Origin of the sequence: Flavobacterium sp. NG2 (assembly GCF_034119845.1) — a bacterium.
GTDB lineage: Bacteria > Bacteroidota > Bacteroidia > Flavobacteriales > Flavobacteriaceae > Flavobacterium.
This window is the reverse complement of the sequence record NZ_CP139420.1, coordinates 3,768,084-3,825,754: the sequence shown is the minus strand read 5'-3', so window position 1 is coordinate 3,825,754 and position 57,671 is coordinate 3,768,084. Positions and strand designations below refer to the sequence as shown.

51 protein-coding genes and 1 pseudogene (2 of these 52 cut by a window edge) are annotated in these 57,671 nt (G+C 34.0%); 23 read left to right on the top strand and 29 right to left on the bottom strand.

Annotated elements, in window-relative coordinates:
- Together SLW70_RS15430 and SLW70_RS15425 are read right to left on the bottom strand one after the other, a co-directional pair.
- On the bottom strand, positions 1-270 hold the 5' end (the start) of the coding sequence (locus SLW70_RS15430) for a chondroitinase-B domain-containing protein (protein ID WP_320889533.1). It extends 1,596 nt beyond the left edge of the window; the window shows 270 of its 1,866 coding nt (coding positions 1-270); its start codon is at positions 268-270; its stop codon lies beyond the left edge, outside the window.
- 246 nt (positions 271-516) lie between these two features.
- Complete coding sequence (locus SLW70_RS15425; RefSeq protein ID WP_320889532.1) at positions 517-1,974, bottom strand: NAD(P)/FAD-dependent oxidoreductase; 1,458 nt, start codon at positions 1,972-1,974, stop codon at positions 517-519.
- A 373-nt stretch (positions 1,975-2,347) separates the two neighbouring features.
- Here SLW70_RS15425 and SLW70_RS15420 point away from each other — a divergent pair, with 373 nt between their 5' ends.
- Both SLW70_RS15420 and SLW70_RS15415 read left to right on the top strand, forming a co-directional pair.
- A complete protein-coding gene (locus SLW70_RS15420; protein WP_320889531.1) occupies positions 2,348-2,629 on the top strand; it encodes a hypothetical protein in 282 nt (93 codons plus the stop codon).
- A gap of 593 nt (positions 2,630-3,222) precedes the next feature.
- Complete coding sequence (locus tag SLW70_RS15415; RefSeq protein ID WP_320889529.1) at positions 3,223-3,504, top strand: hypothetical protein; 282 nt, start codon at positions 3,223-3,225, stop codon at positions 3,502-3,504.
- Between the two features lie 304 nt (positions 3,505-3,808).
- Here SLW70_RS15415 and SLW70_RS15410 read toward each other — a convergent pair whose 3' ends face one another.
- From SLW70_RS15410 to SLW70_RS15345, 14 genes are all read right to left on the bottom strand, one after another.
- Entirely contained in the window at positions 3,809-4,006 is a 198-nt protein-coding gene (locus SLW70_RS15410) for a hypothetical protein (RefSeq protein ID WP_320889527.1), read from the bottom strand.
- 20 nt (positions 4,007-4,026) lie between these two features.
- Complete coding sequence (locus tag SLW70_RS15405) at positions 4,027-4,464, bottom strand: MoaF-related domain-containing protein (protein ID WP_320889526.1); 438 nt, start codon at positions 4,462-4,464, stop codon at positions 4,027-4,029.
- A gap of 11 nt (positions 4,465-4,475) precedes the next feature.
- Positions 4,476-5,351, bottom strand: a complete 876-nt coding sequence (locus tag SLW70_RS15400; protein ID WP_320889525.1) for a nuclear transport factor 2 family protein — start codon at positions 5,349-5,351, stop codon at positions 4,476-4,478.
- A gap of 90 nt (positions 5,352-5,441) precedes the next feature.
- On the bottom strand, positions 5,442-6,341 hold the full coding sequence (locus SLW70_RS15395) for a helix-turn-helix domain-containing protein (protein WP_320889524.1): 900 nt from the start codon (positions 6,339-6,341) through the stop codon (positions 5,442-5,444).
- Between the two features lie 347 nt (positions 6,342-6,688).
- Positions 6,689-7,063: a cupin domain-containing protein gene (locus SLW70_RS15390; RefSeq protein ID WP_320889521.1), complete on the bottom strand. Its 375-nt coding sequence runs from the start codon at positions 7,061-7,063 to the stop codon at positions 6,689-6,691.
- A 418-nt stretch (positions 7,064-7,481) separates the two neighbouring features.
- On the bottom strand, positions 7,482-7,820 hold the full coding sequence (locus SLW70_RS15385; RefSeq protein WP_320889520.1) for a DUF86 domain-containing protein: 339 nt from the start codon (positions 7,818-7,820) through the stop codon (positions 7,482-7,484).
- Positions 7,813-8,109 carry a nucleotidyltransferase family protein gene (locus SLW70_RS15380; RefSeq protein WP_320889518.1) on the bottom strand — a complete coding sequence of 99 codons (297 nt, stop codon included), beginning with the start codon at positions 8,107-8,109 and terminating at the stop codon, positions 7,813-7,815. Before SLW70_RS15380 ends, SLW70_RS15385 begins: the two co-directional genes overlap by 8 nt.
- A gap of 456 nt (positions 8,110-8,565) precedes the next feature.
- Positions 8,566-9,330, bottom strand: a complete 765-nt coding sequence (gene map, locus SLW70_RS15375) for a type I methionyl aminopeptidase (protein ID WP_320889517.1) — start codon at positions 9,328-9,330, stop codon at positions 8,566-8,568.
- Between the two features lie 204 nt (positions 9,331-9,534).
- Positions 9,535-10,473: a hypothetical protein gene (locus tag SLW70_RS15370; RefSeq protein WP_320889516.1), complete on the bottom strand. Its 939-nt coding sequence runs from the start codon at positions 10,471-10,473 to the stop codon at positions 9,535-9,537.
- A gap of 407 nt (positions 10,474-10,880) precedes the next feature.
- Complete coding sequence (gene secA, locus SLW70_RS15365; RefSeq protein ID WP_320889515.1) at positions 10,881-14,231, bottom strand: preprotein translocase subunit SecA; 3,351 nt, start codon at positions 14,229-14,231, stop codon at positions 10,881-10,883.
- A gap of 85 nt (positions 14,232-14,316) precedes the next feature.
- The gene (locus SLW70_RS15360; protein WP_007138072.1) at positions 14,317-14,538 is read right to left on the bottom strand and encodes a DUF2795 domain-containing protein; all 222 of its coding nucleotides are present in this window, start codon (positions 14,536-14,538) and stop codon (positions 14,317-14,319) included.
- 164 nt (positions 14,539-14,702) lie between these two features.
- Positions 14,703-15,272, bottom strand: a complete 570-nt coding sequence (locus SLW70_RS15355; protein WP_320889513.1) for a cob(I)yrinic acid a,c-diamide adenosyltransferase — start codon at positions 15,270-15,272, stop codon at positions 14,703-14,705.
- Positions 15,273-15,328: 56 nt separating this feature from the next.
- Positions 15,329-16,021 (bottom strand): ABC transporter ATP-binding protein, encoded by a 693-nt coding sequence (locus tag SLW70_RS15350; RefSeq protein WP_320889512.1) that lies wholly within the window; start codon positions 16,019-16,021, stop codon positions 15,329-15,331.
- A 116-nt stretch (positions 16,022-16,137) separates the two neighbouring features.
- Complete coding sequence (locus SLW70_RS15345; protein WP_320889510.1) at positions 16,138-16,917, bottom strand: O-methyltransferase; 780 nt, start codon at positions 16,915-16,917, stop codon at positions 16,138-16,140.
- Between the two features lie 318 nt (positions 16,918-17,235).
- Here SLW70_RS15345 and SLW70_RS15340 point away from each other — a divergent pair, with 318 nt between their 5' ends.
- A complete protein-coding gene (locus SLW70_RS15340) occupies positions 17,236-18,783 on the top strand; it encodes an SDR family NAD(P)-dependent oxidoreductase (RefSeq protein ID WP_414458257.1) in 1,548 nt (515 codons plus the stop codon).
- Positions 18,784-18,944: 161 nt separating this feature from the next.
- On the top strand, positions 18,945-21,551 hold the full coding sequence (locus tag SLW70_RS15335; RefSeq protein ID WP_320889509.1) for a DUF6923 family protein: 2,607 nt from the start codon (positions 18,945-18,947) through the stop codon (positions 21,549-21,551).
- A gap of 122 nt (positions 21,552-21,673) precedes the next feature.
- Here SLW70_RS15335 and SLW70_RS15330 read toward each other — a convergent pair whose 3' ends face one another.
- Entirely contained in the window at positions 21,674-23,536 is a 1,863-nt protein-coding gene (locus tag SLW70_RS15330) for an ABC-F family ATP-binding cassette domain-containing protein (RefSeq protein WP_320889508.1), read from the bottom strand.
- Positions 23,537-23,912: 376 nt separating this feature from the next.
- Between SLW70_RS15330 and SLW70_RS15325 the strand changes: the two genes are divergently transcribed.
- Positions 23,913-24,605 (top strand): hypothetical protein, encoded by a 693-nt coding sequence (locus SLW70_RS15325; protein ID WP_320889506.1) that lies wholly within the window; start codon positions 23,913-23,915, stop codon positions 24,603-24,605.
- Between the two features lie 95 nt (positions 24,606-24,700).
- On the opposite strand, the gene SLW70_RS15320 is transcribed toward SLW70_RS15325, so the two are convergent.
- Positions 24,701-25,654 carry a T9SS C-terminal target domain-containing protein gene (locus tag SLW70_RS15320; protein ID WP_320889505.1) on the bottom strand — a complete coding sequence of 318 codons (954 nt, stop codon included), beginning with the start codon at positions 25,652-25,654 and terminating at the stop codon, positions 24,701-24,703.
- A gap of 211 nt (positions 25,655-25,865) precedes the next feature.
- Between SLW70_RS15320 and SLW70_RS15315 the strand changes: the two genes are divergently transcribed.
- The 11 genes from SLW70_RS15315 (at position 25,866) to SLW70_RS15265 (ending at position 34,151) form a co-directional block, all read left to right on the top strand.
- Positions 25,866-27,035: a glycosyltransferase family 2 protein gene (locus SLW70_RS15315; RefSeq protein WP_320889504.1), complete on the top strand. Its 1,170-nt coding sequence runs from the start codon at positions 25,866-25,868 to the stop codon at positions 27,033-27,035.
- Between the two features lie 220 nt (positions 27,036-27,255).
- Positions 27,256-28,569: a dihydrolipoamide acetyltransferase family protein gene (locus tag SLW70_RS15310; protein WP_320889503.1), complete on the top strand. Its 1,314-nt coding sequence runs from the start codon at positions 27,256-27,258 to the stop codon at positions 28,567-28,569.
- 358 nt (positions 28,570-28,927) lie between these two features.
- Positions 28,928-29,698: a 3'-5' exonuclease gene (locus SLW70_RS15305; RefSeq protein WP_320891806.1), complete on the top strand. Its 771-nt coding sequence runs from the start codon at positions 28,928-28,930 to the stop codon at positions 29,696-29,698.
- Between the two features lie 99 nt (positions 29,699-29,797).
- Positions 29,798-30,409 (top strand): fumarylacetoacetate hydrolase family protein, encoded by a 612-nt coding sequence (locus SLW70_RS15300; protein ID WP_320889502.1) that lies wholly within the window; start codon positions 29,798-29,800, stop codon positions 30,407-30,409.
- A complete protein-coding gene (locus SLW70_RS15295; RefSeq protein ID WP_320889501.1) occupies positions 30,409-30,762 on the top strand; it encodes an Hpt domain-containing protein in 354 nt (117 codons plus the stop codon). The genes SLW70_RS15300 and SLW70_RS15295 overlap by 1 nt, the downstream gene beginning before the upstream one ends.
- A gap of 98 nt (positions 30,763-30,860) precedes the next feature.
- Positions 30,861-32,111: a CinA family nicotinamide mononucleotide deamidase-related protein gene (locus SLW70_RS15290; RefSeq protein ID WP_320889500.1), complete on the top strand. Its 1,251-nt coding sequence runs from the start codon at positions 30,861-30,863 to the stop codon at positions 32,109-32,111.
- Positions 32,112-32,186: 75 nt separating this feature from the next.
- Complete coding sequence (rpmB, locus tag SLW70_RS15285; RefSeq protein ID WP_320889499.1) at positions 32,187-32,423, top strand: 50S ribosomal protein L28; 237 nt, start codon at positions 32,187-32,189, stop codon at positions 32,421-32,423.
- A 30-nt stretch (positions 32,424-32,453) separates the two neighbouring features.
- Complete coding sequence (rpmG, locus tag SLW70_RS15280; RefSeq protein ID WP_108740707.1) at positions 32,454-32,636, top strand: 50S ribosomal protein L33; 183 nt, start codon at positions 32,454-32,456, stop codon at positions 32,634-32,636.
- 83 nt (positions 32,637-32,719) lie between these two features.
- Positions 32,720-32,872 (top strand): DUF4295 domain-containing protein, encoded by a 153-nt coding sequence (locus SLW70_RS15275; RefSeq protein ID WP_220764364.1) that lies wholly within the window; start codon positions 32,720-32,722, stop codon positions 32,870-32,872.
- 121 nt (positions 32,873-32,993) lie between these two features.
- Positions 32,994-33,974: a signal recognition particle-docking protein FtsY gene (gene ftsY, locus SLW70_RS15270; RefSeq protein ID WP_320889498.1), complete on the top strand. Its 981-nt coding sequence runs from the start codon at positions 32,994-32,996 to the stop codon at positions 33,972-33,974.
- 6 nt (positions 33,975-33,980) lie between these two features.
- Complete coding sequence (locus SLW70_RS15265) at positions 33,981-34,151, top strand: hypothetical protein (RefSeq protein WP_320889497.1); 171 nt, start codon at positions 33,981-33,983, stop codon at positions 34,149-34,151.
- Positions 34,152-34,447: 296 nt separating this feature from the next.
- Here SLW70_RS15265 and SLW70_RS15260 read toward each other — a convergent pair whose 3' ends face one another.
- A complete protein-coding gene (locus SLW70_RS15260; RefSeq protein ID WP_320889496.1) occupies positions 34,448-34,888 on the bottom strand; it encodes a hypothetical protein in 441 nt (146 codons plus the stop codon).
- A 291-nt stretch (positions 34,889-35,179) separates the two neighbouring features.
- Positions 35,180-36,253: a serine hydrolase domain-containing protein gene (locus SLW70_RS15255; RefSeq protein WP_414458229.1), complete on the bottom strand. Its 1,074-nt coding sequence runs from the start codon at positions 36,251-36,253 to the stop codon at positions 35,180-35,182.
- A 363-nt stretch (positions 36,254-36,616) separates the two neighbouring features.
- Between SLW70_RS15255 and SLW70_RS15250 the strand changes: the two genes are divergently transcribed.
- The 3 genes from SLW70_RS15250 to SLW70_RS15240 all read left to right on the top strand — a co-directional run bounded on the left by SLW70_RS15250 (position 36,617) and on the right by SLW70_RS15240 (position 40,487).
- Positions 36,617-39,499, top strand: a complete 2,883-nt coding sequence (locus SLW70_RS15250) for a T9SS type A sorting domain-containing protein (RefSeq protein WP_320889494.1) — start codon at positions 36,617-36,619, stop codon at positions 39,497-39,499.
- A gap of 270 nt (positions 39,500-39,769) precedes the next feature.
- Complete coding sequence (locus SLW70_RS15245) at positions 39,770-40,210, top strand: lipocalin family protein (protein WP_320889492.1); 441 nt, start codon at positions 39,770-39,772, stop codon at positions 40,208-40,210.
- The gene (locus SLW70_RS15240) at positions 40,191-40,487 is read left to right on the top strand and encodes a DUF721 domain-containing protein (RefSeq protein ID WP_320889491.1); all 297 of its coding nucleotides are present in this window, start codon (positions 40,191-40,193) and stop codon (positions 40,485-40,487) included. The genes SLW70_RS15245 and SLW70_RS15240 overlap by 20 nt, the downstream gene beginning before the upstream one ends.
- A 95-nt stretch (positions 40,488-40,582) precedes the next feature.
- On the opposite strand, the pseudogene SLW70_RS16710 reads toward SLW70_RS15240, so the two are convergent.
- From SLW70_RS16710 to bshC, 3 genes and pseudogenes are all read right to left on the bottom strand, one after another.
- A pseudogene (locus tag SLW70_RS16710) lies at positions 40,583-41,931 on the bottom strand (IS3 family transposase).
- A gap of 105 nt (positions 41,932-42,036) precedes the next feature.
- On the bottom strand, positions 42,037-42,456 hold the full coding sequence (locus SLW70_RS15225; protein ID WP_320889489.1) for a nucleoside-diphosphate kinase: 420 nt from the start codon (positions 42,454-42,456) through the stop codon (positions 42,037-42,039).
- Positions 42,457-42,556: 100 nt separating this feature from the next.
- On the bottom strand, positions 42,557-44,146 hold the full coding sequence (bshC, locus tag SLW70_RS15220) for a bacillithiol biosynthesis cysteine-adding enzyme BshC (protein ID WP_320889488.1): 1,590 nt from the start codon (positions 44,144-44,146) through the stop codon (positions 42,557-42,559).
- 143 nt (positions 44,147-44,289) lie between these two features.
- On the opposite strand from bshC, the gene SLW70_RS15215 reads away from it, so the two are divergent.
- The 4 genes from SLW70_RS15215 to SLW70_RS15200 all read left to right on the top strand — a co-directional run bounded on the left by SLW70_RS15215 (position 44,290) and on the right by SLW70_RS15200 (position 50,905).
- Complete coding sequence (locus SLW70_RS15215; RefSeq protein WP_320889487.1) at positions 44,290-46,500, top strand: B12-binding domain-containing radical SAM protein; 2,211 nt, start codon at positions 44,290-44,292, stop codon at positions 46,498-46,500.
- A 381-nt stretch (positions 46,501-46,881) separates the two neighbouring features.
- On the top strand, positions 46,882-47,838 hold the full coding sequence (gene mgrA, locus SLW70_RS15210; RefSeq protein WP_320889486.1) for an L-glyceraldehyde 3-phosphate reductase: 957 nt from the start codon (positions 46,882-46,884) through the stop codon (positions 47,836-47,838).
- A gap of 518 nt (positions 47,839-48,356) precedes the next feature.
- Positions 48,357-49,379: a porin gene (locus SLW70_RS15205; protein ID WP_320889485.1), complete on the top strand. Its 1,023-nt coding sequence runs from the start codon at positions 48,357-48,359 to the stop codon at positions 49,377-49,379.
- Between the two features lie 176 nt (positions 49,380-49,555).
- On the top strand, positions 49,556-50,905 hold the full coding sequence (locus SLW70_RS15200; RefSeq protein ID WP_320889483.1) for a DEAD/DEAH box helicase: 1,350 nt from the start codon (positions 49,556-49,558) through the stop codon (positions 50,903-50,905).
- Positions 50,906-51,164: 259 nt separating this feature from the next.
- On the opposite strand, the gene SLW70_RS15195 is transcribed toward SLW70_RS15200, so the two are convergent.
- The 6 genes from SLW70_RS15195 to SLW70_RS15170 form a co-directional block, all read right to left on the bottom strand.
- A complete protein-coding gene (locus SLW70_RS15195) occupies positions 51,165-51,944 on the bottom strand; it encodes an ABC transporter ATP-binding protein (protein WP_320889481.1) in 780 nt (259 codons plus the stop codon).
- A gap of 712 nt (positions 51,945-52,656) precedes the next feature.
- Positions 52,657-53,070, bottom strand: a complete 414-nt coding sequence (locus tag SLW70_RS15190; protein ID WP_320889480.1) for a GxxExxY protein — start codon at positions 53,068-53,070, stop codon at positions 52,657-52,659.
- A 278-nt stretch (positions 53,071-53,348) separates the two neighbouring features.
- Positions 53,349-54,380 carry an iron ABC transporter permease gene (locus tag SLW70_RS15185; protein ID WP_320889479.1) on the bottom strand — a complete coding sequence of 344 codons (1,032 nt, stop codon included), beginning with the start codon at positions 54,378-54,380 and terminating at the stop codon, positions 53,349-53,351.
- Between the two features lies 1 nt (position 54,381).
- Positions 54,382-55,524, bottom strand: coding sequence for an ABC transporter substrate-binding protein (locus tag SLW70_RS15180; RefSeq protein WP_320889478.1), 1,143 nt, complete (start codon positions 55,522-55,524; stop codon positions 54,382-54,384).
- 233 nt (positions 55,525-55,757) lie between these two features.
- Positions 55,758-57,023: a YaiO family outer membrane beta-barrel protein gene (locus SLW70_RS15175; protein ID WP_320889477.1), complete on the bottom strand. Its 1,266-nt coding sequence runs from the start codon at positions 57,021-57,023 to the stop codon at positions 55,758-55,760.
- Between the two features lies 1 nt (position 57,024).
- Positions 57,025-57,671 carry the 3' portion of a sulfatase-like hydrolase/transferase gene (locus SLW70_RS15170; RefSeq protein WP_320889476.1) on the bottom strand. Its footprint extends 1,777 nt past the window's final position, so 647 of the gene's 2,424 nt are visible here — the last part of the coding sequence; its start codon lies beyond the right edge, outside the window; the stop codon is at positions 57,025-57,027.

The window sequence follows — 57,671 nt, the reverse complement described above, 5'->3', positions numbered from 1 at the left end:
TTGTAAATAGGAAATTCCTTCAATAAAAACTTTACCTGGCGTTTCAGCACGTAGACTAATGGGCTGTTCTTTGGTGCCCAATCCATAAAAATTGATTTTTACATCGGACCAAATTCCATTAGCTAATATAATTTCATGACCAGGAGCAACTTGATTGATAGCTTTATTCAGTTCATGAATATCTTTTACTAGAATGCTTTTTTGATTTACATTTTGGCCATAAGTAAGTAATTGAAAGACGACAGTTAATAGAAGGATTGTGTTTTTCATTAGGAATGATTTTTAATTTGCATTATTGGTTGTTAGTTAGTTTTATTCACTTCTAGGCGATATTGTACTCAAGTTGTTTTTACAACTGACCAAAAGAGAAAAAGTGGTTAACCAAAAATACAATTAAAAACGGGAATTTCTATAAAATTATAGTAACGATCTGAATTTGTGATATGTTGTAAGTGAAAACAAGGGCGGTAATAGTACATTAATGTTGTAAGTTGTGCATGACTTAACAATGCTGTTTTATTTGCCCTTTTTCTTAATAGAGCGACCTCTTGGTTCATCGCCTTCATGAAGTACAATTTCAGAGTGTAAGAACTCAGCAGCTTCTGCGGAATCTTTAACCTTAATGGCGGAACGTTTTAACATTTCGGATTCAAAAGTGGTTAATACAGCTTCCCTAATTCCTGTTTTTCTCCATTGTGATGTAGGTCGGCAGCCTCTGTAAATGTCACGTGCCAGCGCGAGCGCATCTAATAGTGCCTGATTTGCTCCTTGTCCTTTAAAAGGGCTCATTGGGTGAGCCGCATCGCCTATTAATGTAATATGTTTGCTTTTTTCGAGTAATTCAGCACTAAGTATTTCTCTGTCATATACAGGGTATCCAGAAATCTGAGTTTCCAGAGTAGCGGCTATTATCTGTGGAATAGGACTATGCCATTGTGTTCTGCGAGCAGCTTCTTCTTTAAGGGCGCCAGAACCTTGAGCGCTTAAGATTTGTGCTTCGTTTTCAGGCATTGGAAAACTTAATTGCCACATCACCGAGTCTGCAGTAAAAGGCATCATATAAATTCGTTCGTTACCATTAGCCGTTTGAAATACTGTAGCTGAGTCTAACAAAGTATCGTCAATTCCTTTAAGAGTATTCAAAGGGCAAATTCCTAAAATAACAATACAGCCCAAATAACGTAATGGTGTAGCCTCTTCACCAATTAACAATCGACGAACCGAACTCCGAATACCATCAGCTCCCACGACAAGATCTGCCTTGGCTTGCTGAATTTTTCCATTTACTTCAAAACGCAAAGACACGCCCTCATTTTCCGTTTCGGTATAGTCTACTAGTTGGTGTCCCCATTTTACCATAGTTTGACCGCCTAGTTGTTCAAGCAAAGCCAAACGCAATGCCTGCCGTGCAATATGTACATTGGTACGTTTTGAAAAAGTTTTGGACTCAGTTTCCATCCATTTTCGCACGCCCCATTCCCCAATTATTTTACCATCAGTAGTGTGTACGATATGTCTTGTTGAAATCACGCCTTCACCCAAAGAGAAAATTCCTAGTCCGGCGATAGCTTTACTTGCTTGCTGCAAGGTCAGTCCATAGCCCTGAGAGCGAGCTTCAAAATTGTGGTCACGCTCATAAAGTGTAAAAGGAATACCGCGGTGTAAGCAAGCCACAGCAAGTGCTACACCACCAATGCCACCGCCAATAATTGCAACCTGAGGATAGTTTTCGGTATCAGCCTTTGGAGGAGTATCGGCAACAATTAAACCAGAGCCATTACAGTTTCTACAAGTGTGTAAATGTCCCTTGGGACGAACAGGAGGCGTTCCTGTGTCCTTTGATTTTTCAAATTGCTCTAATGCTATTTGGTACTTAAGTCGCGCTTTCTTGGTGAGCCCTCGACTTTTTTTGCCACGTCCCTGACATTCTAGACAAATAGTCCAACTCGCTGCCGAATTTTCCATCTTTTTCACTTCCACTTGATTTAACTTGACTTTTCAAGTAACGCCACAAAGATAGAATTTTAAAATATCTTGTATTGAGTAGGCTAGTAGTAAATATTGATACTGTTTTTAGCAGCAGAAAATTTGGTTTTCATAAGAACTACCACTCCCGCTTTTCGTTCTACCTTTTTTATTCGCTATTGCAATATATTAGGATATCACTACAAACAATGTTTACTGAACTCCTATAACAAATTATTTCAGGAATATTAATAAAATATTGGCATTTAAAAAAAAGATATTTTTTAAATTTATGTAACGATTATTGTAGTGATATCAAGCCTTTAAAGCTTTTTTATTTTGTTCCAATAATTGATTTGAATATTAATTAAATATTAGAATCATGACACAAGAATTTACAACCATTGAAAAAGAAAACATCAGTTCTCTGATGTTCCCAAAAACAGATGTTCTAGATGACGATAACGAAATTAAAATGCGAACAAGTGAATTAAATCGAGGTTTAGCACTAGGGAATTTAGAGCATTCTAAGATTAAAATTTTCTTTGAAGACAGCGAATCTAAAAAAATAGTAAATACCACCGTCTGGGCTGTTACGGACAAAAATGTTGTTTTAAAACGTGGGGTGTTAATCCCAATTAATAGAATATATAAGTTGTTTTAAGTTTTTAAAAAAATATTAAAATTGTTAAACGACCTGAATTTATAAAGTAACTTTTGGATTAGGTATAGAAAACGGCGCAAGTCTCTACGGAGTTTGCGCCGTTTTTTATTTTTTCATGATGTTTTTTATAATGAGAATCAACTGTTTCACAAAGATACACAAAGGAAAAGCACACAGATTCACTAAGTTTTAAGTTTCAATAACCCCAATCTTGTCTCTCCAAAAAATGAGAAAATATCGACTGTACTCGAATTGACAAAAGCCATTATGCAATCAAAAACGTTCTGTCAAGTGAGCGCAGTTGCGACTCTTTTCTGTAAGTAACTCGACAAAGTATTTCGATTGTATTATTTGCTCATTGTTGCGGGCACCGATAAATAGGTTTGCTAAAGTTTGTGTCTATCCTAGTGATCGGTTTGGACTTGAAACACATTGAAATATCAAGGTATATATAGAATATTAATAAAATATTGGCATTTAAAAAAAAGATAATTTTTATATTTATGTACAGAGTTGTTGTAGTAACTGCAAGCCTTTAAAGGTTTTTTGTTTAGTTTCAATAATTGCTTGAGTATTAATTAAATATTAGAATTATGATAGAAGAAATTTTAACCGTTGAAAAAGAAGACATAGCTACACTTACATTCCCAAAAACAGATGTTCTGGAAGACATTAACGAAATTAAAATGCGATTAAGTGAAATAAATCGAGCTTTGGCACTAGGGAATTTAGAGCATTCCAAAATTAAGATTTTCTTTGAAGACAGCGAATCTAAAAAGATGGTACATACCACTGTTTGGGCTGTTACTGACAAAAATGTTGTTTTGAAACAAGGGGTGTTAATTCCGATTCATCGAATTTATAAGTTGTTTTAGGGATTACACTAGCTTAAGAATTGTTAAACGACCTGGATTTATAAAGTATTTTTAGATAAGGTATAGAAAACGGCGCAAGTCTCTATGGAGTTTGCGCCGTTTTTTATTGTTTTAAGCTGATTGTATTAGGGAGAATCCATTCTTGTGTAAGGAATAACCATTTGTAAATCATATAAAATAAGTGCTATGTCGAAGGAATCTCGATAAAGATTTTCATTTTAGTGATTTACTCATTGTTGCTTTCATAGATGGTAAGTCTGACTTTCTAGTTTGGCAGTGTTAAACAATCATCCAATTTAATCTGTTAATGAGACTTCTTTAATTTTTCAATCTCTTTTTCTAGAGCCTCTGCTTTTTCCTTATATTTTTGCATGGCTTTTTTAAGTTGTCCCACTTTTTTTAAAACCGATTCATCTTGTAAAGCTTCATATATTGTTTGCCCGTTGGCTTCTTTTATTTTTGACTGGCCTCCACAAGTGGGGCAGTTTGCTACTTGGCTCATTGGTAATGAAATTTTAGTTATTATTTTTTTAGATGATCAATAATGCCTCGTTGAAATACGGTTTTCAATGTTCTTTCGGGCTTGTTTTCATAGCCAACGATAATAGAGCTATGTACTACCATCCTTTCAAAGTCAAAAACAATAGTTAAATAATCTTTGATTCCTGTTTCATGCCAATTGACAATGTAGATGTTTTCAGCTATTTGATGAGAGCGGTACGGAATGTCTTGATTTCCGTTTCCTTTGCCAGGCCCAACAATCCATTCGTATTTTGCTTTTCCGTTGTAAAATTCCATATGGATTGCTTTACCATCTTGATATTGGAAGTTCAATGAATAACCGTCTAGAAGATGTTCAGCTTCGCCAAATTCAAATTTGTTGGTGTCTGTAGTTTTGGTTTGTGAAAAACCTAAACTAAAAGTGATAATACTAATAAAAGTTATAAGCGCCTTTTTCATTTTTTTTCCTTTTAGAAATTAAACTTTCCGTTGTTGTTTTTTCTTTTTGACTCAGGTAAAATAGTTTCGATTGTATCCCAATGTTCCGCAATTTTTCCATTTTCAATTCTAAATAAGTCATAGAATGAAGTTGGTTTTCCTGCAAAAGTTCCTTCGCTTACAGATAAAACAAAATTCCCTTCACCCAGAACAATATGATTTTCGTTGAATACCATAGTAATTCCTTGTTTAGCCATTTCTTCTAAAGCTTTTCCTAAACCAGAAACTCCGTCACCAATCATTGTATTGTGTTGGATGTAGTGGTCTCCTTCAAAATAGTGGTGCAATTTGTCAAACTCTCCTTTGATTAAAACGGTATTGATAAAATCTTTTACCAGCGCTTTGTTTTGTTCTGTTTTATCTAAATCTGTGATTTTTGTAACGCCATCCGTTTGCGTTCTTCCACTAGGATTTGTTGTAGATGCATCTGAAAAGTTATCCCAGTGTTCTACAATTTGACCATTTTCAAATTTGAAGATATCAAAGCCAATTTTTGGTCCAAAAAAGTCATATATTGTATGTGTGACAGCGTAATTTCCATCTTGAAAAGTACGTACTACTTTTGCTTTAAAACCGCCTTCTGGAGCGTGATGTAACACTTCACCAAAACCTGCTAAACCATCAGCTACTGCTAGATTATGCTGTTTGTAGTTTGTTGGGTTAATGAATGCAATTGTCGATTTGTCACCCGTTTCTAAACTTGTGATTAATGCTGCTGCTTTTTCTTTGTTTGTTAATGCTGTTTTTGTTTCCATTTTTTCTAAATTTTTAGGATTATTTTTTTTGTGTTGTGCATTGCTAGTGATTATCATAAATGCAATTGCAACTGTTGTAATTAAGTGTTTCATTTTCTATGTTTTTATTATGGTACAAAGATGAAACAACTACAACGTTTAGGAAAGATGAAAACAGGTGTTAAAATGGTTAAAGTTGAACCTTTATTGTTTTATGAGTGATTTTATGAAGTCTTTTGGGGTTAAACCTGTATTTTTCTTGAAATACTTAGTAAAGTTTGTTGGATCTTCAAATCCTAAACTATAGGCTAATTCGGTACTTTTCATGGTGGAATTAATCAAATTTCTTTTGGCATGTAGAATAATATAGTCGTCTATTATATTCTTGGCGGTTTTATTGACCAATTCTCTACAGATAGTATTTAAATGCTTGTACGATATTGCTAATTCGTTTGCATAAAAGTTAGCATTTCTGGTTTTGGATAGATTTTTTTCTATTAGCGAAGTAAATTTTTGGAAGAGGGTAATTTTTGATGAGTCTTTAATATGAAAAGTTTGATTTTGTTTGATGCCCTCAGCTTTTGATATTAAGATGGTAAACAGCGAATTAATAATGTTCATTTTATTAAATGCCTGTGGTTTATCATATTCTTTTAGTAATAAATTAAAATAATCAATAAAATCAGATTGAGGAGGGATTTGTAATATTGGTGAAAATAGTTGTGGATTAAATAATCTGAATACAAAATCTTTAGACAAGTTAGCAAAGCAATCTACAAAATATTCTTCTGTAAAAATGATACAAAAACCTTTTAAGTTTGCTGAAAATTCGAATGCGTTGACTTGTTCTTTGGTAAGGTAAACTAAGCTGTGTTGTTGTACAGGAAACCAATTAAAATCAATAAAATGCCTGCCAGAACCTTCTGTGAAAAATATTAGATTGAAAAATTTAAGTTGATGGGGTAATTCAGGATTATGCTCTATTTGTTCTTTAAGTTTGGCAATCCTTTCGATAGGGACAATTTCAAAACCAAAATTTTGAGAGATCTCAGCATTGAATTTTTCAGGATTAAACGTTATATGTGGAATTTCTTTATTGGTCATATTAGTTTCAATGGTCTTTGGCTTCTAGACGTTTGCAACTTATGAAAACGAGTATTTTCAGCTAAACGAAAATACGAATTAAATACGGTATTTCTACTGAATTTGTAGATGGCTTTAGCTGTGTTGAATTAAATCTTAGGATGTACGATTGTCTATACACAACTGTTGTTTCTGTTGCGTAGATAAGTAGTTAAAATAAATAGCCCCGAAAATTATTTCGGGGCTACTATATATGTCGTTTTTACGGAACGATAATTTCGATAATGTTTAAGGGATGGGCTATATTGCATCCTTGATAAAGTAATTATCTTCTTTTAGGGAGTACCAATGAATATCGGTACTGTTTTTTATTTTTTATCTCCAAAATAAGATACACCACCGCCACTTAAGAAATCTTCTCTTACTGGACTAAATGTGTCAATTAGCATTCCTTCTTCTAAGCAAACTGCGCTATGAATTAGATTTGGTTCAATATAAACACCATCACCTGCTTCTATAATTTTCTTTTCTCCATCAATTTCAAATTCAAATTTACCTGAAACACAGTAAGTAGCTTGTGTGTGAAAATGTTGATGAGGAGCACCCAATGCACCTTTCTCAAACTTAACTTGTACCATCATGATTTGGTTATCGTAACCTAAAAATTTTCTAGATACACCTCCACCAAGAACTTCCCATTCCATATCTTTTGTGATGATGTATTTGTCGCTAAATCTTTCCATTTCTTGTATATTTATAATTAGTAATAATTGGAGCAAGTTAATTTATTTCTGAGAAATTATAGGGGTAAAAGTTAGAAATTTTATGACTTTAACGCTCGTAATTGTTGTATAAAATTTGTTTTTAACTGTGTGATTGACTTGAATACACAAGGTTTTAAAAGTGAATACGCTTAATTTTATTCATGCTAAAGAAAGAGGCAATCTCAACTATGCTTGAATTGTTTTACAAAGATTTACTGAGGAATATACACAAAGTTTTAGTCCAATAACCCTAATTTTGTCTTCCCGACGGAGGAAGAATGTCCGTAAGTAGCTCGATAAAGTTTTAACTTATGCTATTTGCTCATTGTTGTGGGTACAGATGAATATCTGCGCTAACGTTTATTCAAATATGCATGATCTAGAAATAATAATTTTGTTATTCCTTAGAAATAAAATTGGATATTTCTTTATGCACTTCTGGAATTTTATTTTTTATCACATCCCAAACAATACTATAATTTACGCCAATATAATCGTGGATAAGTCTATCACGCATACCAGCCATATTTTTCCATTGAATTGTATTCCATTTATCTTTAAAATCGGTTGGGATTTTTTTTGTTGCTTCACCGATAATTTCTAAACTTCGAACAACTGCACGTTTTAAAGTTTCATCTTCGAGAAAATCATCAAACGATAAATTCTCACTAACAGAAAGCAAATAAGAACATTCGTCTAAAATATGCTTCAGGAATTCTTTTGGATCTTTAAACATATTGAACTTCCTTTAAAATTTGGGGTCCAATATAAGGGCTTAGGCCGTTTTTAGTAACAACTTCGATTTTTTCATTTTTAAAAAGTTTTTCAAACAAATCATAAACAGCCATGAAATTATCGAAACTTTCTTTTTCAGGTTCAAAATCAATCAGCAAATCAATATCACTTTCACTTGATTGCTCATTGCGAATATAAGAACCAAACAAACCAACATTTCGAATACCAAATTTCGAAAGCTTTAGCTTATTGGCTTTAAGTGTTTGTAATATGATTTCTTTTGTTGTCATTTTAAATTTTTATCAAAGATACAAAAGTTTGTGTTTAGATGATGTGTACCTAAAACTTCTAATTAATTACTAGGAATTAAATTGTCAAAATAGTTTTACATAGATTCAGTAAGTAATAAAAACAAAGCTATCCAAAGTTTTTAGCAAGTAAACTCAAGCTTGTCTTTATGATGGAGACTCCGTAAGTAACTCGATAAAATTTATCTATTATTTGCTCATTGTTGCGAAATGGAACACAGATGAAACAGATGAAAACGGATTATCACAGATTTTTAAAGTCTCAGTAACCCCAAGCTTGTCTTCCCGACGATAGGAGGACTCGAGCGATAGCGAACAGGCGAAGCAATCACACTAGTTGCTCACGTTATGTGATTTATCCTTCGTCGGAATGACACAAAAAATGCTTAACTTAATGACATTGCGCTCGCGCTAGCCTGTGTGATTGGTTTTTTCAATTTAATTCCAAACTCCATTCATTTCTGTTAATATAATAGGCTTTCCATCGGTTACAACAATAGTATGTTCGTGTTGTGCCATGAAACCTCCTTTATCACCTACCATTGTCCAACCATCATTAAGTTCTACAGCTTTAGATGAAGTAGTTGAAATGAAAGTTTCAATTGCAACTACAGCATTTTTTTTAAATCGTCGTTGGTCATATTTGTTTCTGTAGTTTAATAGTTCGTCTGGTTCTTCGTGTAAACTTCTTCCAACTCCGTGTCCGCCAAGATTTTTAATAACTTTATAACCTCTTTTCTTAGCTTCGTTTTCCATCAGAAATCCTATGTCCGCAATTTTTACTCCCCCTTTAATATTGCTAATTGTTTTCTGCAATATTTCTTTGGAAGCATCAACTAATTTTTGGTGTTGGTTAATGTCTTCACCAAGTACAAATGAATTACCATTGTCTGACCAAAAACCATCAAGTTCTGCTGATACATCTATATTTATTAAATCGCCTTCGCAAAGAATCCTTTTGTTAGATGGAATACCGTGACAAAATTCATTATTCACACTTATACAAGTAAATCCGGGGAATTTGTATGTAACAAAAGGTGCCGAATTTGCTCCTAAATCTTTTAATATATTTCCTCCAAAGTCATCAATTTCTTTTGTCGTCATACCAACTTGAGCAAAGTTTTTCATTTCTTTTAAAGTATAAGCAACAGCTTCACTTACTTTTCTCATTCCAATTAACTCTAGTTCACTTGTTATAGACATATTATTTTTCTTTTTAATTTAGTTTTCAAATTTACGCATTTCCGTAAAGTTATAGAATGTGGAGCTGCGAACTATCTGTATAGTTATTCCCGCAATCTTGTCTTCCCGACGATAGGAGGGAACTCCGTAAGTAACTCGACAAAGTTTATCTATTGATCACTGTTGCGGGCACGAGCGAGACGCTCGCGCTAGCCTGGGATCGGCTTACTCTTTATTTTCATTAATCCATTCCGTTAACAAATTTATAGCTTCACTTGAAACTCCGACAAAATTCGAAGTTCTACTAGCATCTGCAAATCTTATATAACCCATAATTAAATCACAATAACCAAATTTTTCATATTTATTATTATACTCATTTTCTTGAAAGAAAAGTTCATATTCGACACCGCTATTATCTATGTTTGCAATTTCAACGATTTTTACCATATTTATTTTCATTCCGTTGGGAGCAATTTCATATAAATGTGTAACAGGTTTTATTTCTGTTTTAGGTAAATCTAGATTTTTTTGATAAAAATATTTACTAATTTCTAAATGTCTTTTGTTAAGATTGGATTTTTCAAATCTTTCTAAACTTACTTTTTTTGCTAATTTATGTTTTTTATTATTTGAAATTGTTTTCAAATTTTTCCAACCGTTATCAAAATATAGCAATATTTTCTTTTCAAGATTATTTGATAAATCAATAAAGTCATTTTTCAATATTATGCCAACATTTATTAAATTTTCATCGTGAACATTTTCTAAAGTTTGGTCAAGGTTTAAAAAGTAGTCTTGAATAAAATATATCTCATTTATCACTTCATTAGATAACCAATGTGAATTGTTGTTTGACTTTATAAACAAATCTTTTTTCCAATCTAAATAATTATCTTTATTTGCTAGAATTATTGGATATGTAATAAGTTCTTTATCTACAGTGAATTTATTATCAGAAATGGTTGAACGAAGATATTTAGCTAATTGTAAAACATTTTCGTGAGCTTCAAGTTTCTTATCTAATATTTTTTCTGAAATTTTGAGTAAAGTTTCTTTCTTTTTAAGAAATGAAGAAGAAAAAAAAGCTAAAAAAGCAGCAATAATTACACCTATAAAACTTAATAATGGAGTTATTAATAATTTCCAATCTATTTCTTCCATAATTTTCGGTTTTTTGGGTTGCTGTCGCACAACTTGTATATAGTCGAAACAAAACTTCATATATACACCCAAATATGGTAGATTGGCGAAGCTTTGTTACGCTTTATTGTTTTTCCAAATATATTATTTTATTCTTACAAATCATCCAAATAAGTCTGTATTTGTAAGATAGTTTTGTAGTACGTGGTTATGGGGAGTAAAACGTTATTTTGTAGCCCCGATAGAAACGAAAATCCTTGTGGTGGCGGGCTTTATGCCACCACAAGATTGTAGTGTATAGCGGGAGGGAAGTTATTATGAAAACCAAACCTTCTGCTCCTAAAAACAAAAATCCCCAACTACTTTCGTAATTGGGGATTTTCTATCTTTAGGCTGTCTGTAAACTGTGACAGCGTACTACAAACTAGTTATTCATTCACAATAACCCATTGCCCTGAAGCGATAAGGCTTTCGGCTTTTTTGAATTTCATTTCTTGTGTTTGACCGTTAGCCACGTTTTGAATTGTTACAGTGTCGTTGCGATTGATTTTTGGCATGTCGCGAACGATGGTTTCTGTAACTTGGCGTTGCTGAGTTTCCCCTGCTTCACGGTTGGCTGCTTCACTAGATACGATTTCGTCTTTTTGAGTTTTGTAGTTCTCTTTTGGACGTGGAATCTCTCTGGCTTCGTGGATGATTTCTGGAGCCGATTGCTGTGGTAAATCACCTTTGAAAAGGAACGAAATCACTTCTCTGTTAATTCCGTTCAACATGCTGCTGAACAAGTTGAACGCCTCGAATTTGTAGATAAGCAAGGGGTCTTTTTGCTCATGAACGGCTAGTTGAACCGATTGTTTCAACTCGTCCATTTTGCGTAGGTGTTTTTTCCAAGCTTCGTCAACAATTGCCAAAGTGATGTTTTTCTCAAAATCGGCAACCAATTGTTTTCCTTGCGTTTCGTATGCTTTTTTCAAATCGGTTACCACGTTCAATGACTTCACACCATCTGTAAACGGCACTACGATACGCTCAAACTGATTGTTTTTGTCTTCGTATACATTGGCAATGATAGGGAAGGCTTCTCTAGCAGAACGCTCTGTTTTTTCGTTGTAATATTTAAGGGCTTCTTTGTAGACTTTTCCAGTCAATTCGATTTCGCTCGCTTTTACAAACTCAGCTTCGGTTACTGGCGAAGTGATAGAGAAATAACGAATCACATCAAATTCGAATGCTTTATAGTCATTAGTCGCTTTGCTGTTTTGAATAATAACTTCGCAAGTGTCGTACAACATATTGGCAATGTCCAATTTCAAACGCTCACCAAACAAGGCGTGACGACGACGTTTGTACACTACTTCACGTTGTGCGTTCATTACATCATCATATTCTAGCAAACGCTTACGAACACCAAAGTTGTTTTCTTCGACTTTCTTTTGTGCGCGTTCGATAGATTTAGTCATCATCGAGTGTTGGATTACTTCGCCTTCTTCAAGACCCATTCTGTCCATTACTTTGGCTACTCTTTCAGAACCAAATAAACGCATTAAGTTGTCTTCTAGCGAAACGTAGAATTGCGAACTTCCCACATCTCCTTGACGTCCTGCACGACCACGTAACTGACGGTCAACACGACGTGAATCGTGACGCTCCGTACCTACGATGGCTAATCCACCTGCGGCTTTTACCTCAGGAGATAATTTGATATCGGTACCACGACCCGCCATATTGGTAGCAATGGTTACTACTCCTGGTTTTCCTGCTTCCTCAACGATCTGTGCTTCTTGCTTGTGCATTTTGGCATTCAATACGTTGTGAGTGATGCCTCTCATCTTAAGCATACGGCTTAATAATTCAGAGATTTCAACTGAGGTTGTACCAATCAATACCGGACGACCTGCTTTTGATAATTCGGTTACATCTTCGATAACCGCATTGAATTTTTCACGGGTTGTTTTGTAGATGAAATCTTCTTTGTCTTGACGTGCAATTGGTCTGTTTGTTGGAATTTCAACAACATCCAATTTATAGATTTCCCAAAGTTCTCCTGCTTCAGTAACTGCTGTACCGGTCATACCTGCCAGCTTGTTGTACATTCTGAAGTAGTTTTGCAAAGTTACCGTTGCAAAAGTTTGAGTTGCTGCTTCGATTTTTACGTTTTCTTTGGCTTCAATCGCTTGGTGTAATCCATCAGAATAACGACGACCGTCCATGATACGACCTGTTTGCTCATCGACAATCATGATTTTGTTGTCCATGATAACGTATTCCACATCTTTTTCGAATAAAGCATAAGCTTTTAAAAGTTGTGTCAACGTATGAATACGCTCGCTTTTGATACTGAAATCTTGGAATAATTTTTCTTTTTCCTCCGCTTCGGCATCTTTATCTAATTTTTTCTTTTCGATATTGGCAATTTCAGTTCCAATGTCTGGAAGTACGAAGAAATCAGAATCAGTATCTCCTGAAAGGTATTTGATACCGTTATCAGTCAATTCAACTTGGTTGTTTTTTTCTTCGATTACAAAATACAAGGCTTCATCCACTTTTGGCATTTCGCGGTTGTTGTCTTGCATGTATTGGTTTTCGGTTTTTTGAAGCAATTGTTTGATTCCTTCTTCACTCAAAAACTTAATAAGCGCTTTGTTTTTTGGTAAACTTCTGTACGCTCTTAAAAGCATGAAACCACCATCTTTAGTGTTTCCTTCTTTGATTAATTTTTTAGCTTCTGTCAAAAATCCGTTGGCTAGTTGGCGTTGTTGGCTTACTAGATTTTCGATTTTTGGTTTTAATTCGTTGAATTCGTGACGGTCTCCTTGAGGAACTGGCCCAGAGATAATCAATGGTGTTCTAGCATCATCAATCAATACCGAATCGACCTCATCGACAATAGCGTAGTTGTGCTTTCTTTGTACCAAATCATCTGGCGAATGCGTCATATTATCTCTTAGGTAGTCAAAACCAAATTCGTTATTGGTACCATAAGTAATATCAGCGTTATAAGCCGCTCTTCTTCCTTCTGAACTAGGCTGGTGATTATCGATACAATCCACAGTCATACCGTGGAATTCGAATAAAGGTGCTTTCCAAGTGCTATCACGTTTTGCTAGGTAGTCATTCACGGTTACTAGGTGTACACCGTTTCCAGTCAAGGCATTCAAATACAATGGTAAGGTTGCAACTAATGTTTTTCCTTCTCCTGTTTGCATCTCGGCTACTTTACCTTGGTGCAATACCATACCACCAATCAACTGAACATCATAGTGAATCATGTCCCAAGTAATGGCTTTTCCAGCAGCATTCCATTGGTTTTGCCAAGTTGCTTTGTCTCCTTCAATAGATACATAAGGTTTTGTTGCAGAGAATTGTCTGTCTTTTTCGGTAGCTGTAACGGTAATTTCAGCGTTTTCTTTGAAACGTCTTGCTGTTTCTTTTACTACTGCAAAAGCTTCAGGAAGGATTTCTAAAAGTGTTTTTTCTGAAATCTCGTAAGCTTCTTTTTCTAGAGCATCGATTTTTTCATAAAGATTTTCTCTTTGATCGATGTCTTCTGTGTTTTCTACTTCTTCTTGAAGTGCTTTGATTTTTGAATCAATTGAAGCACGCGCTTCTTTGATTTGATCTTTGAAAAAGTACGTGCGTGCTCTTAAATCATCATGTGATAAGGTGATTAAGTGACTTTCGAAACTTTTTATTTTTTTTAGATAAGGTTGCAATGCCTTAACATCTTTCTCGGACTTATCTCCTACGAAAGCTTTTAAAATGCTGTTTATGAAACTCATAACTGTTTATGTTTCTAGTTTATTTTTTAGTTTATGTTTAACCAAAAAAAAAGTCTCGTATGAGACTTTTTCTTGGTATTATTTTTTAATATTCGTCCTCATTCCAAAGATAATCTTCGTCAGTAGGATAATCAGGCCAAATTTCTTCCATCGATTCGTATATCTCGCCTTCGTCTTCAATAGACTGTAGGTTTTCTACCACTTCTAGTGGTGCTCCAGCACGTATAGCGTAGTCAATAAGTTCGTCTTTGTTAGCAGGCCACGGTGCATCACTTAGATAGGATGCTAATTCTAATGTCCAATACATCTTTTTATCGATTTAGTTTTGTGCAAAAATAATTTTTTTACTGAAAAAGACAAGTAAAAAATGATTTTTTTATAAAAAAAATAAGAACGTGTTTTTTTTTAGTGTTCAGTATTCAGTTTTTTAGTGTTCAGTTTGGTACTGATTACTATTTTTCTGCTAACTGATTACTTTCTCGGAATCCATTTCACTTCCTCAGCGTTCAAATCAAAAGTCAACTTTCGTGCCAAGACAAAAAGGTAGTCAGAAAGTCGGTTTAGATATTGAATTGTAAGTGGTTCAATAGGTTCTTGATGGTCTAAATGTACGGCTAAACGTTCGGCTCTACGGCAAACACAGCGTGCAATATGACAATATGACACCGTAGAATGTCCGCCAGGCAGTACAAAATGCATCATGGGAGGCAAGGCTAGTTCCATGGTGTCGATTTCATTTTCTAATAATTCGATGTCGGTTTCTAGTATACCCAGGTTTTTTAATCGGGGTTGTCCGTTTTTCAAAACTTCCTTTTCGGGTGGAGTGGCCAAAATAGCACCAACTGTAAACAAGCGATCTTGGATTTCAATTAGGATTTGCTTGTAATGAGTGTCTATTTCTTGGTCACGAATAAGTCCAATATAGGAATTCAACTCGTCAACCGTGCCATAACTGTCAATCCGAATATGGTCTTTAGGGACGCGTGTTCCGCCAAAAAGTGCTGTGGTACCACCGTCGCCGGTTTTGGTGTATATTTTCATTTTTGTTGTTTAATCATTTAAAGTTTAACCGATTAATCGATTAAACGGTTAGTCAGTTAACCTTCTTTTCTTGTGTCACTCTCAATCATTCCATCTCGTAGTCGAATAATTCGATGCGCATAAGCGGCGATTTCTTCTTCGTGTGTTATTAAAATGACCGTGTTGCCGTTAGCATGAATTTCGTTAAAAAGGGTCATGATTTCAACTGATGTTTTACTGTCTAAGTTTCCTGTAGGTTCATCGGCAAGGATAATGGAAGGTTTGTTGACCAAGGCTCTTGCTACTGCAACTCGTTGGCGTTGACCACCAGAAAGTTGATTGGGTTGATGATCCATTCGGTCAGCAAGACTTACTTGGTTTAAAACGGCTTCGGCTCTTGCTTTTCGTTCGGATTTAGAATAACCAGCGTAAATCATCGGTAAAGCGACATTGTCCAAAGCTGTCATTCGAGGCAATAAATTGAAAGTTTGAAATACAAAACCTATTTCTTTATTGCGGATTTCAGCTAGTTCATTATCCCTCATTTTACTGACATCTTTGCCATTTAAGATATAAGTACCCGAAGTAGGCGTGTCCAAACAACCCAAAAGATTCATCAAAGTCGATTTCCCTGAACCCGACGGCCCCATTAGCGCTACATATTCACCTTTGTTGATTTCTAAATCAATGCCTTTTAAAACATAAACGGTTTCATCGCCTAAACTAAAGTTTCGTTTGATGTTCTTGATTTTGATTAAAGGTTGACTCATGTTGAGGTTTATAATGTTCGATTCAAAAAAATAAAAGTACAAAATGTAAATGGAACTCTTTAAATTAAATAGTTAAACACGCATTTTGTGAGTTTGGAAACGGGTATAATAAACTTCTACGTCCGAATGATAAAATGCTGTTTGGGCTGTTCGTATCTAAAGAAAACCAATCCCCATTGATAAGTGTCAATGGTAACTTTAACTTTCGGATGGTTTTTGATTTCTTTCCAAGCTTCCTCCATTTCGGCTGACCAATGAATGTCGTCAAAAATCCAAACTGTATCATTATGAACTGTTGGTAACAACCGCTCAAAGTAATCTAAGGTTGCTTTTTTAGAATGATTGCCATCGAAGTAAATAAGTTTAAAGTTTAAGGTTTCAAGTTTCAAGTTGTCGAAATAGGTACCAAATTCAGTCACAACAGTATTTACATTATTCAAATTGAATTGTTGTAATTGTTTTTTTGCAATTGCCATCGTATTTGGGCAGCCTTCTAAGCTGGTGATGGTTGCCTTAGGATTCCCTAAAGCCAATGCAGAAGTTGCTAATCCTAATGAAGTGCCTAATTCCAGAATCGTTTCCGGCTGAAAATAGGCTGCTATTCGATACAGCAATTGTGCACGTTTTGGACTAATTCCAGCTGTTTTAGCAATTTGAGCAATCTGACGTTGGTTGGATTTGAAAACTTTCGAACCCGCACCAAAGTCGGTTACCTCAATGGTGTTTTTATTTTCTAAGAGAGACTGGCGGTAGTTCTTTAAAATGGTGTAATCAGCTTTTGGTTTTGTATCGTAAAAACATTTGGTAATCAAAAGAAACACAAAAGGGGAGTGCACAGCGTGTTCGTTTTTAGAATGCCAAAGGAACTGTAAATAGGATTTGATTTGGAATAACATGTTTTTTGAGTTTCAAAGGGGCTAAGGTACGAATGTAAGTTAGAAGTTAGAAGTGAAATGAGGAAAAGGGAAAAGGGAAAAGGGAAAAGGGGATGTATATAGAGGGCTTGTATTCTGTTGACCCTAAAACTTAGAATCTTTGTGACTTAGTCCCTTTAAAAAAGAACTATCTTTGCGCTCTTAAAACGCATTTAGTTTTTTGATGATGTACAGCTATGTTTTAACTATTCTAAGCAAAGCGCCTTACACGCAAAGAATAACTATGTTTCTATGTGTTTAAAAAAAAAGCTTAAAAAAAAACGCCATTCATAGATGATGATGCAGGAAGAACAAGTAACAGAAAGAACAATCACAGCAGAAGAAATTGACCGTTGTATTGCTATTCTCTCCCAATTAAATACAGATACCGACCAGATTTTTGATATTCCCAAAGAACAACGAACGGCTTTAATCAAAGCGGCAGGTCAGTTTTCACGTCCTGATCGTGAGGAGCTTTTGCGTCGAAAGAAAGATGGAAAAGCAGTTGCCAAGCGCAAACAAGAAAAACGCGATAGAACAGCCCGAAAAGAAACAGGAATTCGCCATGCTCGTGAGGCTTCGGTCTTTGTGGCTCCTCTATTATTAGCTTCGACTGATTTGGCAAACAAAGAAGCATTAGAGTTAGAGACCCCACGTAATTGTTATGTGTGCAAAACACCTTTTACTAAGATGCATCATTTTTACGATTCGATGTGTACGGATTGTGGTGATTTTAATTATGCCAAACGTTTTCAAACGGCCGATGTACAAGGGCAAATTGCAGTAGTTACAGGTTCTCGATTAAAGATAGGGTATCATATTACTTTGATGTTGTTGCGTGGCGGTGCTACAGTTGTTGCGACCACTCGCTTTCCTGTCGATTCGGCTTTGCGTTTTGCTAAAGAACCTGATTTTAAAGACTGGGAAGATCGTTTGAAAATTCACGGTTTGGATTTAAGACATATTCCAAGTGTGGAAATCTTTTGTAATTTCATCGAACAAAAATACGGTCGTTTAGATATATTGATTAATAATGCTGCGCAAACAGTGCGTCGTCCTTCAGGTTTTTATACGCACTTGATGGAAAATGAAGAACGTCCTATTGCCTCTTTACCAATACAAGCCCAAACGTTATTATTAGACCATTTGGATTGCTTGGATGAATTGAAAGTCTTAACTTCTAGTATTTCTTCGAATCAAAATATGCCAGTTACTTGGCATGGACCCGAACCAGGAATTGGACTGAGAGCTTCGGCACAGTTATCTCAGATTCCGTATTCATTTGATAAAGCTTTGGTAACTAATGAAGTTTTTCCAGAAGGAGAACTTGATGCTGACTTGCAACAAGTTGATTTGCGAAAGACCAACAGTTGGCGCTTGAAATTAGGACAAATAGAAACTACGGAGATGATTGAGGTACAGTTGGTGAATTCGGTTGCGCCTTTTGTTTTATGTAATCGTTTGTCGGAATTGATGAAAAAAGACAACACCGGTAAAAAGCATATCATCAACGTTTCAGCGATGGAAGGGAAGTTTTACCGTGATTTTAAAGAAGCCCGTCATCCTCATACGAATATGGCTAAGGCGGCTTTGAATATGTTAACGCATACTGCTGCAGGTGAATTGGCTAAAGTCGGAATCTTTATGAACGCAGTAGATACAGGTTGGGTTACCGACGAAGATCCTGCCGAATTAGCTAAAAGAAAACAAGAACAAGAAGATTTTCAACCGCCATTAGATATTGTAGATGGAGCAGCAAGAGTCATGGATCCTTTGTTCGACGGAATCAATTCTGGGAAGCATTGGCGCGGTAAATTCTTGAAGGATTATAACCCGATTGCTTGGTAGGTTGAGTTCATATATTTTTAAAGTGAGAATCAAAAACAGCTTATCTGTACATAAAAGCATTTTAACGATTAAAAGTGATGTATTTGTCTAAAAGTCTTACTTTCTTAAAGTAATAAGTTGTAGTTTTATGGTGTTTTTTAATTTAAAATGACCCCATTCCAATGAAAAAAACTTTACCTACAATTTTTAAAAAGGTTTTATTAGGAGTGTTATTCTCTACTACTAGTGCCTTTGCTCAAGAAATCCCGTTTAACTGTGATTATAATGCTTATTTATTTCAATATAATGATGTCTATGCTATTGATTTAGCTTCTGGTAATGCTATCTTGGTGGCAGCGGATATTACCTCTGGTAATATCAATGGAGCAGGTTATAATCCTAAAGATGGATACATCTGGGGCTACCTTTCTTCTCCTGAACAATCTATTGTTCGTATAGGAAAAAATTTTACTACTACGGTGTATACTATTAATGATTTACCCACGGGTAATAAATATGTAGGGGACGTTAGTGCTAACGGAATTTACTATTTTAAAGCTGGTGGAAGTACATACTACAAAATTGATTTAGACCCTACTTCAGCTAATTATACACAGTACTTAGGTTCTTTTGAATTGTCAAAAAGTATAAATATTCACGACTGGGCATTTAATGCTGTTGATGGAAATTTATATACGGTAGAACAAAAAACAAATATTTTATACCGTATCAACCCTAATACAGGGGAAGTTGTAAATTTAGGAGTAGTGCCTATCCTTAATGGGAGAACCTATACTTATGGAGCCGTTTATTTTGATTTATCGGGTAGTTTTTATATCTCGGCAAATCAAACAGGAACTGTTTATATCATTAGAGGCGTACAAGATTTGACTGGTTCAAATAATATGGATTCCAATTTGTTTGCCTATGGGCCATCTAGTTCTAGTAATGACGGAGCCCGCTGTCCTTCGGCACCTGTTCCACAAGAAATATGTGATAACGGAATTGATGATGATGGAGATGGTTTAATTGATTGTGATGACCCATCTTGTTCTGGTTATGCTTCTTGTCCAGTATTAGAAGCACCTATTTCAGGGGCTAATGATGGTGGTTTAGAAAGTAATAACCGTCTTTCAGAACAAATCAATAAACGTAATTTCAATCGTGTAAAAAGTGGCGCCAAGTTTAGTGCTAAGACTGCAAAAAGAGTTTCTAAAACATCTTTAACGGCTAAGTCTTCATCAAGTGCTTCAACAACGGTTTTGAAAGATTTTATCCCTTTTGGTGTAATTAATGAGACTGAAGTAATTGAATCTACTCCTGCAGATTTATTAGCAATTACAAATGCTACTGAGGTATTTTCAGTAGATTATTTAAGAAACAGCAAAGCGGTCGCTTCTATATTAGCTTTAAAAACAGAGAATGCTGTATATGAACATACAAAGTTTATTTGTGATCGTTTGTTAGGTGCACAGATTATTTCAGTTTCAACGATTGATATTAATGAGCAACCTTTCATTAAAACTATAATAAAAAATGCTGACGGTACTACTGAATATGTTTTGAGTTTGTCCGCAAAAGAAATCAATGGTGGGGCTAATTATGGTATTGAATGTCACTGGAATCTTGATAAATACCAAAAAAATATTGGTTTTTATAATTTTCAAATCTGGTCTAATTCTATAGATGATTTATATAACCTAGGAGAAAGTCTAGTGTCTTTATTAGATGCTAAAAAAACAATTAGTAGTTATGAACTTTCGACACCTCCTACTGTCTTTGTGAGAAAAGGTAAATACACTAACGGTACTTTAGAGTTACAAATTATAAACACTAATGCTACAGCAGTAGTTACTTTTGATGCAGGAATGCGTGCAACAGAGACAAGTACTGAGCAACATCTTAATGCTTCGATTGATTTAGATAAAAAATATATTAGTGAATTAGTACTTCAAACAGGTAATTTGTTTGATATTGGTTTTAGAATTGGAGATGGCATCGCTACACCTGATGATTTGTTTATGTCTGATGGCCCATGGGGTGTTGATGATTCAGCTTCAGGAACATTAGTAAATAATTATGCAATTTATCCTAATGAGGTTGCTTTTGGTACGGATAATTATCCAGTAGAAAGAAACCTGAGCCTTACAGCTACCACAAATTCTTATATTAGTTCTTACAGAGCATTGACTCCAAGGTTCAAAGCAGTAGATTTGTCTACTTATAAAACTTTTTTACTTAATGCAAAGGGTACAGGTACATTAGAGATTATTTTTATTAAAAATAGTATTAGTAGTTGGGAAGAGCAATACCGTACTACGATTGAGTTGACAAATAACATACAGCAATTTGCAATTCCATTTTCACAATTTACTTCGACTAAAGGAACTCCGATGGTTTTAAATGATATCAAAACGATTGAATTTAAGATGACAGCAAAGGATGGTCAATCGACAGTTAAAGTGATGGACTTAGAGGCTATCCAATTTTCTAAAAAAGAAATATTGTCTGTAAATAGTTTTCAATTGGCTGCTACACCTGTTTTTTATGTAACTCCTAATCCATTGACTAGTTTGTCTGTAATGCATTTTACAGCTAATGAAGAGGAAACGATGTCAGTAGCAATTTATAATATTTCTGGGAAAATTGTAAAAGAAATAGCTGTGGAGGCACAAATCGGGGAAAACCAAATTAGTCTATCAAAAGGAAATTTAAGCCCAGGGATTTATTTTTGTAAATTAAACAGTAAAAAGTATTCTTATAAAGTAGCCAAACTAATCATTAAATAGTATAATAATTAGCAAAAAAAAAGCTGTGTCTTCTTTTTGAATGACACAGCTTTTTTGTTTAACTTTTTGAGAATGGATTTGTTAGTTCTATCTATATGTTGTTCTTAATATGAAATGTATAGCTATTCCTCCATCTTAGCCGAAAGTTCAAACCATCTTTCTTCTTTCGCTTCGATTTTGTTGATGATGTTTTGCAGTTCGTTTCCTTTTTTCTCAATGTCAGCATCCACAACTTTTCCATCAGCAAATAGTTGTTCTATTTTAGCTTTATCAAGTTCAAGGTCTTTGATTTCACGTTCTATTTTCTGAAATTCTTTTTGTTCGTTGAAGCTGAGGTTTCCTGTTGGATTCTTTTGTTTCCATTCTTTCTTCTCGGCTTTGTTTTCTTCCTTTTGAGCCACATCGGCACTGTCTTCGTAGGCTCTAAAATCAGAATAGTTTCCTGGGAAATTCTCGATTTCACCTTGACCTCTAAAAACAAATAGATGATCGACAATTTTATCCATAAAGTAACGGTCGTGCGATACCACCAATAAACAGCCAGGATAGTCTAATAAGAAACTTTCCAATACGTTAAGGGTAACAATATCCAAATCATTGGTAGGCTCATCCAGAATCAAAAAGTTAGGATTCTGAATCAAAACCGTACATAAATACAAACGTTTCAATTCTCCACCACTTAATTTTTCAACATAATCGTATTGTTTTTTATTGTCAAAAAGGAAGCGTTCTAATAATTGAGAAGCCGAAATCAATTTCCCTTTTTTTAATGGGATATATTCTCCGTATTCTTTAATAATATCGATAACACGCTGTCCTGATTTTGGGTTAATACCACTTTGGGTGTAATACCCAATTTTGATGGTTTCACCGACAACCACTCTTCCGCTATCAAGAGGTAAGGTTCCTGTAACCAAGTTCAAGAAAGTTGACTTTCCTGTTCCGTTTTTACCAATGATTCCGATACGTTCTCCGGGTTGGAAATCAAAACTAAAATTATCTAAAATCACATGGTCTTTAAACTTTTTAGAGATTTTGTGCAATTCGATAATTTTATTCCCCATACGCTCCATGTTGATTTCAAGTTCCACCTTGTTCTCCTTACGGCGACTTTGGGCTTTTTCCTTAATCACATAAAAATCGTCTTGGCGCGATTTTGATTTGGTTGTTCTCGCTTTAGGTTGGCGACGCATCCATTCCAATTCCTTTACAAAAAGGTTTTGTGCTTTGTCCACACTCGCATTTTCTGAGGCGATGCGTTCTTCTTTTTTCTCTAAATAATAAGAGTAATTACCTTTGTATTGGTATATTTTTCCATTGTCTAATTCAATGATTTCGTTACACACACGTTCTAGGAAAAAGCGGTCGTGTGTTACCATAAACAACGTGATATTTTCTTTAGCAAAATAACTTTCCAACCATTCGATCATCTCCAAGTCCAAGTGATTCGTAGGCTCATCTAAAATCAATAAATCAGGACGGTTAATCAAGGTAATCGCCAGTGATAAACGCTTTTTTTGCCCCCCCGAAAGGTTTTTAACTTTCAGTTTGAAATCTTCTAGTTTCAGTTTGAACAAAATTTGCTTGTACTGCGTCTCAAAATCCCAAGCATTGTGCTGATCCATTCCGTCAAACGCTTTTTGGTATGCCTCTTCGTCTTCAGGATTTTCTAATGCTTTTTCATAAGCCTCAATGATTTTCAAAGTTTCATTGTCCGATGCAAAAATACTTTCCTCAATCGTCAATTCCTCTTGCAAATTATTGTCCTGTGACAAAAACGCCATGCGGATGCTCTTGCGTAATACAACTTGCCCCGTATCAGGCTCGTCAAAACCGTTGATGATGTTCATAATGGTCGTTTTTCCCGAACCATTTTTGGCGATAAAAGCAATTTTTTGGTCTTTATTGATTCCAAAAGAGATGTTGTCAAACAGTGTACGTTCGCCATAAGACTTTGATATATTTTCGACTGAAAGGTAATTCACAAGTGTAATTTTTTTGCAAAAGTAAACTATTCAGTTGTAAATGAAAGGGTCTTACGGAAAGAATAGAGGAATAAGGAAGGAGTTAAAAGGCGAAAGGGAAAAGTTTAACAATTCAAGGGTTAATTTAAAACTTACAATAAGGGAAATATTCATTTGTTTGTGCCTCATATTTAGTAGTGTTTTATATTTTAAAAACTTTTACTTAGCCCAAATAATGGTTTTTTTGATGTCAGAAAAATCTATTTTATTTTAATGATTAAATAGGAATTTGTTTATATTTGTGACTGGCTAAGTATGTTGTTTTAGAAATTAAAATAGATATTGAATAGTGTAGTTTGTCATTTATAAATTATTGAATTAAACAAAAATGATTACAATGAAATTTAAAATTATAGGAGTAGTAGTCTTAGCAATCTTTGCTAATAGTTGTGCTGTGAAAAGTGATAAACTTCAAGCAATGGTTTCGAGTAGAATAAATGAGACTTCTGAACAGAATTCATTTGTAAAAAATATTACAGTTAATTTTAATAAAGATATTTCTATTGTTACTCAATGCAGTCAAGATAAGAGTTCTTTTGTGCCAGCATTTTTTTATTGGGGATGGAATTCTGAAGTAATTTGTGAGTTTAGTAAAGAAACACTGGAAAATGAATTTCAACGAGATATAGTTAATCAAATTGAACAAAATGATTTTAAAAAATATTTCGAAGACAAAAAAATAATTCTAAATATTGATGAGCTTCCTACGAAGTTTAAGTTTCAAGATAAAGGGGATGTTGTTTATTTAGTTGTGGCTTATATGATGAGTCAAAAAAGAAATTTTATACCTGAAGTTAAGGAGTTTAAGGGGGCTTATGAGGTTTTAGATATGAATGATAAAATTGTGTTTGGTGGTAGTTTTTCGCAAAAACATGCGTTGAAAGCTCAAGCTAATAATTATAAATCGACAAAAAAATTAAGTTGGCAATATATTGAAAGCTATAATAACGAACTCAATCGATTAGTTGCTGTTGTATTTAATGATATTAAAATAAAAGTAGATTCAATTAAAGTTACTTCAATTCAGTAATTTCGTTTGTAAAAAAGTTGTTTATTTTAGTGACATCACCTTACATCCACTTTCCTTAAATAGTATTAATCTGTGCTAATCTGTGCAATCTGTGTTTAGTTTTTTAAATACGAACTCAAATCAATTTGATGCAATTGCTGACGAACATTAAATAATGGTTTTCGAACCGCTTTTTCATTAGTAATATAAAAATTCAAACCGTCGGTTGAGGTAATTCCTTCCACTTGATGAAAAGGGAGTTTGAGTTTAATTTTACGTTTGTTTCCAGAGAAAAAATGATTTCCTTCAAAATCATCAAGTAGATAAATAAAGGGTTTGAGATGTTTGTTGTACCCTGTAAGAGCAATTAATTTTTTCTCGTCTACATAAGTGGCACCTGTAATCAATCCTTTAACTTTATAGGTTTCTTTTTCTTTGGCTACAAAAGTACCTGGTGTTTTTGGTAGCGAATAAACTGTTGTTCTTCTGTCTTTAAAATGTTTGGTAAAAAGAAAAATACTGTCTTGTAAAACGATAAAAGCTTCACAATCAAAGTTGGTTTTGTTCGGTTTTTGAATGCTAAAGTTGCTTTGATTGGCATACGAAAAAGCAATGGTGTCAATAGTTGGTTTTGCGGAGAATAATTCACTTTTGTGTAAGCGTAAAATGCGTAAGTCTTTTCGGTTGCCTTGGTAGTTATTGCCAAAATCACCAAGGTAAATAAAAGTACTGTCTTGTGAAATTTCCTCCCATTCTTTGTTTTTTAAACCGTTAATATTAATTTTTTTCTTGATAACGCCATTAAAATCTATGCCGTAGACTGTCGCATCAGTATCATCATTAGTAGTCCATAAAAGTCCGCCGTAATGAATCAGACTCGAAGTTTCGACAATAGAATCGCTGAGGTTAACTGAGAAAAGGGGTTTAATTTTGACTCTTTTGTAACAACAACTTCCGTCGTTAAAAGTCGCTTTTGGATTGTAGTTTTTAGCCAAAGGGTCGGTACAACCTGAAATTTGGCTGTGGGATTGGGTGATGAAAAGAAGGAAAAGGAAAAATAGGTTTTTCAAGTTTAGTTTTTTTTTTCGATTTAAATACAAAGCTGATTTATTTAGCCACGAATTCACGAATTAAAGTGAGAAAATTTTGACAGAAAGTCATCACTTATAGAATATTGAATTTAAAATTCGTGAATTCGTGGCTTCTATAAACTATATTCTTGTTATGTAAAAGTAATTCAATATTATTTTCAAAAGCAATTTATCTATCTATATTTGTGACATGCAACTATCGGTAATCATTCTTAATTATAACGTTCGGTATTTTTTAGAGCTTTGCGTTTCTAGTGTTCAAGAAGCTTTGAATGGTATTGATGCGGAGATTCTTGTCGTTGATAATAATTCTACCGATGATAGTTGTAAGATGATGAAAACCCGTTTCCCGAACGTGAAACTAATCGAAAACAAAGAGAATTCGGGTTTTCCTAAAGGCAATAACATTGGCGTAGCTGAGGCTAAAGGGAAATACATTTGCATCCTCAATCCTGATACTGTTGTAGCTGAAGATACTTTTGTCAAAGTATTGGCTTTCGCCGAAAGGCAGAAAAATCTAGGCATTGTAGGGGTAAAACTCATTGATGGATCTGGGAATTTTTTGCCCGAAAGTAAGAGAGGCATTCCAACACCTTGGGTAGCTTTCACTAAAATTACCGCCTTGTATAAACTGTTCCCTAAAACAGTTTTATTTGATAGTTATTACGCAGGGCATTTGAGTGAAAATCAAACGGGGAAAGTCGAAATCCTCGTTGGTGCTTTTATGGTGATGGAACGTCAATTGTACTTAGATGTCGGCGGTTTTGATGAGGATTGCTTTATGTATTCGGATGATATTGATTTGTCGTATATGGCGTTGCAAAAAGGTAAAACCAATTATTATTTTCATGATACAACCGTGATTCATTATAAAGGAGAGAGCACGATTAAGGACGGAACCTATATGAAACGTTTTCAAGAGGCGATGAATTTCTTTTATAAGAAGCATTTCAAAGTATCTTTTTTGTTTTCGGTTTTTATGAAAATTGGAATTGTATTTTTTTCTTTGGTGAAAATGGTTCAAGGGAAAAGCTTGGTTCAAAAAGAGAAAGAACACTTTGTGTTGTATTCTAAAAACAAGTCTTTGGTTCAAAAGATTGAAACTGCATTGCGAAAAAAAGTAGTTTTTCACGATTTGAATACGGAGAAAATGGTGTTTTCTTCATTAACTACTGAATCTCCTGTGGAAATTTTATTAGACGCCAATTCAATTCCGTTTAAAGACAGCATTGCTTTTATGGAACGCATAAAGAATAAGCGGTTTACATTTAAAATTCTATCTAAAAATAATGGTTTTTTAATCGGAAGTGATAATTCAAACGAAAGAGGGACTATTATTGAAATTTCATACACGAATTAACAGGAAAACGAGGCGCTATAAATTCCTCGAATCTGCCTAAGGCAGAGAGAAATTAGTGTAATTAATTTTTATTCGCTTTAGATTTGTGATGATTCGTGAAATTCGTGTGAAACTTTTAATGCGTTTATCTTGATAAAAAACAATTAATGAAACTTATGTTTTAAAAATTCACTAATTTCGCAAACAGAAAATAAAGTCACCTTTTTTAGGTTAATACTATATGGCAAGATTTGAATTGAAACTTCCAAGAATGGGAGAAAGCATCGCGGAAGCAACTATTACCAATTGGTTAAAAGCAGTTGGTGATACAGTTGAAGCAGATGAGACTGTAGTTGAAGTGGCAACAGATAAAGTAGATAGTGAAGTGCCATCTGAGGTATCTGGTGTCTTGGTGGAACAGCTTTTTGGGAAGGATGATTTGGTTCAAGTAGGTCAAACATTTGCTATAATTGAAACTGATGAGGTAGTTGATACTGTTGAAGTCGAAGCTGTTAATTCAGAAATTATTGCAGAGGTATCCAAAGCAGTTGATGCAGCTAAGGAGTTTGTGTCTACTCCAGAGGATTTTTCTAAATCGGATAAATTCTTTTCACCTTTGGTAAAAAATATTGCCGCTACAGAAGGGGTGACTCTTGAGGAATTAGAAAGGATAACAGGTACAGGGAAAGACAACCGAGTAACCAAAGATGATATTTTGGCTTATGTAGAAAATCGTAAATCAAATAAAATAAATACAATAGAAGCGACAGTAATGCCAAAGGCCGAAGTTGTTTCGACTCCAAAAGTAACACCATCCCCAGCAAAAATGCCAATTTCTGTCAACGGTGGGGACGAAGTGGTAGAAATGGATAGAATGCGCAAGTTGATTGCGGGTTATATGGTTAATTCTATACAAACATCGGTGCATGTACAGTCTTTTATAGAAGTAGATGTAACGAATATTGTAAAATGGCGTGACCAAAATAAAAACGAATTCGAGAAAAGAGAAGGGGAGAAGTTGACATACACACCAATCTTTATGGAAGCCGTGGCTAAAGCCTTAAAAGATTATCCAGCAATGAATGTTTCGGTTGATGGCGATTATGTAATTAAAAAGAAAAACATCAACTTAGGGATGGCGGCAGCTCTGCCAAACGGAAATTTGATTGTTCCAGTTATTAAAAACGCTGACCAGTTGAACTTGGTTGGAATGGCTAAAGCTGTAAATGACCTAGGTAGTCGTGCTAAAGCAGGAAAATTAAAACCAGATGATACCCAAGGCGGAACTTATACAGTAACGAATGTAGGATCCTTTGGAAGTGTTTTTGGAACACCCATTATCAATCAGCCTGAAGTGGGTATTTTAGCACTTGGAGCTATCCGCAAAGTGCCGGCAGTTATTGAAACCCCTGAAGGTGATTTTATAGGCATTCGCCAAAAAATGTTCTTAACGCACAGCTATGATCATCGTATTGTAGACGGTGCATTAGGTGGTATGTTTGTGAAACGTGTAGCAGAATATTTAGAAGCTTTTGATGTGAATCGAAATTTTTAATACAGTTCAAATTGAAATACTAAACCCCGATAAATTCATTTTTATTGGGGTTATTTTTTTTAGTTTAACCACAAATTACACTAATTAGCACAAATTATTTGAATTTATATTTTCAATTACACAAATTAATACAACCTAGATAGTATTGGTCACTCTAAACAATTTGTACTAAAACCAAAATGATGTCATGAAATAATTTTCATTTATATGAATTTGTGAGATAATGAGGGCTGCAAAATTGGTGCTAATTAGTGTAATTTGTGGTAAAAAAAGATTCCTAGTATAGCCAAAATAGTTTCTCTTTTCGATTAAAAACAATCTTAAAAAATTATATTTGTACTTAATACAAAAAACTAAAATGGAATTAAAACTCAATAAACCAATTTGCTTTTTCGACCTTGAAACAACAGGAATTGATATAGGAAAAGATAGAATTGTTGAAATCTCAATATTTAAAGTATATCCAAACGGAAATAAGGAAAGCAAAACTTGGTTGGTAAATCCAACTATTCCAATTCCTCCTCAAACCACCGCTGTACATGGAATTACAGATGAAAAAGTGGCAAACGAACCTACTTTTAAGGAGTTAGCGCCACAGGTGTACAATATGATAAAAGACAGTGATTTGGGTGGTTTTAATTCAGATCGTTTTGATATTCCGTTATTAGCAGAAGAGTTGCTTCGTGCCGGAGTAGATTTTGATATGAAAAATCGCGTTTCGGTAGATATTCAAAATATTTTTCATAAGAAAGAAGAGCGTACTTTGAGTGCTGCTTATAAGTTTTACTGTGGTTTAAGTCTAGAAAACGCCCATTCTGCAGAGGCTGATACTATGGCGACCTATGAGATTTTGAAGGCTCAACTTGATCGTTATCCTGATTTGGAAAATGATGTAAAAGCCTTGTCTGAATTTTCTACCCGTAAGAAGATTGCTGATTTTGCAGGAATGATTTCTTACAATAAGGATGATGAGGAGATTTTTACCTTTGGAAAACACAAAGGAAAAAAGGTTGATGATGTTTTAGAGTCAGAACCAGGTTATTTTAGTTGGATTCAAAATGCTGATTTTCCTTTATATACTAAAAAGGTGCTGACAGCGATTAAATTAAGGAAGTTAAATACGAAATAAGTGTTCAGTGTACAGATTTTTAGTATTCAGTTTTTCTACATCTCGACAAACTGACCGCTAAATATAGACTGACCACTAACTAAACTGATCACTAGAGATATGAAAATAATCTGTATTGGTAGAAATTATACCAAACATATAGAAGAGCTGCAAAACGATCGCCCAGAGGAACCAGTTGTTTTTATGAAGCCAGATTCGGCGGTATTGTTAAAACAGCATCCGTTTGTAATTCCAGAATTTTCTGAGGATATTCATCACGAAATTGAGTTGATTGTAAAAATTAATAAGGTAGGGAAGTATATCGAACCTAAGTTTGCTCATAAGTATTATGACGAAATTAGTGTGGGTATTGATTTTACCGCCAGAGATTTACAGCAAAAGCTAAAAGATAAAGGCTTACCTTGGGAAAAGGCCAAAGCATTTGATGGCTCGGCAGTGATTGGAGATTTTTTGCCAAAAAGTCAATTTAATTCAGTAGAAAATCTTACATTTGAATTGACGAACAATTCTAAGACAGTTCAGGAAGGAAATACGTCGCTTATGCTGTGGAAAGTGGATGAGTTAATATCTTATATTTCTCAGTTTTTCACATTGAAAATTGGTGATATTATTTTTACAGGAACCCCAGAAGGTGTAGCAGTAGTTAAACCTAATGATGTTTTAGAAGGATTTTTAGAGGGACATAAACTATTTAGAATACAAGTGAAATAATGGCTTTACACTACAACCTTTCCAAAGTATATACACTTTCGGATAATGATGCTGACTTTGTAAATGATATCTTGACATTGTTTGTGACAGAAGTCCCAGAAGATTTAGCGCAAATCAAAGAAGGAATCAAAAAGAAAGATCATAAACATGCTTACGCGTATGCTCATAAAATCAAACCAACATTAGACTTATTAGGCTTGAATGTTGCTTTTGAGGAAATTCTTCAGATTGAAGCTTGGACAAAAGCGGAGGGAAAAAAGAAAGATATTGTTGATACTTTTAAAAGTGTTAAAAAACAGATAGAAGACGCTGTAAAAGAAATTAATAAAGATTTTGACTTACCTATCGGTTAGTTCTAAGAGATTAAATAATTAAAAGAAATTCAACATTTAACATGCGTTTAGATGTTGAATTTTTCTTTATACAATACATTCAAAATAATTAATTAAGCATGAAAGCAAGTATAGTTACTATTGGAGATGAAATTTTAATCGGTCAGATTGTAGATACAAATTCTGCATTTATTTCGAAAGCACTTGACAGAATTGGAGTAGAGACCTATGAGATGATTTCTATAAGTGATGATAAACAGCATATATTAGATACTTTTAATAAGCTTCAAAATAAAGTGGATTTGGTTATCGTTACGGGAGGTTTAGGGCCTACTAAAGATGATGTTACCAAAAAGACATTTTGTGATTATTTTGATGATGAGTTGGTGGTCGATGAGGTTGTATTGGCGCATGTTACAGAATTGATAGAAGGTTTTTACAAGCGAACTATAACACAAATAAACAAAGACCAAGCTTTAGTTCCTTCACGTTGTACAGTATTGCATAATCAAGTGGGGACTGCTCCAGGAATGTGGGTTAAAAAAGAAAATACGGTCTTTGTGTCTTTACCAGGTGTTCCTTATGAGATGAAATATTTGGTAGAGAATGAAATAATACCCAAAATAGTAAAAGAGTATAAGCGACCTTATATTTTGCATAAAACGATACTTACCTATGGTCAAGGGGAGAGCATGGTAGCAGAGCGTCTTGAGGAATGGGAAAATGGATTGCCAGATTTTGTAAAGTTAGCTTATTTACCTAGTCCAGGACGAGTGCGTTTGCGTTTGACAGCAAGGGGAACGGATAAAGAAAAGTTAGAAAAAGAAATTGAAAATCAAGTCGTTTTATTGAGTGCTGTTATCAATGATATTATCGTTGGTTTTGAAGAAGATGAAACGATTGAAGTGGTGATTGGGAATTTATTAAAAAAACAAAAAGCAACTATTGCTACAGCTGAAAGTTGTTCAGGAGGAGCTATAGCATCGCTTTTAACAGCAGTTCCTGGGGCTTCAAGTTATTTTAAAGGAAGTGTGGTGTCTTATGCTACACAAGCAAAGATTGATGTTTTGAATATACCAGCCGAACTAATTGAAGAATTTTCAGTGGTAAGTGCTCCCGTAGCAAAAGCAATGGCTCTGAGTGTCAAAAAGTTGATGAAATCAGATTATGCAATAGCGACAACTGGAAACGCGGGTCCAACAAAAGGCGACGGAAATAGCGAAATTGGAACTGTTTTTATTGCTTTGGCAACGCCAAATGAAGTATTGGTAGAAGAGTTTAATTTTGGTCAACCCCGTGAAAAAGTGATAGATAGAGCGGTGTATAAAAGTTTGGAATTGTTGCAAAAAGAAATTTTAAAATTAGTGTAGTTATTTTTTGTTTCAATCGTTTATTTTTCTTTTCTTTGCACCCTGATTTTGAATAACGATTAAAAGAGATATATAATGTCAAGAGTTTGTGACCTTACAGGTAAAAGAGCGATGGTAGGAAATAACGTTTCTCACGCTATGAATAAAACTAAGAGAAAATTTTCTGTAAACTTAGTTAAGAAGCGTTTTTATCTTCCAGAAGAAGATAGATGGATTACTCTTAGAGTAGCAGCATCTACGATAAAAACAATTAACAAAAATGGAATTGCTGCAGTTTTGAAAAAAGCACAGTCAAACGGATTTATTAAATAATCTTTTTCCAACATCAAAATATAAAGCACAATGGCAAAAAAAGGTAATAGAATTCAGGTAATTTTAGAATGTACTGAGCACAAAACAACTGGTGTTGCAGGAACTTCAAGATATATAACTACAAAGAACAAAAAAAACACTCCAGATAGATTAGAGATTAAAAAATTTAATCCAGTTTTGAAGCGTGTAACTGTTCACAAAGAAATTAAGTAATTAATAAATATTTTTATTTAATAAATTTTCAATTATTTAGATTGGAAATTTATTCTAAATAAAAATTTAAATAACATTGAATCATGGCAAAGAAAACAGTAGCATCGTTACAAACATCTTCTAAGAGATTATCAAAAGCCATCAAAATGGTGAAATCTCCAAAAACGGGTGCATATACATTCGTAGAAACTATCTTAGCTCCAGAAGCTGTTGATGAGTTCTTGAAAAAGAAGTAATTAAAAGACATTATATAAAAAAGCTACTTTCTATCGGAAGTAGCTTTTTTATTTTCTATCTTTAACTAATTAGAAGTTCTAGTAAGCAGTTGATTTACAATTCATTTTTATTATTTGTACTATGAGTTTTTTCAAAAAATTATTTTCATCCGAAAAAAAAGAACCTATTCTTAACGAACAGGAGAAGGAAATATTAGATAAAGGTCTTGAAAAGTCAAAGACATCTTTCTTTTCTAAGCTTGGGAAAGCCATTGCTGGAAAGTCAAAGGTGGATGACGATGTTTTGGATAATCTGGAAGAAATCTTGGTTTCTTCAGATGTAGGTGTCGATACCACTTTGAAAATCATTACTCGTATTGAAAAACGTGTTGCCGAAGATAAATTTCTAGGTACCGATGAATTAAACCGCATACTTCAAGAAGAAATTGCAGCTTTGTTGTCGGAAACCAATTCTGGTGAAGCAACCGAGTTTGTGATTCCTGTTCAAACCAAACCTTATGTTTTAATGGTGGTAGGGGTCAATGGAGTAGGTAAAACCACCACTATTGGTAAACTAGCCTATCAGTTTAAAAAAGCAGGACATAATGTGGTGCTAGGTGCTGCCGATACTTTTAGAGCAGCCGCTATCGACCAATTACAAATATGGGCAGATAGAGTAGGTGTGCCAATTGTGCGTCAAGAGATGGGGAGTGACCCTGCTTCAGTCGCTTTTGATACCTTACAATCAGCCGTGGCTCAAAATGCCGATGTGGTTATCATAGATACTGCAGGGCGTTTGCACAATAAAGTCAATTTAATGAACGAATTGTCCAAAGTAAAACGTGTCATGCAAAAAGTCGTAGGCGATGCGCCTCACGATGTATTATTAGTTCTCGATGGTTCAACTGGTCAAAATGCTTTTGAGCAAGCTAAGCAATTTACCGCTGCTACTGAGGTGACTTCTCTTGCGGTAACTAAACTTGACGGTACTGCCAAAGGTGGTGTTGTAATTGGTATCTCAGACCAATTTCAGATTCCTGTAAAATACATTGGTGTAGGCGAAGGAATTGAAGATTTACAAGTTTTTAATAAATACGAATTCGTAGATAGTTTCTTTAAATAAACAACCATGAATTTTTACCATAAATTAACTCCACTCAATCTCTATCTTTTAAGTATTTTGAGTTTTGTGGCTGCAAACCTAATTCGTAACAACAGTATCGAAGGTTATTATGTGTTTTTAGTCTTTGGTGTAATCTGTTTTGTTTTAGGCTTAACTAAACGTGTCAAAAGCAAATAAGATAATTTAGTTTTTTAGGAGCTTAATGTTTCGTGTTTAAGAACGATTCCTCCTGCTGTCCGTTATAATCTTGTGGTGGCAAAATGCCAGCCACCACAAGGATTTCCACTTCCATCAGGGCTAAAAATTTCGAATCATTTTCATAATGGCGCGCTATATAAGAAGTGTAATGAATTATCCCTAGGTGGCCAATTTTTATGAATTCGTCTACTAAGGAAATAAATCACAAAAAAAATACAGTGTAAAGTCAGCTGACCTCACACTGTAATTTGAATTAGTATATTTTAGCGAAGTTATTATTGTTTTTTCCTTTTAAAAATGATTCGGGAGATGTAGATACCTTGTCCGTCGTTGCTCCCAGCATCACTTTCAACTGCGCTTACCAATTGCATTAGTTCCCAGCCTTCAGTGGCCAAAGAATTTATTTTTGAACTAATAAGAGCATCATTAGCAGCAATATTTTCAAATCGAATTCCGCCTAGATTGTAAAAATTTAATAGTTTGGTTTCCTCAAAGTTTTCGACCCTAATATCGGAACGGTCGCTTTTATTACGGCCTTCACTATGTGCCGACGTAAAATCTTTAAAATTTCGTTTGTCTTGAACGTCAATCATTCTAGAACGACCAAGCCCACTAGGTACAATAGATTCAACGCAAGTAACTAGTTTGTACTCATATTCTTGTGCAGAAACTAAGAAAGAGTGGAAAGCAAAAGCAAGTAAAATAATTTTTTTCATAATTGTTATTTTTTATTCGGAATAAAAATAAAAAATAATAATAAAACTTGCTTTGTTAATTGGGAGAGATTAAACCCAAAATCCGCATTAGGATTTTATTAAATTTTTTCACGCAGATTTTCGCAGATTTTATGTTATAATAACTAATAAAAAAATCTGTATAATTCCGTTTCATCTGTATTGTCCGTGTTCCAATGTGTAATCTAGGTTAAATCTAATGTTTGATAATGGGAATTAAGTAAAATAGTTTTAGAATGTGACAGATGAATTACTATAAAAAAGGGTTTGCTATTATTCATACAACGCTTTAATCTTTTTCCACAAGGCATCATCAAAGTCGGATAAAGCAAAGTTGGATCCATCGGCAGCATCGCCCATACGGATGACCACCATTTTTTTACTAGGAACGATATAGATTTTTTGATCATTTTTACCCAAGGCCATATACATATCATTGGGTGCTGATGGGATAATGCTTCCTGGTATTTGCAATTGTGATTGTGGTAGGTGGTAACTGCTTTTTCCGTTGAGCCACCATAAATAGCCATAACCTAAATTGATGTTTTGAGAAGTATTGGTAGCTTCGCTCCAAAAGTTTTCGTTGAGGATTTGGGTGTTTTCCCATTTTCCTTTATTGGCTATTAACAAACCAAAACGAGCCATGCTACGACTGGTGCTAAAATAAACTGAGTTGTTGTCAATTTGAAACCAATTGCCTTCCATGCCTATTTTATCTCTTAGTTTAGTGTTGAAATAGTTGCTCCATGATTGTTTTGTAGCTTGAGCCACTACGTCTTGTAGTTTTACATATACATTGTGATACGCCCAACGTGTGCCTGCATCGGCTTTATAAGTAAGACAAGCAGGAGTTACACAGTCATCACTGTCATCAAGACCTGAGGTCATGCAGAGTAAATGCTTGTTGGTGATTAAGTTTTCCTTCGCTAATGGTAAACTAGTCCAGCCTGTCCCGATATAATCGGATACTTTATCGTTGATATTGATATAGCCTTCTTGTGCAGCTATACCTGTTACTGTTGAAGTTAAGGTTTTACCGGCACTTGCCCAGTACCATCCTTTGCTAGCAGTATGACCATTAAAATAGTTTTCCATCACAATGCGTCCATCAACTAAAAGGATAAAAGATTTGGAGTTTTTGAGTTCTAAATATTCGATTAAGGGTTGAACAGCATTTTGATTCCAGCCTAAACTCGAAATGCTTTTGGTTTCCCATGTTGAGCCCGTTAGGGGAGGGAAATAAGAAGTCTCAGTTGGGGTAGTAGGATAATCTTTGCTACAACTAAAAAGCATTATTATTAAGGCAGCAAGGATACTTTTTTTTATAAATATATAGGTTGTTTTCATAACACATGTTTAAAAATTATACTTTGTAAGTAGGAGGTGATAATTCTTGGTATTGAAAGGCTATTGAAAAAAGTTATAATGATTTAGTAAGTATATGACCAAAAGTACTTTAAAAAGTTTAATCTAATGAGGAGATTAAATTTATTTTACAGCTTAGTTTAGAACTCATACAAAGAAAGGGGTGGTTATAGTGTTTGTAACTAGGTTGTTATGAGTGTTTTTAAAGGGGGATGTATATCAGTTTCTATATCGTTTATATGTGTTTTATTATTTATAGGAAATCATATAAGGTCTTGTGCGCTTGTAGGAAAAAATATGTATTTTTGTTTTCTGATTTTAATCTATAGGCTTAAATTTTATAACATGAAAAAGGCGTTTTTTTTTATTTCGATTTTAGTATGTCAATTCGTAATGGCACAAAAACAAATAACGAATCTTAATGCAGGAGTTGTAGATAAAAGTTCGAGTCCAAGTAATTTTATTGAATTTAATAATTTACTTTTTTTTACAGCCACTACAGAAAGTTTTGGCCGTGAAATTTGGGTAAGTAATGGTAATGCAGGTGAAGCTTATTTACTTAAAGATATTAATGTAGGAAAAGAAAATGGTATTGAAACCTCATTAACTTCATCAGTTATTATTGGGAATACTTTATATTTTATTGCTAAAGATGAATATTCAAACGGCGAAATTTGGAAAACCGATGGTACTACTAGTGGAACAGTAAAAGTTACGGATTTTTTAAATGCTTCAATTAGTAAGTTAACACTTGTAGGAGATAAAATCTTTTTCCTAGTCAATAATTTGAACAATATTAATAAGATTAACAAATTAGATGTTTGGACAAGCGACGGTACAAAACAAGGAACAAATCTAGTTGTAGGGGATTTGCCAATTTGGAACGGAATTAGTTTTCAAGGGGAATGTAATGGTAGATTTATTTTTACCTTTCAAGAATATGGTTCTAATGAATCAAGAGTATGGAGTAGTGATGGAACTTCTTTGGGAACTTTTTATCTAACCGATAAAATGGATGGTAATGGTTCTGCAATAGGTGGAACTCCTGGTTTATCTCAATATGTTGTTAAAGGTAATTTTCTATATTTTGTGAGTAGATATTATCTTTATAAAACAGATGGTACAGTGGCTAATACTGCAATAGTTGCACCTCTTCATAATGCTCAAAACGATTTAGTACAATATAGTGATGCCATTGAGATAAAAGGGAAACTTTATTTTTTATTCTATCAATTTAATAAAAAACGAATGTTTATTTGGGAATCTGACGGTACGGCAACTGGAACAAAAAAGATATATGATAAGTATAATTATAATAAAAATTTATTTCCATCTAATTTAATTAATCATAATAATCAATTAGTTTTTTGCGGTCCAAATCAAACAGAAGGAACATCCTTGGTTGAAATGAATTTAAATGATTATTCTTTAACCTATATTAAGGAATTGCATGACGGTATTTATTCTATCCCTAAAACTTTTTTTTCTAGAGATATTGATGTTTACCGTTTGCAAAATACAAGCGATAATCAATTGTTTTGCTTTTCAAATGATAATAAAGCATGGATTTCTAAGTATACTGAAGCAGCAACAATACAACTACCAAATTTAGAATCTGTAAAAAATGTTTTTGAATCCAATAGGTCATATTACTTTCAAAAATCATCAGGGGATTTAGGTGTAGAATTATGGAAAACGGATGGAACTAATAATGGGAGTTTCTTATTAGATAATATTAATAAATCTAAAAGTGGGGTTATTATATGGGATGTTGGTTCGTTAGATAAAAAACTTGTTTTTGGAGGCTATGATGGTGAATCTAATAAGATTTGGGTTTATAAAGAAGGTGATTTAAGTATTCTAAAAGAAATTAGGTTGAGAGTGTCATATAATCCAGATCAGTATCAAAAATCTTTTATAGAATTCAAGAATGAATTGTATTTTCTTGCAGGTATGAGTTCGTTTGAAACGAAATTATGGAAAACTGATGGTACGTCATCTGGAACGGTATTAGCCATTGACAGTGGAAGTAGTGATGAGTTGAAGTTCATTAATTTACATAATGGTTTTATCTATTTCTTTGTTACAAATTATAGTAAGGATGAGTATAAATTATACAGAACAGACGGAACATCCTATGAATTCATAAAGAGTCTTGGATTTAATGATTATGGTCAAGGGTTTAATCCTATTGAGGTACTTTCAATAGGTGATAAATTATATTTTACTACTCAAGGTGCAGGGTCGGATTTATGGGTCAGTGATGGAACTAGTGGAGGTACAAAAAAAATTAAAGATTTTTCATCTTGTTCAAAATTAACTGATGTAAATGGAAAGCTTTTTTTTGTTGCTGCTGAAAACTCAATTAGTACTGAAATATGGTCGTCAAATGGAACTGAAATTACTACCAAAAAAGTAAGTTCGATTGGGAATGGATTTTCATCAGAGCCAAACAACTTAATTGCTTTTAATAACGAACTTTATTTTACAGCATTTACTAATGAGTATGGTAGAGAAATTTGGAAAACTGATGGTACAGAGAACGGAACAGTTAGGATAACTGATATTAGCTTGAATGCTAAAAGTTCCATTGTTAAAAATCCTAATTTTACGATATTAAAAAACGAACTTTTTTTTAACGCTACTGATGGTTTCAACGGTTTTGAATTATGGAAAACCAATGGTTCGGTTAATGGAGAAACGCTTGTGAAAGACATTAATCCAGGTGTTTCTAGTTCTTCTCCAACTGAATTAAAGACTGTAAAAGAATTTATATATTTTCAAGCGTACAATGCTGAAAAAGGAAGTGAATTATGGAAAACAGATGGAACTACAGATGGAACTGTTTTATGTTTTGACCTTTATGAGGGGATAGACAGCTCCCTTCCGTCAAATATTTTTGCTGTTGAAAATGATATTTTCTTTATAGCTGAATCTCTAAATACAGGAAGACAAATATGGAAAAACACTTATGTAGCTCCGTTAGGAATAGAGGACTTTAGCGTAAATACTGTTTCTATATTTCCGAATCCTGCTAATGATTTTGTAAATATTAATTCAAAAGGTATTTTGGGAGCAGTTGAAATATATAGTATGAACGGCAATCGAATTTCACAAAGTACTTTGGATAATAATAAAGTTGATCTCTCTACACTAAAACCTGGATTATATATTTTGAAATTTAGGGTAAATGATAAAATGATTTTTAAGAAAATTGTCAAATATTAAAAAGCAACTCAACGTTTCTTCTTAATTGGATTTTTGTATTAGTTTTTTTGATAAAGTTTATGAAATTAATTATATCTAATTTTTAAATTATAATCCCATCGTTAATTTTCTCTTGATTCGTTGATTAAAGTATACCTTTGTAATTCGAATAAAAAATGATTTTTTGACCTGAATGTCCTAGCCCTGATGGGAGCGGCATCCTTTTGTGGAGCGATAGCGGAGCAAAAGATATAGCGGACAGTAGGATTAAGCTCCTTAAAATAAAATGTAATGAAAAATGTTTTAAAATTGGCAATTGTTGCGCTCTTGGTTATAGGTTGTAAACAAAAGGTTGTGCCCGCTGATATTGCTAAGTTGAATGGTTATTGGGAAATTGAAAAGGTAGATGTTGCTGATGGGGAGGATAAGAATTATAAGGTCAATGAGAATTTTGATTATTTTGAAATCAAAAACAATCAAGGGTTTCGTAAAAAAGTGAAACCGCAATTAGACGGGACTTTTATTGTGAATGACACTTATGAAAATGTAAAAGTGCGGTTTGAAAAAGAGGCTGTTTTTTTAGATTATTCGACTGATTTTGCTAAATGGTCAGAGGAGTTAGTAAAGTTAACAGATGAGGAATTAGTAGTGAAAAATGAAGAAAACAAAAAGTATCATTATAAGAAAACGGGGGCGATAAATATAACAGAAAATGGCGAAACGACTAAATAATGACAGCCCAATCGGGGACGTTTTGAAACAAATTATTCAAGCGAATAAGCTTCAATCAGGGATGGATCAGATTGATGTGAAGGAAGCATGGGCGAATTTGATGGGAAATGGGGTGAATAGCTATACTCAAAATGTGGTGCTAAAAGGCAGTACATTGTATGTCGAGTTAACATCATCCGTGCTACGTGAAGAGTTGAGTCACGGAAAATCCAAAATAATCAAAATGATCAACGAAGAGTTGCGACGCGATGTGGTGACAAATGTGGTACTTCGTTAGTGCTCAGTTATTTTGTAAATGTATTACATTGATTTAATAAAAAAAATACCATTTGCAGCAGTAGACTGCACCCAAAAGTTTAGACAAATTTATATTTAATTTTGATAATAATGAGTTCGATATTTTATCGGACTCATTTTGTTTAAATTTGATTTAATTCTCTCGTTGTTGTAATAGATTATATATTTATCGATTTCCTTTTTTAATTGTTCTATTGATTTGAATTTTTGCGTATAAAACATTTCAGACTTTAGTGTTCCAAAGAAATTTTCAATAATAGCATTATCTAAACAATTTCCTTTTCGTGACATACTTTGCACAATACCTTTTTTCTTTAATAAATATTGATACTGCCTCATTTGATATTGCCAACCTTGGTCAGAATGGAGTAGTAAATTTGTATTATTTGGTATTTTCTTAAATGCTTTTTTTAGCATCATAACTACTTGGTTAAAAACTGGTCGTTCAGTAAGTTCATAGCTGATTATTTCTTGGTTAAATAAGTCAATTATAGGTGATAAATACAACTTATTTCCAGAGACATTAAATTCTGTTATATCGGTTGCCCACTTTTGATTTGGAGCTTCTGATTTAAAATTTCTTTGCAATAAGTTTGGAGCTATTTTACCATTTTCCCCTTTATAAGATTTGTATTTTTTTACTCTAACAATACTCTTTAGTCCTAATAGTTTCATCAATTTTAAAACGGTTTTATGATTGATAACGACTCCTTTACTTTGAAGTTCATCAGTTATTCGTCTGTAGCCATAACGCCCTTTATGTCGTTTATAAATGACTTTAATTAACTCTTTAGTTTCTTTATATTTATCAGGTAATCTGCTCTGTTTTTGATGATAATAAAAACTACTGCGCGCCATATTTGTTAGATCTAGAAGTAACTCTAAATCAAATTTATGCCTTAAATCTACTATGGCTTGGAATTTTTCCTGGCTTGAATTAAGGCTTGTAACTTTTTTAGCAATTCATTCTCACAACGAAGTCTTTCGTTTTCTTTTAATAGTTCTTCTTCCCTTGTTAAGGGTTTGTTTGATTTGTTTTTTTTACGATTATTGCTCATAGAAATTGGTCTGCCTCTTTGTTTTGTCTCTAATCCTTTAAGGCCAAAGTTAGCATAATCTTTTTTCCATTTTAAAATTATGGCAATATCTGGGATATTAAATCTTATACCAGTTGCCATCAATGAAAGAGAGTCTTTTTCTATGGTTTTGAGTACTTTTAACTTAAATTCAGCGGAATAACTTTGATTTATTCGCGGTAATAAACCAATTTCACCATAAGCCTTATAAAAACTGACCCACTTACGAATATTGGATCTGTTAATACCTTTTAATCTTGAAACATGATACATTGAGTAATGTTTCTTTAAAACTAATTCTACACATTCTAATTTAAATGCATAATCATATTTAACTTTTCTTTTCATAAAAAATGCCCCAAATAGTGTCTAACTTTTTGGGGCATGTTCACAGCGAATGGTATTTTTTTATCTCATTTTGTGACTGAACACTTAAAGTCTGAACACTGATTACTAAAATTGCTCTCTTCCAGAAAAGTGAAAAGCACTTTCAATAGCAGCGTTTTCATCGCTATCTGAACCGTGAACTGCATTCTCACCCATGGAGGTTGCATATAGTTTACGTATAGTTCCTTCGGCAGCTTCAGCAGGATTTGTAGCACCTATTAATTTTCTGAAATCTTCAACGGCATTTTCTTTTTCTAAGATAGCCGCAACGATAGGGCCACTAGACATGAAATCTACTAATTCACCGTAAAAAGGTCTTTCAGCATGAACACTGTAAAAAGCTTTTGCATCGGCAACAGTTAGTTGTGTTAGTTTTAGTGAAACGATTTTGTATCCAGCATTTGTAATCATTGCTAAGATGTTCCCAATGTGACCATTTGCTACAGCATCTGGTTTAATCATTGTAAAAGTTCTGTTTGTAGTCATTGTTAGGTTTTTTTGTAAAAATAGTAGTTTTAAAATGATAATTCTAAAATAATTCTATTAAAAAATGGCATATCACAAAAACATAAAGTGTTTTGTGTTTTTACAAAACCAAGATATTAAATTGCTGTTCCAAAGGTTTTAATTCGTGTATTAATTTGGGAATCAAATGACTTCCTTCCTCTAAATAGAATTCGGAGAAATTGGCCTGTCTTTCTTGTAAACTCTTATTAGGGAATAATTTGTTTTGCAAGTCGGTAGCGCGTGCTATTTGATCGTGGAGTTTTCTTTTTTGTGCTTTTAAAAGTCGTTTTTCAAGGTTCTCTAATCCTTTAATTTGCTTTGTTTCTTGTGCTTTTACTGCCCCAGTAAAGGATTTATCTGTTTGTGAGGCGATTTCAAAAAGGTGTTCAAATTGTTTTTGAAGTTGTTCTTTTTGGGAGGTTAAATCAATTGGAAAAGCACTTAGTTTTTTGGTTAACACATTTTCTAAATGGTTTTGTTTCGAAAATAAATCTGCCCATGACAAACCGAGTTTGTCAGCTTTTTTGACTTGTTTTTCAGTGGCTAATAAAACCGAATTACGAACAAGCAACATCGGGAAAGGTACTTTTACCGCATCAAAAAATGATTTTAATTCTAGCCAATAAGCGATTTCACCTCCACCGCCAATATAGCATAAGTTGGGTAAAATAACTTCCTGATACAACGGACGCAGTATCACATTAGGACTGAATTTTTCAGGATTACTGGTTAATAAATCCAGAATTTCTGATTCTGAAAACTCTAATTTAGTATTGTTGACTTTGTAATTTCCATTGTCAAAAACAATGCGTTCCCGTAAATGGTCTTCGATATAAAATAAATTAATCGCTCTCGGATTGACTTGAATGTCATACTCACAGAGTTGTTTTATAGATTCTGTGACGGTTTTAAAAGATGTTTGTTGTAGTAATTCTTCTTTAATATAAGGTGCAAATAGTTGTTTTAAATCTGGATTATCAGCATCAATAATCACTAGTCCATAATCGCCAAAAAGAGCATTGGCTAAATGGCGGGTAGCATCTGCCAGATTTTGATGTTCTAAATAAGTCTCTTTAAAAAGTGTTTTTAAAGTAGTTGCATTAGTTGTAGCCCCTAATTCTTGTGCATATATTTCTAAAAAATGCTCTAAACCTTCTGTTGTCAAACGCCCAACGGGCCCAGTGCTTTCAGCCTCCCAGTGAAATTTTTTTCCTTTAAAACTAAAGTAATTAATTTCGTCAAAATCATGGTCTTCAGTCGCCATCCAGTAAATTGGAACAAAGTTGGAAGCGGGATATTTGGCTTTCAATTCTTTGGTTAAATTGATAGTAGAGATGATTTTGTATAAAAAATACAAAGGCCCACTAAACAAATTCAATTGATGTCCCGTGGTGATGGTAAAGGTATTATTGACTTTTAAGGCTTCAATATTTTGTTTAGTTAAATCAGAAACAGCTGTGTTTTGATATTGTTGTTGCAATACCGATACTAGGGTTGCTCTGGTTTTATCGTCAAAACCTTCTTTTTTCTCTTGTATTTGGGCTTCAAAATTTTCCAAAGTTGGAAATCGGTTGTATAAAGAGCGAAGATTTGATTTTTGGTTCAAATAATCATTCATTAAGGGCGTGAAATATCCTGAATTTTGATAGCTGATACAGTCGGTAGGCATGTTTTGTAATTCTAAATTTACTGCTAAAATAAGAAAACTATAGCCATGTTTTTAGGGATTAAGAAATGTTTAGGAAATCAACTAGTAGGATGTTAGATGGATTAAAAATTTATCTACTATTTTTGTACAAAACAAAATTCCCTTTGAAACCAAAACTTCTTTTAATCACACCCCCATTTACGCAGCTGAATACGCCTTATCCTGCTACGGCTTATATTAAAGGATTTTTGAATACTAAGAACATTGATTCCGTTCAAGCGGATTTGGGAATTGAGGTGATTTTGAAATTGTTTTCGAAAGAAGGGTTGCAAAGTTTGTTTCATGTTTCATGTTTCAAGTTAGAAAGTGCAGGACATGAAGTTTCTGATAATTGCAAGAGAATTTATGCTCTTCAAGACGAATACATCAAAACGATAGATTCAGTTATAGCCTTTTTGCAAGGAAAGAATCCCACCTTGGCACTTCAAATTTGTCAAGAAGATTATCTGCCTGAAGCCTCTCGTTTTGCTCAGTTGGAAGAATTGGATTGGGCTTTTGGGTCTATGGGGACTCAGGATAAAGCCAAGCATTTAGCGACTTTATATCTCGAAGATATCTCTGATTTTATAGTAGAATGTGTCGATGCTAATTTTGGTTTTAGTAGATATGCCGAGCGTTTGGGCCGTTCAGCCAATTCGTTTGATGAATTGTACGACGCCTTACAGCAACCGCATACCTATATTGACGAAGTATTGCTTTCGATACTGAAAGAAAGAATTCAAACCGTTCAGCCTAATTTGTTCTTAATATCCGTTCCTTTTCCAGGGAATTTATATAGTGCCTTTCGTTGTGCACAATGGGTGAAGAAAAATCATCCCCAAATTAAAATTTCGATGGGTGGTGGTTTTCCTAATACCGAATTGCGTTCGCTATCCGATACCCGTGTTTTTGAGTTTTTTGATTACATTACTTTAGACGATGGAGAAGTTCCTGTTGAATTGCTCGTTGAAGCAGTTTGTCAGAATGAGCCTGTCGAAGTCAATTTTAAGCGTACCTTTTTATTAGAAGACGGTCAAGTCGTCTATAAAAACAATTCCACCAAACCCGATTACAAACAATCGCAAGTAGGGACACCTGATTATTCAGATTTGTTGTTGGATAAATACATTTCGGTAATTGAAATTGTCAATCCGATGCACCGCATGTGGAGTGACGGACGCTGGAACAAACTCACGATGGCACATGGTTGTTATTGGGGGAAATGTACTTTTTGCGATATTTCGTTAGATTATATTAAGGTGTACGAACCCGTGGCAGCTAGTTTGCTTTGTGATCGAATCGAGGAATTGATGGCCGCTACTGGGCAAAATGGATTTCATTTTGTTGATGAAGCCGCACCACCTGCTTTGATGCGGGCATTGGCACTCGAAATTTTGCGCAGAAAATTATCCGTGACTTGGTGGACAAACATTCGATTCGAAAAAAGTTTCACGGCCGATTTGTGTTTGTTACTCAAAGCTTCAGGCTGTATTGCTGTTTCTGGTGGACTGGAAGTGGCTTCTGACCGATTATTGAAATTGATTGACAAAGGCGTTACAGTGGAGCAAGTAGCTAAGGTGACCCAGCATTTTACGCAAGCTGGAATTATGGTGCATGCCTATCTGATGTATGGTTATCCCACACAAACGATTCAGGAAACCGTAGATAGCTTGGAGATGGTGCGTCAATTGTTTGAAGCAGGCGTGTTACAATCGGGGTTTTGGCATCAATTTGCGATGACGGCGCACAGCCCTGTGGGAATGTATCCAGAGCAATTTGGCGTGGTCAAAGAAACGGAAGCCATTGGAACATTTGCCAATAATGATATTAATTATAAAGACAAAACGGGAATCAATCACGATAAATTTAGTTTTGGCTTGAAAAAATCCTTGTTCAACTTCATGCACGGCATTTGCTTCGATTATCCGTTACAAGATTGGTTTGAATTTAAAATTCCGAAAACCAAGATTCCAGCTGATTTTATCTACAATGCTTTGGAAAACGAAGGAAGTTTAACGATCAAACCTACAGCAAAAGTAGTTTGGCTAGGCGGAAAACCAGCAGTGGAATATTTTACCAAATCTAAAAAGGGGAAGAGTTGGGAAATGATGGGCCTGACTTTTCATGATAAAAAAGAAAGTTTTACCATTCAAACCAATAAAGAAGAAGGGGAGTGGTTAGTCTCGATTTTGAATAAAATATCAGTTGTCAATGCAAAGGTATATTCGTTCCAAGAAATACAAGCCGATTTTGAAAAAGGATTGGACGACTTTGAATTGTTTTGGTATTCCAAACCGATACATATAATAAGGAGTTATGGTTTGTTAGTTTTGTAAAACTAATGGTAAGATTAATGTTTGTTGTCAGGCTGAGCTAAGCCTGCCCTGAGTATATCGAAGGGTTGAAGCCCTTTTTACTATAAAGTTATAGGATATTATGCGTTAGTTAGAATTATTAAAAACGTCAGTTCGAGTGTTTTTTGTGGAGAGAAACGGAACAAAACTTCTCGATACGCTCCGCACTCGAAGTGAGGTGTATCGAGAACCGTTTTTAATGATGTTTTTCTTGTTCTCGATACAAATTTTCTGAAAAAGCTATTCGCATTTTCTGAAAATTTACTCGAACTGACGAAGAAACATCATCAAAAACTAATTACACATAACGATTAGGATATAGTTAATGACCATCTCATAGGACAATAAAAAAAAAATAAAGACATGAAATACAACAGATGTGGAAAAAGTGGTTTGTTATTACCTCAAATTTCTTTGGGTTTATGGCACAACTTTGGTTCAGTTGATAATTTTGAAAATGGAGAGAGCATCGTTAAGGATGCTTTTGATAAAGGAATTACCCATTTTGACTTAGCCAATAATTATGGACCAGTTCCTGGTTCAGCAGAAACTAATTTTGGAAAGATTTTAAAAAATAACTTTCAAGGGAATTTGAGAGATCAAATGGTGATTTCGACCAAAGCAGGTTATACCATGTGGGAAGGACCTTATGGAGACTGGGGGTCTAGAAAGTATTTGCTTTCTAGCTTAGACCAAAGTTTGAAACGAATGGATTTAGAATATGTAGATATTTTCTATTCGCATCGACCTGACCCCGAAACGCCTATTGAGGAAACGATGATGGCATTGGACCACGCGGTACGTAGCGGGAAGGCATTGTATGTAGGAATCAGTAATTATTCGGCGGAGCAAACTAAGGTAGCTGTAGAAGTATTAAAAGAATTAGGAACGCCTTGTTTGATCCATCAAGCCAAGTATTCAATGTTTCAGCGTTGGGTGGAAGATGGTTTGTTGGATGTATTAGAAGATAAAGGTGTCGGTTGTATTGCTTTTTCGCCTTTGGCACAAGGATTATTGACAGACAAATACTTAAAAGGAATTCCAGAGAATTCTAGGGCTCATAATCCGAATGGACATTTAAAAAGAGAAGAAGTCTCAGAAGAGCGCATTCAAAAAATCATTCAATTAAATGAAATTGCAAAAGAAAGAGGCCAGTCTTTAGCTCAAATGGCGTTGGCGTGGTTGATGAAAGACAATAGGGTGACATCGGTGCTAATAGGAGCGAGCTCAGTTGGGCAATTGAATAATAATTTAGAGAGCTTGAAAATGGTAGAATTTTCAAAATCGGAGATAGATACTATCGCTTCTATTTTAGGATAACCTTAACAAGCAGTTTTGTGTTTAAAAAGAGCCTCAAATTATTTTGAGGCTCTTTTTTTGTCGAGAATGTTGAAGGTGTGAATAGTTTTGGTGTTTTAATGTTTTTTTTGTTACCCCTATTTTTTTTAGGGGGTTTGGTTTTAAATTGTGGTTTTGTTTTAGTTTTTACTTTAATTAACTTAATTATGTATTGTCTATCCTTAAAAATTTTGGGGTTTATTGGAAAAATGGCGTTATGAATATTTTATTTTTTTGCAGTTATTTATATGTATTTTCCATTTTTTATTATTTCCTATTCCTAAATTAATAATTCGTTCCAATTTAAAACGAAAAGCCGTTTTAGAATTGTTTTAGTTAAATATTACTTAATATATTCGCTTCAGAAAAATAAAGAAATGAAGATTATTTGTGGTTTTTGAAACAAATTAAAAATTAGAAGTCTTAAATCTTCTAAAAGTTGAAAAGAAGATAAAATACAGAGAAGCTTTATTAATTATTAAACCAAAACAAAATTAAACATGAAGAAAGTAATTATTATTTTAGCTTTAGCGCTAACAGGGAACATGGCATTTGCTCAAGACACACCATTAGAAATTTCTGGATCTGCCGATCTTTATTACAAGTATGACTTTGCTAAAGGTGAAAACATTCCAACGAGTTTTGCAACAGATCATAATTCAGTTTCTTTAGGAATGATTGACATTGCTTTAAAGAAAACTACAGGAAAAGCATCTTTCGTTGGTGAAGTATCTTTTGGACCAAGAGGACAATTTCAATCTATTCCTAATTCTGATAATTCATATGATGAAGGGAACGGATTTAATTCATTCCATATTCAAAATTTGTATGCTACTTATGCAGCAACAGATAAATTAAGCTTCACTGCAGGTTATATGGGAACATTTGTAGGGTATGAAGTAATTTCGCCTTTGGCTAACTTCCATTATTCTACATCTTATTTATTTACTAACGGACCATTCCAAAATGCAGGGGTAAAAGCGAACTATGCTTTCTCTGATAAAGTAGGTTTAATGGTAGGTATGTTTAATGACCAATGGAACTCATACAAAGCAGACCCAATTAAAGGATTAAATGCTTTTGGTGCTCAATTATCATTAGCTCCAGCAGAAGGTGTAAGTGCTTACATTAACTTTATGGATGGTTCAGAAAGTGGGACAATTATTGACTTAACAGCATCTTTCCAATTATCTGAAAAATTCTCTTTAGGATTAAACACTGCTGATTTTACAAATGGAACTAAAGTTGGTTATACAGGAGTAGCTTTATATCCAGCGGTTGCGGTAAGTGATAACTTTGGTTTAGGTTTACGTGGTGAATACTTTAAGTTTAAAGAAAATTCTGGTGACGCATCAGTAACTGCTTTAACTTTATCAGCTAACTTAAAAGCTGGAGCATTAACAATCATTCCAGAATTTAGATTAGATAATGGTTCTGAAGATATGTTTAAAAAATCAGGAAGTGTAGTTAACGATACTAAATCAGCTTCACAATTTGCTGTAGGTGTGGTTTACGGATTCTAAATCTATGATTATTTAAAAGGTAGGTAACTATCTATTACATATAAAAATATTTTTTTTTACTGTCAAGACTTTCTTTTAAAGAGGTCTTGACAGTTTTTTTTTGTCTAAACTTTAATGTAGAAAAAAGGGCTAAGGTTCATAATTTTAAAAAAACTACCTTTGCACAAATTATAAAAATGAATCCAAAACACCTTTCCCAAAATATACTCAAGAATCTAGGAATTGAGAACTTAAACGAAATGCAAGAAGTGGCCCAAGATGCTATTTTGCATGATAATAATATTTTATTGTTATCTCCTACAGGTTCTGGAAAAACATTGGCTTTTTTGCTCCCTGTTTTAGAATTATTAAATCCTGAATTTTTATCAGTTCAATGTTTAATTTTAGTTCCTTCTCGTGAGTTAGGACTTCAAATTGAACAGGTTTGGAAAAAAATGGGTACTGATTACAAAATAAATGTTTGTTACGGTGGGCACTCGATTGATACTGAAATAAAAAATTTGAGTAATCCTCCGGCAGTTTTAATAGGAACACCAGGAAGAATTGCAGATCATATTGAAAGAGGTACTTTTCGATTGGATAAAATTCAGACGTTGGTTTTAGACGAATTTGATAAATCGTTACAATTAGGCTTCCATGAACAAATGTCTTTTATCATTGGGAAATTACCAAAATTGAACAAACGTGTCTTGGTATCTGCAACATCGGATATTGAGATTCCAAAATATACTCGAGTGATTAATCCAACAATTTTGGATTTTATTCCTGAAGAGGACGAAGCGGCAAGCAATCTTTCGATGAAAATGGTGGTCTCCAAAGACAAAGACAAACTAAATAGTTTGTTTCATTTGATTTGTTCGTTAAAATCAGAAGCGGCAATTGTTTTTTGTAACCATCGTGATGCGGCAGAACGTATTAGTGATACGCTAAACGAAAAAGGAATTTACGCGACCTACTACCACGGAGGAATGGATCAAGACGAAAGAGAGCGTGCTTTGATTCAGTTTCGTAATGGAAGTATGAGTTATTTAATCACAACAGATTTGGCCGCTCGTGGACTAGATATTCCTGAGATGAATCATGTGATTCACTATCATTTACCATCAAAAGCGGATGAGTTTACCCATAGAAATGGGCGCACAGCACGTATGTTAGCTTCTGGAACAGCGTATCTAGTTGTGAATGACAGTGAGAAAAAAATGGATTATATCGATTATTCGATTCCTGTTTTGAATGTTGAAGCCCCTAAAAGTCTACCTAAACCACCACAATATCAAACGATTTACATCAGTGGAGGGAAGAAAAATAAATTGAATAAAATTGATATCGTAGGTTTCTTTTCTCAAAAAGGAAAATTAGAGAAAGGCGATTTAGGATTGATTGAAGTCAAAGATTTTATTTCTTTTGCGGCAGTGAAATTCAATAAAGTTAAAGATTTATTACACGCCATCAAGGACGAAAAGATGAAAGGCAAAAAATTTAAAATCGAAGTAGCTAGAAAGGTAATTAAGAAAGTAGAAGAATAGTTTTTAGATTTGACAACTTTTTAAAAGTTTTAAAATCTTGGTAAAAGCCCCGAATTCACGAATTACAGTTGTTATTCGTGAATTCGGGGCTTTTATTTTGTAGTTGTTTAAATCTGTTTTCTAAAAATAATTATGAAAAACACTAGTCGTTTATAGCCCTGATCGCAGCGGCATCCTCTTGTGAAGTGATAGCGAAACAAGAGATACAGCGAAGAGCAGGACGACTCGTTAATGTAAAATCAAAAAGTTGTGCTCCTAATTAAGTAATGATAAATTTCCCTTTTTCGGAATCAAAACGGATGTGGTCGTCTTTGAAAATGGTGTCAAAACTCCCTTTGGAAATAAAATTGCAAGGACTATCTTGAACCACATTTTCGGGTGTTATGATAATCATTTCGTCGCTTAATTGAATCGCCATATCAATGTCGTGAGTTGAAAATAAGATGCATTTTTGTGTCTCCTGACTCAGTTTTTTTAGCAGTTTAAAAAGGGCTACTTTGTGCAATAAATCCAAATGGGTGGTGGGTTCATCCAAAATAATGAAAGGCGTGTCTTGTGCCAAAGCCCTTGCTACCAGTACTTTTTGTAGTTGTCCATCACTGATTTCGTAATGTTTTTTGGTTGCTAAATGACTAATTTGTGTCAGTTGCATGGCTTGGTTGACCTGTTCAATATCAGTTTCGGTGAGTTTTCCAATCCAGTTGGTATAAGGTTGTCTTCCAAGTGCAATGAGTTCAAAAACGGTCAGGTTGCTAGGAGGAAGTTTTTCGGTCAAAACCACACTTAGGTTTTGAGCCAATTCGAGTGGTGCGTATTTCTCTATGTTTTTATCCTTTAAATAAACACTGCCCGATAATGGTTTTTGAATTCCGGTTAGCGTTCGCAATAATGTCGATTTCCCTATTCCGTTAGCACCAATTAGCGCTATGAGTTTAGCAGATTGCAAGTTGAGGTTCAGGTTCTGGGCAATGACTGTGGGAGCTCCTTTGGAAGTGTAGCCAATGCTGAGGTTTGTGGTGGAAAGGATGGTATTGCTCATCGTTGTATAGATTTTTTAAAACACATAGGGACATAGTTTTTATAGGCTTTGTGTTGAGACGCTTTGCTTAGGATAGTTTACATAGCTTTTCTTAATTTTTTAAAACACATAGGGACATAGTTTTTATAGGCTTTATGTTGAGACGCTTTGCTTAGGATAGATTACATAGCTTTTCTTAATTTTTTAAAACACATAGGGACATAGTTTTTATAGGCTTTATGTTGAGACGCTTTGCTTAGGATAGATTACATAGCTTTTCTTAATTTTTTAAAACACATAGGGACATAGTTTTTATAGGCTTTATGTTGAGACGCTTTGCTTAGGATAGATTACATAGCTTTTCTTAATTTTTTAAAACACATAGGGACATAGTTTTTATAGGCTTTATGTTGAGACGCTTTGCTTAGGATAGTTTACATAGCTTTTCTTAATTTTTTAAAACACATAGGGACATAGTTTTTATAGGCTTTGTGTTGAGACGCTTTGCTTAGGATAGTTTACATAGCTTTTCTTAATTTTTTAAAACACATAGGGACATAGTTTTTATAGGCTTTGTGTCGAGACGCTTTGCTTAGGATAGATTACATAGCTTTTGTTAATTTTTTAAACACATAGGGACATAGTTTTTATAGGCTTTGTGTTGAGACGCTTTGCTTAGGATAGATTACATAGGATATGGGGATTTTAATTGATTGCTTTTAGTTATAAAAGATTATTTTTCAGGTAGCTGTTTGAAATAATTATTGACAATTGTCTTTTGTCCTTCTTTGAAAATATTAGAGCAATTAAAGTTAATGATAATTCCTTTTGGCGCTTTTAAAAGATTCATATAAGTTTGAAGTTGTGCTTCAAAGATAGGATTTAATTGTAAAACCGATTTTAATTCTACAACCAGACAATCTTCAATTAACATATCACATCTAAAGTCAATTTCTAATTCTTTGTCCTTATAGATTAAAGGAACTTTCATTTCGGATTTAAAGTTTATTTTTTGTCGATTTAGTTCTTCTTTTAAACAAAGATGATATACATTTTCAAGAAGACCTCTCCCCATTGTTTTATGTACTTCGATAGCACATCCAATAACCTTATATGTCAAATCATCTAGGTATTTCTGAGTTATCATGTGTGTTTTTTTAAGGGTTAAAATGATGATTGCAACTTTCTATGAAAAACGAGTTTTTACTATGTCTATCTTAATAAGCACAGAAATCTATGATTCTATGTGTTTTAAAAAAAATACGTTTGTCTATGTTTAAAATAGTTTTCAACTTTCTATGAAAAACGAGTTTTTACTATGTCTATCTTAATAAGTACAGTAAACTATGATTCTATGTGTTTATTTTTTTGTTTTAAAAAAAAGAATCATAATAAATTTATTAAAAAATATTAATTCAATGCATATTAATTCCCCAACTTCCTTTTTCGAACCAGCAACCAGATCACAATAGGCGCTCCAAAAAGAGATGTTACTGCGTTAATCGGTAAAGTAATTTCGTAGCCTGGCATTTGTGAAATAACATCACACAACAACATAATACTAGCGCCTATTAATAGCGTACTCCAATACAATGTACTGTGATTACTAGTGTGAAACAAAAGCTTTGCAATATGTGGAACAGCTAGTCCAATAAAAGCAATAGGACCTGCATAGGCGGTGATGCTTCCTGCTAAAATACTGGTAGCAAGTATGATAATTAAACGTGTTTTTTTGAAATTTAGTCCAAGGCTTTTAGCATAATTTTCACCTAATAATAAGGCGTTTAATGGTTTTACGCTGTACAAACTCAATGCTAAGCCTGTAGCAACACAACCACTAAGAATTGTTATGGAAGTCCATGATAAATTCCCTAAACTTCCCATGGACCAAAAAACGAATTTTTGCAATTGATCTGCCGAACTAAAATACGTAAGTGTACTGACAATAGCATTGGTAAAACTTCCAAACATAAGACCTACAATAAGGATTGCCATCGTGTCTCGCATGCGATGGGATACTACTAATACGGCTATCAATACCAATGTGCTCCCTATGGTTGAAGCAATAACAATTCCATAAGGTGAAGTTAAAAGAGCCCCTAAAAAAGGCGGTAATAGTCCTGCACCCAAAATAACAAAAGCAACTCCTAAACTGGCACCTGAACTCAATCCTAAAACATAAGGTCCTGCTAACGGATTTCGAAAAAGTGTTTGCATCAACAACCCACTGATAGAAAGTCCCATTCCAACAAGGATGGCTGTTATCGCTTTTGGTAACCTATAATTGATGATGATGTATTCCCAAGTGGATTTACTGGCTTGACCACCTGTCAGGCTGTCGTAAATTTCGTTAAACGGAATAGTTATTGACCCCAAACTGATGTTCGTAAAAAACAAAGTTAAGAATCCTAAACTAAGTAAGGAGAAGGTGAAAATATTGCGTTGTTGTTGCTTCAATTTAGTTTAGTTTTTGGGCAAAGGTAAAAGTATAATTTGGAACAAGCTCAGGATGAAAGATTTTGATATAATCTTTTAAGACCAAATCAGGTCGGCTTGGCGCTAGTTCATAATAAATAGTTCCTCCTGTGGGACCAATTTTGCCTTCAAATGTATAGATTTCTTTATTCTGGAAAGCTGTAAATTGACTGTAATGAGGGTTGGCTTTTTCTAGTTCAGATAAGTTTTTGAAAGAACCAGTTGCAATCCAATATTGGGCGTTTTTACCTTTTTCAAGTACGGTTTCAAAAGAAAGTCCTAAACTTCCTGTCCCTTCGGTATCTGCCCATAAATAATTGGCTTTGGCATCCTTAATAAATTGAGAAACCCAACTATTTCCTTTAGCTACAAACCATTGGTCCTGGTACATTGAACCGTATAAAACAGTTTTTTGTTGTTGGGGTGTGTTAACTAAAGCTGAGGCTTTGTTGTAGTCTTTCACAATTTCATCAAAAAGGTTTTTGGCTTCTTTTTCTTTGCCAAATAAAGCACCATATAATTTAATCCATTCGGCTTTTCCTAGTGGGGATTGTTCCATCCAGTCTGCTTGAATGAAAACTTTTAAACCACTTTTTTCCAAATTAGCAATCATCGGATTGCTGTTGTCCATGCTAAAAGTAACGATTAATTCGGGAGCTAAATCAATCAACTGCTCCATATTTAGTTTTTCATTTTGACCTACATTTTTAATGAATCCATTATCAATTAAAGCTCTGGTTTTTTCAGACGAAATATAGTCGGTATGAGGAAAACCAACTAGTTTGTTTTCGACTCCTAACATTTCTAGATAGGGGATTATAGTTGTTGAGGTTACCACAATTGATTGTAAAGGAACAGAAACTACTGGGTATTTTTGCAAACTATCTGGCAGTATTGCGTTTTTTTCTTGAAGGACGTAAGTCAAATCCTTGTTAGCATTTGGCCAAGGCTGAATTATTTTAACGATTGAATAGCCCTCTTGTTTGTAAATTGCTAAACTTGAGGCGTGTTCAATGCTGTTACCTGCTAATTCTTTGGTGTTTTTGTTTGAAACTTCGGCTTTTTTACAGTTAATAATGGTAAGAAATAAGAAGGTAAAAATGATTTTATAAAGTGCCGTTTTCATTGTTTTTGATTCGATTTTGGAAACAAAGGTAGGAGAAATTATAAAAAAGACCACTTTATTTTTGACTTGCTTACTTCTTTTATTGCTATTAATTATTTGTAATTATGACGACCAATAAAAAATTAAGAATCATAGATCAGAATGATTCTTAATTTTACTGTTCAAATAGTGATGTACTTGTTTGTTGTGATTTCATTTGAAATCAGGTATTTCGAAAAATTACAGACTACATTTTATTTAAATTTCAAATCCCAAGAAAGTGTAAAGGAATAAATCCAGAAATAATTTCCTGGGTCAAAACTGATTTCTTGATGTGTGATGTCAAATTGTGCCCCCCAGGCATTTCGGTTTTGGTTGGTGGTAAAAAAGTAGCTTAGATTGAATCGTTGAGATTGTAAGTTGATGATAGTGTTTTCGTTTCCATCCACTTTAAATTGATAGATTTCAGGTGAAAATCCCATACTGAACGCTAAACTTAAATAATTATCAGCATTAGATCGATATTTTCGGTAGTTGAGTATTCCAGAGGTACTTAATCCACCATCCCCTGGTGTTAGGTAGGGGCGAATAGACCAATAATCATTGCCTGTGTACCAACCAATAGATCCTGTGTAAATAGTTGTTGTAGTGCTAAATTGTAAGGCTCTGAAACCTGCTGATACTTCAAAACTATAAGGTAAGGATTGATGTAATTCCAAACCATAGCGAAAGTCTGGAAATAAAAAAGAATTCGCTACTCCAAAGTTGACATAAGCGTATAATCCTTTGGCTATTTTAGGATACATATCGACTTCAAATTGGGTTCCATTTTCTTTAAATCGACGGTTGAAATTTACTTTTGCAATCACACTTCCGTACTGGGTAATACGACTTAATTTTAAGGTGTGGAATTGCATAGGGTCAAAAACCTCCGAATACACATCAACGGCCGACCTTAAACCGACACTATTGGTACGTAATGATTGATTAAGGCTGTTTTTATATTCTTGTGCTTTGGTATCGTCTGGATTTTTTTCTAAAATAGAATTGACAATCTTTAAGGCTTCAAGTGGATTATTGGTGTTTTCTTTTGCAGAAGCACTCAAAAGTAAAATTTCAGAATCATCAGGGAAAATCTGGAGTGCTTTTTTAGACATTTCCATAGCGTCATAATACGAATCACTCCATAATTCGTTCTTGATAGCTGCAACCCAATTGGCTTTGTTTTTTGGGTCATCATTTATCACAAAAGCAAATTCTTTACGAGCCTTTTTATAGTCACCATCCCAAGAATAAGTGGTCGCTAAAAAAGTTCGGATGTCACTGTAATTAGGGTATTTAGTTAGAATATTTACTAAAGTGTCCTGAGCTTGTTTTCGTTGGTCGTTGAAAGCTAATTTACGAGCAGTTTCAAACGAACTATCTGGGTCACCATTATACGCAGTTTGTTGTGCGCTTAATTGAGCTACAGTTGTAAAACAAAGGAGGATGAATATTTTGGTTATCGATTTTAAAATCATTTTACAAAGCGTTTTTAATTTTTATAAATTCTTTGTTTCCGGGATGCTTTTTTAGAATACTATCAATTGTAGCGTTGGCCATTTTTATATTGTTTGTTCTTTTGTAGGCTTGGGCTAATTTTATACCTAGTTCAGGATTTTCTACTTTATTTTTCAATCCTTTTTTTGCGATTGAAATTCCTTTAGCATCTTGGCTTGACCACCAGTATAAGTCCATTAAAGCAATATAACTATCATTGTAGAACGGTGTTCTTTTAACTACTTCAAGTAATTCTGATTCGGCCTTTTTGTAATCTTTATCCCAAGCGAGTGTACGTCCTTTTAGCGTTCGTACATCTGCATAATTAGGGAATTCATTTAAGATGTAATTACAAAGTAAACGAGCTTTTTGTCTATCATTATTAAAAGCAAAATCACGTGCTAGGAAAAATGTTTCGTCATAAGTTAGCCCTTTAGTCAATTTTTTTATCGTTGCTAAATCTTCTTTTGAAAACTGAAAAGCCGGTTTGGTATAAATGTTAATTGAATTTGGAATAATTTTATTCTTCTGAGTCAAATAAGCATTTAGCTTCTTAGATTCGGTTAAAGTATCTTCGATAATTTTCATCATTTCAGAATCTTTGATTTTTGAAAGCGTAAAATTCTCGT

Excerpts from the sequence above, each read along its gene's own strand:
- SLW70_RS15420 (WP_320889531.1), top strand. The coding sequence starts at position 2,348 with ATGACACAAGAATTTACAACCATTGAAAAAGAAAACATCAGTTCTCTG.
- SLW70_RS15415 (WP_320889529.1), top strand. The coding sequence starts at position 3,223 with ATGATAGAAGAAATTTTAACCGTTGAAAAAGAAGACATAGCTACACTT.
- SLW70_RS15410 (WP_320889527.1), bottom strand. The coding sequence starts at position 4,006 with ATGAGCCAAGTAGCAAACTGCCCCACTTGTGGAGGCCAGTCAAAAATA.
- SLW70_RS15405 (WP_320889526.1), bottom strand. The coding sequence starts at position 4,464 with ATGAAAAAGGCGCTTATAACTTTTATTAGTATTATCACTTTTAGTTTA.
- SLW70_RS15400 (WP_320889525.1), bottom strand. The coding sequence starts at position 5,351 with ATGAAACACTTAATTACAACAGTTGCAATTGCATTTATGATAATCACT.
- SLW70_RS15395 (WP_320889524.1), bottom strand. The coding sequence starts at position 6,341 with ATGACCAATAAAGAAATTCCACATATAACGTTTAATCCTGAAAAATTC.
- SLW70_RS15390 (WP_320889521.1), bottom strand. The coding sequence starts at position 7,063 with ATGGAAAGATTTAGCGACAAATACATCATCACAAAAGATATGGAATGG.
- SLW70_RS15385 (WP_320889520.1), bottom strand. The coding sequence starts at position 7,820 with ATGTTTAAAGATCCAAAAGAATTCCTGAAGCATATTTTAGACGAATGT.
- SLW70_RS15380 (WP_320889518.1), bottom strand. The coding sequence starts at position 8,109 with ATGACAACAAAAGAAATCATATTACAAACACTTAAAGCCAATAAGCTA.
- map (WP_320889517.1), bottom strand. The coding sequence starts at position 9,330 with ATGTCTATAACAAGTGAACTAGAGTTAATTGGAATGAGAAAAGTAAGT.
- SLW70_RS15370 (WP_320889516.1), bottom strand. The coding sequence starts at position 10,473 with ATGGAAGAAATAGATTGGAAATTATTAATAACTCCATTATTAAGTTTT.
- secA (WP_320889515.1), bottom strand. The coding sequence starts at position 14,231 with ATGAGTTTCATAAACAGCATTTTAAAAGCTTTCGTAGGAGATAAGTCC.
- SLW70_RS15360 (WP_007138072.1), bottom strand. The coding sequence starts at position 14,538 with ATGTATTGGACATTAGAATTAGCATCCTATCTAAGTGATGCACCGTGG.
- SLW70_RS15355 (WP_320889513.1), bottom strand. The coding sequence starts at position 15,272 with ATGAAAATATACACCAAAACCGGCGACGGTGGTACCACAGCACTTTTT.
- SLW70_RS15350 (WP_320889512.1), bottom strand. The coding sequence starts at position 16,021 with ATGAGTCAACCTTTAATCAAAATCAAGAACATCAAACGAAACTTTAGT.
- SLW70_RS15345 (WP_320889510.1), bottom strand. The coding sequence starts at position 16,917 with ATGTTATTCCAAATCAAATCCTATTTACAGTTCCTTTGGCATTCTAAA.
- SLW70_RS15340 (WP_414458257.1), top strand. The coding sequence starts at position 17,236 with ATGCAGGAAGAACAAGTAACAGAAAGAACAATCACAGCAGAAGAAATT.
- SLW70_RS15335 (WP_320889509.1), top strand. The coding sequence starts at position 18,945 with ATGAAAAAAACTTTACCTACAATTTTTAAAAAGGTTTTATTAGGAGTG.
- SLW70_RS15325 (WP_320889506.1), top strand. The coding sequence starts at position 23,913 with ATGAAATTTAAAATTATAGGAGTAGTAGTCTTAGCAATCTTTGCTAAT.
- SLW70_RS15315 (WP_320889504.1), top strand. The coding sequence starts at position 25,866 with ATGCAACTATCGGTAATCATTCTTAATTATAACGTTCGGTATTTTTTA.
- SLW70_RS15310 (WP_320889503.1), top strand. The coding sequence starts at position 27,256 with ATGGCAAGATTTGAATTGAAACTTCCAAGAATGGGAGAAAGCATCGCG.
- SLW70_RS15305 (WP_320891806.1), top strand. The coding sequence starts at position 28,928 with ATGGAATTAAAACTCAATAAACCAATTTGCTTTTTCGACCTTGAAACA.
- SLW70_RS15300 (WP_320889502.1), top strand. The coding sequence starts at position 29,798 with ATGAAAATAATCTGTATTGGTAGAAATTATACCAAACATATAGAAGAG.
- SLW70_RS15295 (WP_320889501.1), top strand. The coding sequence starts at position 30,409 with ATGGCTTTACACTACAACCTTTCCAAAGTATATACACTTTCGGATAAT.
- SLW70_RS15290 (WP_320889500.1), top strand. The coding sequence starts at position 30,861 with ATGAAAGCAAGTATAGTTACTATTGGAGATGAAATTTTAATCGGTCAG.
- rpmB (WP_320889499.1), top strand. The coding sequence starts at position 32,187 with ATGTCAAGAGTTTGTGACCTTACAGGTAAAAGAGCGATGGTAGGAAAT.
- rpmG (WP_108740707.1), top strand. The coding sequence starts at position 32,454 with ATGGCAAAAAAAGGTAATAGAATTCAGGTAATTTTAGAATGTACTGAG.
- SLW70_RS15275 (WP_220764364.1), top strand. The coding sequence starts at position 32,720 with ATGGCAAAGAAAACAGTAGCATCGTTACAAACATCTTCTAAGAGATTA.
- ftsY (WP_320889498.1), top strand. The coding sequence starts at position 32,994 with ATGAGTTTTTTCAAAAAATTATTTTCATCCGAAAAAAAAGAACCTATT.
- SLW70_RS15265 (WP_320889497.1), top strand. The coding sequence starts at position 33,981 with ATGAATTTTTACCATAAATTAACTCCACTCAATCTCTATCTTTTAAGT.
- SLW70_RS15260 (WP_320889496.1), bottom strand. The coding sequence starts at position 34,888 with ATGAAAAAAATTATTTTACTTGCTTTTGCTTTCCACTCTTTCTTAGTT.
- SLW70_RS15255 (WP_414458229.1), bottom strand. The coding sequence starts at position 36,253 with ATGAAAACAACCTATATATTTATAAAAAAAAGTATCCTTGCTGCCTTA.
- SLW70_RS15250 (WP_320889494.1), top strand. The coding sequence starts at position 36,617 with ATGAAAAAGGCGTTTTTTTTTATTTCGATTTTAGTATGTCAATTCGTA.
- SLW70_RS15245 (WP_320889492.1), top strand. The coding sequence starts at position 39,770 with ATGAAAAATGTTTTAAAATTGGCAATTGTTGCGCTCTTGGTTATAGGT.
- SLW70_RS15240 (WP_320889491.1), top strand. The coding sequence starts at position 40,191 with ATGGCGAAACGACTAAATAATGACAGCCCAATCGGGGACGTTTTGAAA.
- SLW70_RS15225 (WP_320889489.1), bottom strand. The coding sequence starts at position 42,456 with ATGACTACAAACAGAACTTTTACAATGATTAAACCAGATGCTGTAGCA.
- bshC (WP_320889488.1), bottom strand. The coding sequence starts at position 44,146 with ATGCCTACCGACTGTATCAGCTATCAAAATTCAGGATATTTCACGCCC.
- mgrA (WP_320889486.1), top strand. The coding sequence starts at position 46,882 with ATGAAATACAACAGATGTGGAAAAAGTGGTTTGTTATTACCTCAAATT.
- SLW70_RS15205 (WP_320889485.1), top strand. The coding sequence starts at position 48,357 with ATGAAGAAAGTAATTATTATTTTAGCTTTAGCGCTAACAGGGAACATG.
- SLW70_RS15200 (WP_320889483.1), top strand. The coding sequence starts at position 49,556 with ATGAATCCAAAACACCTTTCCCAAAATATACTCAAGAATCTAGGAATT.
- SLW70_RS15195 (WP_320889481.1), bottom strand. The coding sequence starts at position 51,944 with ATGAGCAATACCATCCTTTCCACCACAAACCTCAGCATTGGCTACACT.
- SLW70_RS15190 (WP_320889480.1), bottom strand. The coding sequence starts at position 53,070 with ATGATAACTCAGAAATACCTAGATGATTTGACATATAAGGTTATTGGA.
- SLW70_RS15180 (WP_320889478.1), bottom strand. The coding sequence starts at position 55,524 with ATGAAAACGGCACTTTATAAAATCATTTTTACCTTCTTATTTCTTACC.
- SLW70_RS15175 (WP_320889477.1), bottom strand. The coding sequence starts at position 57,023 with ATGATTTTAAAATCGATAACCAAAATATTCATCCTCCTTTGTTTTACA.